Genomic DNA, 47042 nt, shown 5'->3' on the forward strand with positions numbered 1-47042 from the left:
ACTGCTCAATACAATGGATCCTTTCGTTAACGCTCATGGTTGGCCACTCTCCGCGTCCATGATCATAAGCTGCTACGGCCGCGTCGAGGGCTTCCAGCGCTTCTTTTTCATCGCACAATGGATAAGTACCAATTACCTTACGTTCGAACCCTTGCGCGCTGGCAACACAAACAGGTGAAAGTACAGTATGAACTTCACCACTCCAGCTTCTCATTTCACCATTGCACAAATATTCAGTCTGGTGGACTTCATTTTCCAACGCGAACTGTTTTGGAATTTCCTTCTCCGTAACAAATATGGAATCAATCCTTTTTTGCAAACTCATAAATAATAATTATTGCCGTCCGGCAGTTATCGGCGTCATTTTCGGGATCAATAAGCGGAACATAATGAACCAGGCAAGAAGATACGCTAGTCCGCACACGAAAAACATAATATAGTAACCAGTTTCAATGTGGCCGAGGGATTTATAATGGTCAAATAGCTTGCCCGCGAGCTTAGCAACAGTCATACCGCCGAACCCACCGGCCATGCCACCTATGCCGATAACAGATCCGATTGAATTTTTAGGGAACATGTCAGAAACAGTAGTAAAAATATTCGCAGACCAGGCCTGGTGAGCAGAACATGCAATACCGATGATAATTACGGCAAACCACATGCTAAAACTGCCCGCATACTGGGAAAATATCACCAGCAAAGGGAACAGCGCATAAATGAACATCGACGTTTTCCGTGCTCGAACAATAGTCCAGCCCTTGTTTTTTACAAACCACATCGGCAGCCATCCGCCAAGAATACTTCCAAAACCGGCCATGGTATATACTAACACAATAGGGAAGCTGACCTGCATTCCAACAAGTCCATACTCTGCTATCAAAAATGCAGGTAACCAAAACAGGAAGAACCACCAGATCCCGTCAGTAAGAAATTTTCCGACAGCAAATGACCAGGTCTGTTTGAACGTCAGCAGCTTAAGCCAGGAAATTTTTGGCTCTTCTTCCTTATCGTTTACCACGGCGATTTCTTCGTTATCACTATGGATATAATCGTATTCAGCCTTCGAAAGCTTTTTATGCTTTGCCGGAATTTCGTACATCGTAAACCAGAAGATCAGCCAGAGAAAACCAACGGCACCGGTAGCAATGAATGCCATCTGCCAGCTATAATTAATTGCTATCCAGGGCACAACGATCGGGGCAATAATGGCTCCGATGTTTGTTCCCGAATTAAAAATACCGGTAGCAAGTGCCCTTTCCTTTTTAGGGAACCACTCGGCTACCGTTTTAATAGCGGCGGGAAAATTCCCGGATTCAGAAACACCCAGAAGGGCTCTATAAGCCGCAAAACTGAAGGTGCTTGTAGCAAAAGCATGCAAAATTGCGGCAATACTCCATAATATCAGGGAAAATGCATATCCCAGCTTGGTACCTATTTTATCTATGAGACGACCAACTCCCAACATACCCAGCGCATAAGCCAGCGTAAAAGCAATAACAATATTAGAATAGTCAGATTCTGTCCAATTAAACTCCTTCTCCAGTATTGGCTTGAGTAAGCTTATGACCTGTCTGTCAAGATAATTGATGGTGGTTGCAAAAAACACCAGGGAACATATTGTCCAGCGGTAATTACCAATTTTTTTTTCGTTCATAATAAGTTTTTATTAAATTCCTAACAAGTAACATTAATTAAAATTGAAATACGCCTTAGCGTTATAGTAGCAAACATCTTTTACTATTTTACCAAGCCATTCGATGTCATCCGGCAGTTCACCATTCTCCACATCTTTACCTATGAGATCGCACAGGATCCGCCTGAAATATTCGTGACGAGGATAGGAGAGAAAGCTCCGGGAATCAGTGAGCATCCCGACAAAACGGCTCAACAAACCGATGTTAGATAGGGCATTGAGTTGCTTGATCATCCCGTCTTTCTGATCCAGGAACCACCAGGCCGAGCCGAATTGAACTTTACCAGCTACCGTCCCATCATTGAAATTGCCGGTCATTGCTGCGATCAATTCGTTGTCAACGGGATTAAGATTGTAAATGATGGTCTTTGCCAACCGATCCTGCATGTCAAGCTTATTAAGGAAGCGTGTCATTGCTACGCCCTGAGAGAAATCTCCTATCGAGTCTAAGCCGGCGTCGGCGCCAATTTTAGAAAGCAAACGGGTATTGTTGTTGCGCAGACCACCCACATGATATTGTTGCACCCATCCTTTTTCATGGTCCCATAAGCCCAGGTTGAAAAGCATACACGATTTAAATTTCAATACCTGATTATGGCTTAGAGGCTCATTAGACAGGATCGATTTAAAAATCAGGTCGATCTCAGCATCGGTATAATCTTCCGCATAAAATTGCTCAAGGCCATGGTCTGAAACACTACAGCCATTTTCTGCGAAGTAGTTATGTCTGCCCTTTAATGCGCTTAAATAATCTCCGAAATTCAGGATGCGGGTTTTGCTTAATCCTTCAAGCTTCTGAATATATTCATTAAGAGCCTGAATATTATCGGCTGCCATTGCTTTATCAGGCCTGAATGATGGAAGAACTTTTATTTCAAATCCGTCTTTCTTAATTTTCTGATGATAAGCCAGATCGTCAAGAGGATCGTCGGTTGTGCCCGTCATCTCAACCTTCATTTTGCGCATAAGATTCCTGACGGAGTATTCAGGAGTCTGCAGCTTTTCCGAACATTCGTCATAGATCTTTTTTGCTGTTGCTGGCGAAAGGATGTCATATACATCAAAATATCGTCTTAGCTCCAGGTGTGTCCAATGATATAAAGGATTCCTGATCGTATAAGGAACCGTTTCAGCCCACTTTTCAAATTTCTCGTAGTCGGAACGGTCTCCGGTAATATATTCTTCAGGGATCCCATTAGCTCTCATTGCGCGCCATTTGTAATGATCGCCATATAACCAGATCTGGGTTAAATTCTTAAAATTCAGGTCTTCAGCTATCTGGTCAGGGGGCAGATGACAGTGATAATCAATAATAGGAAGACCTTTTGCAAAACTGTGGTATAGCGTTTTAGCAGTATCGGTAGTTAAAAGGAAATCGTCGTCGAGGAAGTTTTTCATTAGTTGTTGGTTATTAGTTGTTGGTTTGCCGCGCTGCGCCTGCCTGCGGTAGGCAGGCTCGCAATGACAGTGCTACTTTTTGGTCATTATTGTTGCGATATAAATTAAAAACTCAGATTCCGGCGAAGGCCGGAATCTTCTTATATACCCCCAATCGATTGTCATTCCGGCGAAAGCCGGAACCTCCTTCATATTTATACTCCACTATTAACGAAGAAGCCGCCATCGACATTTACCACGGTTCCGGTTACGAATTCTGAGGCATCGCTAAGAAGCCATACCAGTGCTCCGATCAGCTCATCAGTATGACCGAACCGTTTGAACGGTGTCTGTTTCAGTACAAGATTACCTCTTTCGGTGTGAGACCCATCCGGGTTGGTAAGCAAAGCCCTGTTCTGTTCAGTTAAGAAAAATCCCGGGGCAATTGCGTTCATCCGGAGTTTGTCGCCGAAGCGGTTAGCCATTTCAACAGCAAACCATTGAGTATAGCAATCGATTGCAGCTTTACCCATACTATACCCGAGGACCCTTGTGATCACCCGCTTAGAGGCCATAGATGAGATATTAACAATAGTTCCTTTATCTTCATTCTTAACCATTGCCTCCCCGAAGATCTGCGTAGGGATTAATGTCCCCCATAAATTCAGATCCACCGCTTTCCTCATCCCATCCATATTCATCTTGAAAATATCGTGCTCTTTAAGAACAATGGCCTCCGGCATATTCCCCCCGGCGGCATTTACCAGGCCGTCGATCTTACCAAACTTATCGAGAACCTTGCTTTTAGCTGTCTCCAGGCTTTTTTCATCCAGCACGTCAGCAATAAGCGCGATCGCTCGTCCACCCTGCCTAATAACCTGCTCAGCGCGATCGTTTGCTACCTTTTCATTCCTTCCTAAAATTCCCACAGCACCGCCTGCTTCGCTTATGCCCTTTATAAATGACTGGCCTATAATTCCTGTACCGCCGGTGACGACGATAACTTTTCCTTCTAATGAAAACTTGTTCTGCATTGTCTCTTATTTAATTCTTAATGTGTTTGTAAGCCATTTTTCTGCAAGTCCGGGCCATGCCATTGCTGCTATATTACCTGACCGGAGTCCATACCCATGTCCGCCATTCGGATAAATGTGAAACTCAAAGGGTAGCTTCTGCTCGCGTAATGCATTTGCGAGTGGCAGTGGAAGGTCGTTCTGATCGTCAGCGGTAAAAAATATAAACATAGGCGGAATATCCTTCGTCACCGTGATTTGAGGATTGAGCTCCTGTTTATTGGCTCCATTTGCCGTGTATGCAGGATAAATGAGCACCGCAAAGTCCGGGCGAGGAGAAATACCGTCTGTCTGATCGACATGGTCATAAGTCTGTTTTGTAAAATTGGTTGCGGCCATCACCGATAAATGTCCGCCAGCTGAAAAGCCGAGCAGGCCGATCTTATCGCTATTAAGTTTCCATTCGGCAGCTCGATTCCTTACAATTCGAATTGCCCTCTGGACATCCTGTAATGCGCCCTCTCTTTTTTGAGGCACTCTATACTCCAGTACAAAAACAGTATATCCTTTGCTGGTAAAATGAGCTGCAACTTCTTCACCCTCGATGTTTATTGCAAGAATTCTATATCCGCCGCCAGGACAGATTATAATACCCGCACCATTTGAGGTGCCTTTTGGGCCATACACCGTCAAATGAGGATCAGTGATATTTGTTATTCGCCTTACGTTCCTGCTGGTATCAGAATATAACTCTGCAGGATGCTTTGCATCTGTTTCTCCTGGGACCTTTCCGGGCCATAATTTAATGACCTGATGTTTAGTGATCTTATGACTTTGAGCCAGCTGATCACTAACGACTTTCTGAGCACGGGTATTTAATGTCATCAAACAACAGAAAATATATAAGGATATAAACTTCATATTTAGACTTACCAATTATCCGTTCTGAAAGATGATGCCGGAAGGTTATCGTTATTGTATAGTTCCCCCACGACCCATTCTCTCCAGGCATATCTTACCGCCACAGGCGTACTTACCGCATCACTTCGTACTGTAATCCTTCCGGCACTAATTGTAGCTAACGCAGGATGAAACTTTTTATCCTCGCCGGCTATCTCAAAAAGTGTCAATGGTCTACGATACGAGGTAAGGTATCCCGCGAAATCGAAAGTTAATATAGCTTTATTTCCATCTATCTCCATCGATTTGTACACCGGACCGGAATAAGCGATCCCTTGTATGCCATATGTCTTTGCTAAAGCAAGGTACGCTAAACGTTCAGCCGGTTTAGTTTTATCGAAAAAATGAATGTCATTTTCCACTCCAACGTCCATTGCGGATGCCATGCCTGAGTTTGGAATGATACTGGATGCCTTTAATTGCGCTTCACGTAAAAGCACACCACTCCGCGTTTTGTCAGTACTGCCAAAGGGAGCTATCTGCACATAATAAAACGGCAGCTCACCCTGGTTCCACAGCTTGCGCCAATCAGCAACCATAGCTGGAAACAATCGGCTGTAGAGCTCCGGCTCATGCCTGTTTGATTCTCCCTGGAGCCAGATAAAGCCCTTTATTCCATAGTTCAGAAGCGGGGCAATTTTACCATTAAATAGCGTCGTCGGTTCTTTATGAGGAGCTTTAACTGTGTCAAGACTTGCGGGGATCTTTACCTCAGGAAAATTCTTAAGGCTTTCTGCGCTCATCCACGCTTCGATCATGGTACCACCCACCTCCGACTGAATAAGGCCAACCGGCACTTTAAGCTTTTTCTGCAATATCTGTCCAAACTGGAAAGCCAGAGCACTAAACTCCCGGGCAGTGGCTGAATTTGACTCATCCCATTGTCCCTTTGTGTCAGTCATTGGACTCAAGGATGTAGCCGTCGCAACTTTGAATAATCGCAAAGAAGGATTATCGGCAGTGAGAATTATTTGATTGGAATTAATAATCGGGGAAGAATTACCTCTAAGAGCCATCCCCATATTGGATTGTCCGGAACACACCCAAACCTCACCCAGCAAGACGTTATTTAGAATTAATTTCTCACCATCGCTGATCGTAATACTATACGGGCCTCCGGCTGTACCAGTGGTAACTTTTACAAGCCACGTCCCCTTGCTGTCTGCAGTTACGGAATAGGTTTTGTTATTCCAGGACGTAACGATGCTAACTTTCGCTGACGATTTTGCACTTCCCCAAAGCGCCACTTGCGATTTTTGCTGAAGCACCATATTATTGCCTAACACCGAGGGCAAAGTTACCTTAGCCTGAGCTGATAGTACGCTAACCAGGATCGCAAAGATTAATGATATTCTAAGTTTTCCCATTGATTTATTTCGCTCCTTTTTTGTGCAGGCCTTTCATTTTGCTGGCGAATCTTTTTCCTAACTTATCCGCCGAGGCAGATTCGAAATGCGTTAAATCTCCTTTGTGTTCTAGGCCTTTTGAGGAAGCTACAGCAGTATACTTTACCATCCCGGGCAGTTTTTCCAGGACTGTATTGATTGTAGCATATTGCTCTTTAAACCTTCCTAATTCCCCTGCCACAAATGGAAGCTTCGGATCCCGGGTAATAATCCGAACTCTTTCTATAAGCTTCGCCAGTTTTGCATAATAGGCGGCGGCTGCCTTTGGATTACTATCTGATTCTCCCTGATGCCATATAACCCCCTTAAATACTCCTGACTTCATTGCTTCCTCGATACGTTTCAATGCATCGTCATAAGGGTGAGTTTTAGTCGCCTTGTCGGATGCACCGGGTTCCCAGACATTAATGGATGTCCCTCCAACCGCACACGGCACAAGCCCTATCTTTACGCCGGGATTTGCATTTGCCATCTCTATCCCAAAACTGAGTCCTGGCCCTACACCAGCCACAGGGGGTTTATCAAAGTGCAGGGGGTGCTTAGCTGCTACCCACTCATTGTCTTTATCAAGGACATATAACCGCGGGTTTCCCTGGTCTTTATATTTTTCGGAGATCTCTCCTCTGCCTGCCATGTTTGACTGGCCGGCGAGCAAGTATAAATGAAAATTGCTATCAGGCTGTGCAAGGCATGTGATCGAAGACAAGCTAATTATAACGGTCAGGAAGTTTTTAATTCTAATATGCATAGCTGAACTTAGACCTCTAATATAAAAAAGAAAGCATTTCTTTTATCGCTTCCGATGAAGTTCGATCAAACTGAGGTCCCGGCAAAAGCTGGACTTCTAAAAAAGCCCCCCGAATTATCGGGGGGCCTAAAACAAAATCTCCCCAATTAATAACCCGGATTATTCGGCATTTTCAGTGTCAAATTCGCATCAATAACGCTTTGCGGGATCGGAAATAATAAATCCCGGTCTGCAATTGTAGTCCTCGCTAAGACATTATAAAGTCTTACCCTTTCCAGCAGTTTTCCTGTACGTAATAGTGTGTATCTTCTTTCTTCCTCTGAGAAAAGTTCACGCGAACGCTCGTCTAATATAAAATCAAGATTGATCTGAGCAGCTGAAACTGTTGGAGCTTTAGCCCGATTACGGAGCACATTGATGGTGGTTGCGGCGTCGCCAGGTGCTCCTGTCTTCATCTGCGCTTCTGCAAGCAGCAGATAGGTGTCAGCTGAACGCAGATAAACCTGGTCGTTATACGCTCTATCGACATTAGGGTCCACAGGGCTTGCATAATCCCATTTGCGGGTATGCGGCCAGTTAGCATTTACCGTTTTTTCATTTGAAGTTCTATCTAGCTGAATGATATCCCCCAGTTTAAGACCAGCGGGAATTCCTGCCGGATTATTAATTGCATAATTAAATCTCCACGCAAAATCTGAGCCTCTGTCATCTCCGGCAGGGTAAATACCTAGTGCCCATTTTGTAGGCCCGTAACGTCCGATTCCGCGACCGCCGTATTCAGCACTAACAAGGAATGGGTTCCTGCCTCCCTGGGTAAAGGAATAGTAACGGTTTACCCAGTAACGACGCATCACGTTGTTTGGCTCACCGCCAATTACATTTAGCTCAGCTTGTAACACCCAAAGTGCTTCCGTATTTCCCTGGGCGCGGTTGGAGTTACCATCTAAGAACATATCAGTAAATGGAGTACCTGGTTGGGTTGCTTTCACGCCATATCGTGCAGTAACAAGCCTGTAATTATTATTGGTTGTAACTTTTAAAGCCATATCTCTCGCTTGGGCGTCTTTCCCTTGAGCTAAATAAAGTTCAGCCAGATAATGCTGTGCCACTCCTTTAAGAATCTTTCCGTTCAGGGTTGAGGTAACCGGAAGATGTTGTTCTGCAAACAACCAGTCAGCTTCCATTGCGGCCTGAACTTCTGAGACCGGCGCTCTTACCCAATCTGTTTTAATTGTACTTCCGGACGATTCTGTAAGAGTTAACGGTACCGGACCCCACATGTAGGTTAAATGACGATACGACCAGGCTCGGATGGCACGTGCTTCAGCAAGAACAAGGTTTTTATCAGTTGCTGACCAACTAATATTCGGATTTTCTGCTCTGGTAGTAATAGTATTTGCGGCATTAATTGTTTCATACAGCCAAGCCCATTCAAGTCTAAAATGGTCAACGGCGGCGTTATTTATTATGCCCCAATTGTTGTAGATGTCTTCAAGCCCATCCCTCCAATTAGCATAAGCGTTATCAGTTCCTACATAGGCCGGGCCGGTCATCATAGCGCCAACTGAACCTAAGGTGTTACCCGATCTTGAGCGGCGCACCTGATCGTATAGACCATTGATACCTGCATCAAATCCAGCCTTATTCACATACAGATTTTCCGGTAGTACTACACTTGGAGAGTTTTCTACCAATGCATCTTTCGAACAACCGTGGAATAGGGTAACTATAAGCAGGGCTATCACTATTTTATTTAATTTTCTCATAACTATATTTAATTTATTACAAGCCAATGTTTAGTCCGAAAATAAATTCCCTTTGTAAGGGAATATCTTCCTGTGTATTTAGCTCCGGATCTGTGCCCGTCCATTTAGTGATCGTAAATAAATTACGGGCATTCGCATAAATTTTCAATCTGCTTACTTTAATCTGGCCGAGCAATTTCGCTGGCAAATCGTAAGAAATCGATGCATCTTTTAGCCTTGCATAACTGTCACTTTGTAATATTCCTACACCAAGGAGATTTGCATTGAGAGAATTCATGTAGAACTCATTAGATGGATTAGTTGGAGTCCACCAGTTTTTCTTAGTCGTATTATTCCGTACACGCGATTGAACCGCATCGGATAGCAAGGGATTATTCCTGCTAGTACCTTGTACTCCTTGCATGAAGACATAAAAGGAGAAGTTCCTGTATTTAAAGTTATTACCTAACCCCCAGATAAAATCGGGCTGCCTGCTGCCGTTGATGGTACGGTCAAGATCAGTTTCGATTTTCCCACTTCCGTTAGCATCGATTACTTTCGCATAACCCGGTTTTGCACCCGCCTGTGGTGATTTTGAAAAATCATCCCCAGTTTGCCAAACACCTCCGAACCTTAATCCATAGTTTACGTCGATGGGTTGCCCGATAAAATAGCGGCTTGCAACATCATCCCTTCCATCTCCATACAGGTCCAATATTTTATTCCTGTAATATGAAATTGTTGCATTTGTAGACCAAGTGAATTTGGCAGATTCAAAATTTGTGCTGATTAAACCTAACTCCATCCCGTTGTTAGACGTTTCACCGATATTTTGAAGCACCGAACTCACGCCATGTACAGAGGATATTTGTCTCAGCAATAATAGGTCTCTGGTCTTTTTAGAGTATACATCAAAAGCCCCCTGAATTCGGCCTTTGAGAAATCCAAAGTCAACACCGGCGTTAAATCCAGTAGTGGTTTCCCATCCCAGGTCTGGGTTAGCTAGTGATGTTGGTACATACCCCGGAGCGGAATTAACTCCATCCACGTAACTTCTAGTAGATAATCTAGCAAGGCTTGAGTACGGATCAACAGCTTGGTTTCCAATACTACCGTAGGATAACCTCAACTTGAGCGCTGAAATAAATTTATTATCTGCAAGGAATTTTTCATTAGATATATTCCAGGCTAATGCAGCGATAGGAAAGAAAGCATATTTTTTAGTATTACCGAATGCTGAGAATCCATCTCGGCGGCCAGTCAGAGTAAGTGAGTATTTGCTGTCATAGGAATAATTTATACGTCCCATCTGAGAGATAAGGGTCTTGCCAGTGTATTGGCCAGCTGACGGAAGGATACCCGATGCCACGTTCATCTGATAATAAGTAAGAACATCATTCGGAAACCCAGTACCAACAACTCTATCCTGCCTCAATACATCCTCCTGCCAGCTATATAGACCGGTCACGCCTATTGTATGCTTTTTAAGCGTGCGGTTATAATTGAGAATATTTTCAACCAGAAGATTACGGTTATTATTATCTACGGATGTTAACTCCCCCTTTGTAAGTAATCCTGTCCGGGTGTTCACACCGAAATATGTATCCTGATTCCTTATCGTATACTCGATACCGGTGTTTAACCTGTAACCTAAACCTTTAATAAAAGGAAGTTTTAGATCCAGAAAATTATTTGTAATAATCTTGTAATTCTTATCATCATTTGTCGCTATAGTAGGTGCCAGAGGGTTTTCAAAAAAGCGGTCTGCGTCCCATGGATAAATGGTAAGGCTCCCATCTGCATTAAATGGAGTCGTGAGGGGGTTAAACCTATAAGCTCCCGTCAGACCATCAAACGATGCAGGTAACCCGTCACGATTATTATATGACAACTGGGTATTAGTGCCCAAGCTTAACCACTCTTTAACATTGGACTCAAGATTCAGCCTGGATGACAACCTTTTGAAATTATCATTTTCGGCTATCCCTTTTATATCAAGATAAGTAGTTGAAAGGTAGTACCTGGAACTTTCTCCACCGCCTGATACTCCGAGTGTATGCTGGCTTTTCGATCCCTGACGAGTAGTAAGGCCCAGCCAGTCAGGAAAATTTTTAGAGTCGTAAACTGCTTGTTCTGTTAAAGTAATTGAGCCTGGCTCTCTGGTTTGTTTAAAATTATAGAACTCTTCCGCAGTAAGCGTTGGAGGAAGATTAGCGATATTCTGAAGGCCGTAAAAACCATCATAAGATATCACTGGCTTTCCACGCGCACCCTTTTTGCTGGTTACAAGGATTACTCCATTGGCTCCTCTCGAGCCATAAATACCTGCTGCGGAAATATCTTTAAGCACATCGATAGACTCAATGTCAGGAGGATTGATATCAGAAATGCTTCCGTTGTAGGGAACCCCGTCAAGAATGATCAAAGGTGCTGTCTCTGCAGTTATCGAATTCCTTCCGCGAATCCTTATTGTATAATTATTGCCTTCGGCACCACCGGCATTCTGGTCAATGCTTAAACCGGGGATCGAAGCTTGTAGGGCTTGTGCGAAATTCGTATTGGGAAGGCTCTCCAGCCGTTTCTTATCAACTGATGCAACCGCCCCTGTTATATCGCTCCTTTTCTGCGTACCGTAACCTACAACTACCACTTCATTTAGGTTAGTTGCATCCGTGCTAAGAACTACATTCAAGATTGTGCCGTTCGCGCTCGAAGCAGAAACTTCTTTGCTGCTATATCCTATATAAGAAAATACGAGTATATCCGTAATACTCACATCCGCCAAACGGTAATTACCATCGCCGTCGGTGCCAGCCCGCTTGGTTGTTCCTTTGACAGTTACGGTCACGCCAGGCAATGAAGTCTGGTCTTTCTCGTCGGTAACCTTTCCGCTGATCGTTTTGGTCTGGGCAAACACGACGGTCTGCGATGATACCAGGAGGAGCAGTGACAAGATCCCAATCCAATTTCTGTAAAATTGTTTCATACTTTTTAGTTTTTTTTAATGGCAATTAATCTGCCGGCAGGCAGGGCTTGCATGAGCAGGTTTCATACGTTAATTTACAAAAGCGTTTATCATACTTCTCAATCTGTTTACACGGAACCGTTAAATCATATAGATAAAGACACAAAGGATAACAACAATCAGAACCGCTCCTATGAACAGCAGATTTGCAAAATACTTTGATCTTTCTTTTATGTAAGATTTCATGATTAACATTTGAATAAAGTTAACAGCACGCTACCCAATAACTACAGGTCATATATAGCAAATGTACCTGCGAAATGCGTCAGAAAGATTTCTGGAAAAACGTCAAAGTATCCAATCTTAAATTGAGGCTGGTGAACTGTATGGTTGCAGTGTTCATTTGTAATGTACTTCTGTTTCATTTAGCCTGTATCACTTTTTGAACATCTGTATACCTTGTGAAAACAATTGCCTAATCTTATCGCACGTTTCATATGACGCCAAAAAATATTATCTGCCTGTTCCAATATAACTTTTCGTTAAAAACTTCTTCACAAACATCAAATACCAGGTTGCATTGGTTATGGATAGCATTTTCATGCTTGTTTACAATATCAGAGGTCTATTCCCAACAAAAAAACCTGGCGCTCGGGAAGTCAGTGACGGCAAATTCTGAGAATCCGCAGTATCCTGTCCATAATGTAGTTGACGGCAAGATAACCCGGAATTCGAAATGGATGTCAGACAATGTCAGGCCCCCGCATATTCTGGAAATCGATCTTAAAGAATATTGTAATATCAGCGGGATTGTAATCCACACAGGCATCCCTGATTCTGAGCGATCAGCCGCTGAATTTTCCCAGGCTGCCGGCTTCTTCTCAGCAAAGAATTTCAAGCTTCAGTATTGGGATGATGCCAACTGGACCGATATCCCCAATACTGAGGTTCATGAAAATCGTTTAACAGAAGTTAAATTCTCTATTTCTCCAGCTATTAATACGTTTAGGCTTCGTTTTGTATGCGACGATGGTGAACCCATCAATATTATGGAATTACAGGTCTTCGGCACTGAAACCGGTCGCGCCGCGCCGGTTCTTAATGTTACCGGGCTCGAGAAAAAATCTGTTATTGCCGCTGATCAGGATATTTCAATAAAAATAGAAGATAAGGTTATTGGCAAGAGCATGAAATATGTCGGCTACAACCAGGGATACTATCTGCCGGGAAGTAACGCTTCAGGATGGGTAGAGTATTCCGGAGTTAACAGCCTTCGGATCTGGACTTCTTTGAACTCATATGTTCCGCTTAAAGCGGTTGAGGTAGACAAAGCTATCTCGAGTGTTGAGGACTTCGATAAGCGTAAAATGGAACTGCGCAACAATCCTGAAAATAATAAATTCCTCAAGTGGGATATTCTCCTTCCGTTATACAAAAAGCCTGAGGAGTCCAGCACAAATCCGATGGTCCTGGATTATGTATTGTCTGAACTTAAACGCTTAAAAATCGATCCGGTTGTCCAGGTTAGCGGTACCGACTTTAGTGACTTATGGAGTAATAAATGGCAGCAATGGCAACGGTTTTATGCACTGGCTTACTACATGGCTAAAACAGGGGATGTAACGATGCTCGCATTGCAGAATGAGCCCAATCACCGCAATTCTGGCCCGATGAAATTAGACCAGTGGATCAGTGCGATGCAAATTGTATCCGACGCACTGACTTCTGCCATAGCCGATGTAAATAAAAAGTATGGTAAAAACCTAAAAGCCCAAATGGTAGGACCGGTAACTGCCGGCAACAATCCTGAATGGTGGACAGCAATAGCCAAAAACGTACGCACAGATTATCATGGTAAACCAGTAAATCACGATCTAATCAGCTTGTTTTCAACCCATTCATATAATTCTCCCGCGGCCGGCTATGCCAACCGGGTCAAGGAAATAAGTAAGATCATCTCTGATAATCATCCTTCAGGAACTACAATACCGGTCGTTTACACCGAGATCGGTAGATGGATGAATGCTTATCTCATAGATAAAGAAGAGACGATGGATTCACCATCTCTGTTCACTGAATGGGCAGGTATATATTCTAACAATACCAGAAATGGAGCATATGGAATGTGGGCCTTTAAATTTGCCAACACTACGTCTGACGTGTATAGCATGGGTATCAAATCGGGCCATCATTTCACCTGGCAGGGAAAGAGGATCATCGAGGATGCGTACAAAAATCTTCTTGAGAACAGGCCCGTTAAAAGCTATAACAATTCGGCAGCGGGTGCGGTTACAGATGGTTTGAAATCTGATATCTCGTCATGGAAATCAGATTCGTCGGCCACAGAAAAGTGGCTTGAATTTGACCTTGGATCATCAAAAAAGATAGGAAGCTCCATAGTTTATACGGGATCTGCGGGAGGTGTTTATACCAGTCCGGATCGTATCAAAAATTTCAGCCTTCAGTATTATAGCAATGGCGAATGGAAAGATATCCCGGGAACGGTTGAAAAGGCTAATAAATATGCCCAACTGTACAGGAAATTTAAACAGCCTGTGGAAACCAATCGCGTGCGCTTTATCTCGGATGACCCGGGTGTGCTGAAAGTCCGTGAAATTAAAGTATTTGCAGAAGGCGATGGCCCGTCAGATACCGAGAATTATGATGTATCCGGGATACAGCGTACCGGTGAGGTTGTTCGCCTTTTCGCAGAAGGATTCAAAGAAGAGAGGCCTTTATATTCCTCTATCATCAGCAAAAATGATGAGAATCTGGATGTAATGACATCTTACGACGCTAAAGCAGGCAATTATTACATATGGCTGGTACAACGTGGCTCCTACGCAGATCGAATTTCGCTGGACTTGAGCAGCCTTGGTATAGCTACAGGTGTCCCAGTGACTATTGAATCTGTAAGCCACCATTCATATGGCGAGGTAACCGGGGTTCAAAGCTTACCGGGAAATAAAAAGATTAATATCGTATTGATGCCGCAAAGTGTCATGCTGCTAACCATTCCGAAGGGTCTTACAACAAAGCAAATTTTTAAAGCTGTGGCGGATGCAACAGTAAGCGGCGGAAAAAACAGCCCACAGAATTACGGAACCATGGAAGAGCTCAAGATAGCCCTTGATGCTTCGAGGCCCGATAATAACCAGGCAGCGTTTATCCGTTTTAGCCCAGCGAAGAATACTGCGGGAGTTTCCCGTGCACTTTTGAAAGTTAATGGCAGGAATGCCACGGACACAGCTACAATGCGTTTTCATGTTTACGCAGTCCCTGGCGCAAAGTGGGACGAAAAAGGCATTAACTGGAGCAACGCGCCCCAACTAAACAATGAGGGCTTCATTAAAGAAGTTGGAAGAACTGCATTCGTGGCTGGTGAACTGGCTTTCAATAGCACCAAAATGGATCATTATCTTGATGTCACTGATATTCTAAAAAATCATCCAGCAGAATCTTATACATTCATCATGGTGCGTGAAACCCGCCAAATGGGAGATGATGAGGATAAGGGCCGCACGATTTCGATATCCTCGAAAGAGGGGCAGGCCGCAGCTCAACTGGAAATATGGTATAAAGGAAAATAACCAATTTTGAGCATGTTAGCTAATAAGTCACTTTCAGCAGATTCTTCAATGACTACATCAGGCATTCGCTTTTTTGTAAAGGCGATAGGGTTGTTATGTCTGATATCGCTGATTGTATCAAATACTGCTTTTGCTGCCCAAAGGACGATTATTATTCACAGCAAGGGAACACCTAAGTTCGATGTAGTTATTCCGGAAAATGAAAGTACAAGCCAAAAATTTGCAGGACTTGAACTGGTTAAGTATCTCCAAAAGCTAACCGGATCAACGTTTAAATTGTTAAATGGTGCGAATGGTAATAAACCTTCTATCATCCTGCGGAATGCTTCACGCGATGCCAGGGAAGCTTACAATATCCGCGAAAGCGGAAACAGTTTGATCCTTGAGGGTAACTCCGATGCAGCAGTCCTATACGCCGTTTACGATTTCCTCGAGCGGCTTGGGTGTGTCTGGCTTGCGCCGGATTTTGATCATTATAAAGGGAAGGCTGAAATAATCCCGCTCAAAAAAGAATTGTCCTTTAATTACAACGGAAAAATATCAGAGACACCTGCCCTGGAATACCGGAAACTGGATGTGGCCGGAGCAAGGAATAATACCGTTGAGAATCTCAGGCAACTGATTGAATGGATGCCGAAAGTGCGATACAACACCTTACGGCTGCAAATGGGGAAAGCAAAATGGGAGAAATGGAGCGCTGATCTGACTCCCGGGATGAAGAAAAGAGGTGTCAGTATTGAAGTTGGCGGTCATGGCTATCAGAATTTCTTAAACGCAGGAATGGAAGGCGGCACATTATTCAAAAGGAACCCGGAATGGTTTGGCAAAGACAGTACCTGCAATTACAATCCTTCCGACCGGCTGGTTTTCAATACCGAAGATCCGGAAGCTGTCGATTACTTCCTAACCAATGTGGTTAACTACCTTAAGTCCCATCCTGAGATCGAAATATTTGACCTCTGGCCTCCCGATGTCGGCCGCTGGGCTGATTGCCCGGATTGGAAAAAGTATGGAACGGCACAAGACCGGCAGATAAGGCTCACAAACAAACTAAATGCAGCAGTGAAAAGAGCAGGTCTGGATGTTAAAATTGAGATCATTGCGTATTCATTTGCCCTTTTCCCTTCTGATAAAGAAGTTCTGGACAAGGATGTACTGGTCGAGATTTGCCCTATTGACCAAAGCTTTGAATACCAGATCAACGATCCTTCAGCACCCACAAATGCCGAATACGTCAAAGCCATAATGGCCTGGCGAAAAAGCTTCCCCGGTAACATTAGTTTCTACTCGTATTATCGCAAGCAGGCATGGCGCTCGCTGGCTAACATTGGCCCGCACTATTTACAGAAGGATATGCAGTGGATAAAGAGCGTTCCTATGAGCGGCATCTCCTGTTATGCAGAACAAGGCGACTGGTTTTCATACGAACTAAATCACTACACTCTGGCTAAACTTGCCTGGGATCCGGGCATCAATGTGGATTCTCTTTCAGCGATCTTTTATAAGAACAGATACGGTAAGAAGTGGGAAACAGCACGCAACGCTTACCAGCTTATTGAAAAGACAGTTCCGGTCTATGGAAGCATACCATTTTCAACGCTAAAGTCGCCAGAGGCAATTAAGCGAGCTCAGAATTCGATCCATGCGGAGATGGCAAGGCTGAGATCAGCCAGCGAGATTTCAACAGATCCGGAAGTAAAAGCCAATTTTGTCCGTTTGCTTCTTGTATTTGAGTACATCCGTTTTGACCTGAATATCCAGCATTCCCGGGCAGCAGCGATTCCAAAGGAACAGATATTTACCGAAGTGCGTAAACTGGTTGATTTCCTTGAAGCGAATGCGGGCAAAGGGGTTGTTATCCTTACTGGGAATAATGATTACGCAAGGTTTACGAAAAAATATGGGCTTACTAACCAGAGTTTGCTGGACTGAGTGTCATTGCGAGCGAAGCGCGGCAATCTCTAAATGTTTAGCAAGAGATTGCTTCGTCGTGCTTCCTCGCAAGGACAACTGAGAAGAGCTACTATATATAATAAACCCAATAAATATGAAAAAGCTAATTTCAATTATAACGATAATCCTAACTACTATCCTCCCTGCGTTGGCACAGGAATCATTCAATATTACTCCGTTCACTGGTACAGATTATATCCGGCTTGTTGTTGATGGAGCTTACCGCTCTGCACCGGAAAATACGTTTAAGGTGCAGATCCGCTCATTGAAGGACGGCAAAACCTTATGGGCAGGTCCGGTTAGTTCTGAAAAGGCAGTAAATGAGGGCAATTATCTGGCATTTACTGTCAAGGACCTTAAACCTGTTTTGTGGACTCCGAATAATCCGGCTTTATATGAAGTAACTCTCCTTCAATATAGCAAGGGTATATTAAAAAACTCCTTAAAAGAGCGTGCAGGCTTCCGGAGCTTTGAGCGGAGAGCGGGCAGTCTTTACTTAAACGGAAAGCCGATCTTCCTTCGCGGGATTGCTATTAATCCTCCGGGAAGGGGAATTCCTGATAAACTGGAAACAAGCCGTGCATTTGCTTTAGACTACGTGACTTATATGAAAAGTATCAATGTCAACATAATCCGCATCCCGGATGCGGAAGAATGGTTTGATGTCTGCGATGAGCTTGGCATGATGGTATTTGGAGGAAACTACGGAGGTACAGTAGCCAAGGGTGAAAAGGTTGTGGTAACGGAAAAGGTAAGCGAGGAAACGGACGGCGGATTCCCTGCTGATTACGATCAGGGAGTGTCATGGTATGAAAATAAAAAACTTGGGCTCATTGCCCATCATCCAAGCCTGATGGTATACGCTATGACAAATGAAACACCATTTGCCGGCGAAAGGGCCCGGCAATGGGAGAAATTTCTGGACTATGCCTATAACAAATTAAAGAAATGGGATGAAACGAGGGTTTATATAGCGAATGCTGGCTACGGCTATGGCAAAACCGGCGATATAATTGATATCCACCGGTACTGGGGATGGTACTACAGTTCGCCATTCACATTCCTTAACATCCGCGACAATTCTAAAATTATTCCCTTCCCGAAGAACGGTATGCCCATTACATTTACTGAATGTGTGGGCAATTATACTGGGCCGGATGGACGTTATAATCTAACTCCGGCACATAAAAACCCCAGCTCCCAACTCGCATGGACAGGACATGAGCGCCAGGATCTCCAATCGAGGCTTGCTGATGAACATCAGAGCTTTAATTTCCGGCAAGCTACAGAAAGCTTCAGACAGCTAAGAGCAATAAACCCTGATCTCAGTGGAGTCTTTCCCTTCACCATTCTCTTCTATAATTGGGATACTATTGAAAAGTTTGCTGACATGAACCCTAAGCCTGTGACTGACCAGGTAAAAATCTCATATCAGCCAATACTGTTAAGCTGGGAATGCTGGACACCAAATTCCTTTGCTGGTTCGGTAATCAATCCTATCGCCCATATTATCAACGATGACAACGATTTTAAAGACGTCATCAATGCGAAAATAATTTATCAACTGAAGGATAAAACCCATGCGGTCGTATTCTCTGACAGCACCAGTATAGCAAACGTTCCATATTATTCTACCGCACAGAAAAAGCTGAGTATCCGTATTCCGAAAGATCTAACCTCAGGGAACTACCAGCTTATCGGAAAAGTCATCAGCAATGGAAAAGTTGTTTCCCAGAACTTTTATAAGCTTTTTATAGCCAGCAACAGTTTTGCAGGAACAATCCCAGCTTTATCGGAAAACCTGGTAGTTTATGACCCCGAGGGGAAAACCAAAAGATCTCTTGCAAAACTTAATGTCAGGTTTAAAGAAATCTCCGCACTGAATAACATCCCTGCAGGAAGCGTCTTATTAATTGGTGAAAACGCGGCAGACAAAACGGTTTCCGAAAGCGCAGGTTCGATCAAAAGCTTTATGACCTCAGGAGGCAGGATAATTACCCTTCGTCAGGACAGTTCTCATATCGCGAATCTAAACTCCCTGCTCGCAAACCCGCTGGTGAACAACAATGTAGACATTGATAACCCTGTTTATCCGGTTTCTTCAAAAGCGCCAAGTAATGGTTACTATGTTAATCCTGAGCGGCCAGAGCACCCGGTATTTGCAGGCATCAGTCGTGAGAATCTTAAAGTATGGTCTGATTATACAGACTGGAATGAAACGAAAAAAGGAATGCCAGCTATTCAGCCTGTGACAAATGGCTTCATGCTCAAGGAAATTAATGATGTTGGTCATACGGCTATCCTGGCAAATTTTGCTTCTGGTCTCCAATCTATCGCACTGGCAGAACAATTCTCCGGCCATGGAAGCATCGTGCTTTGCGGGCTTGACCTCGCGAGCCGGACAGACATTGACCCGGTTGCAGCAAGGCTATTTCTTAATTTACTGAGCTACAGCAATTCTGCAAGCGGGCACGAGCCTTATCAGCTTATTACCGCCCCTATTATCTGGGGAGAATACGAAACCGAAAAAGGTATTGTCACTGATGTCTACAGTGGCTTTCTTGTAAATTCTACGCCTCGCCTGCCTCCGTCTTTTACGCGCGGCATTGTAGTAACCAAAGAGGGTTATCAGCTCGCCGGGGGTGCCAGGTCTGGATTTAATACAAGACCGGGTATCCAGTATGTTGCAAATGGAAGGAGGCCTTGGGGTCCGTATGTGCAGACTTTCGGTGGACAGCCACAATTTACAGATAAAACGTCGACAGAGGGAACAGCTAAATTCTGGTGCAGGATACCTGAAGGACAAAATTTAGCGAGCTCACTTGTTTGGAATCCAGGTACAGAACCGGTGGTAATGAAAATTAAAGTGAACGGGCTGCCTGAGATCAGTAAAACTTTGAAACCGGGCGAAAAGGTAAGCATAGACTCACCCGTAGATTCCAGCAATGTATCGATGACCTATACAGGCGACAGGCGTTTGGTAGTTCTTGAAACAGCCTTCAGAAAACGATAGATAAATATTTTAACTTAATTACTTTATGAGACCATTTTTTAGACATGTAATCCTTTGCCCGATATTTTTGCTCTTAGCTAAATCAGGATATTGTGAGAAATATTATGTTGACGCCTTAAAAGGCAGTGATAGTAATAAAGGGCTCTCTGCAAATACCGCATGGAAAACATTGGACAAAGTGAGTAAAAGCACTTTCGGCCCGGGCGATCAGATATTCTTCAGAGCCGGGCAGATTTTCAAAGGCTCCCTGCTGATTTCCTCAGGAACCGCTGGCAAACCCCTGAAGTACGAGAGCTATGGCTCTGGAAGCCCGGCCATCTTAGATGGTGAAGGGGGTCAATACGCTATAGCGGCTTATAATAAAGAACATTTCGAACTCCGCAACCTGGCAGTGACCAATTTCAGAAATGGAGTTGTAAGTAAAGAAGATGTATTTGATGGTATTTATATCCAAAATGAAAATGCCGGCACCTTAAGCCATATTCATTTTGATAATATCAGGGTTTTTAATGTTAACAGTACCCATATTCCAAAGGATGAAGGCAAGCTTGACCAAAGCCGGTATCATGGCGGAGTGCAGTTTTATACTAAGGGGAGCAAAGTTCGCAGCAATTTCCATGATGTTCTGATTCAGAACTCCACATTTGAGAAACTGGGACGTACTGGATTTAACTTTCGCTCCGATTGGGATGACCGGCTGGCTTACAGTAAATTCGGCGATGACATAGGCAATGGCATAAAAGATAACTGGACTCCTAACACTGGCGTAGTGATCAGAAAAAACATCTTTAGAAATATTGCCGGTAATGGCCTTATTGTTCGTGTTGCCAACAAGGCGCTTATAGAAAGCAATCTTTTTGATTCATGCGGAGTTAAAATTTCAGGTAATGCCGTATTTAACTTTAGTACCGATAGCACAGTTTACCAGTACAATGAAGCAAAGAACACGGTTTACAATGAAGGAGATTCTGATGCACGTGGTATCGACAGCGACTATCGTACAAAACATACTTTAATACAGTTTAATTATCTGCACAATAATGGCTTGGGGGGTGTTACCGCAACTGGCGGGCCCGGTGTCGGAGCAAACCCCTCCAACTTTAACCTGGGAACCATTATCAGGTATAATATCATAGAAAATAATGCCCGGCAGGGAATTTACATATCCGGCCGGACAGAAGGATTACAGGTTTATAATAATGTTTTCTACGCCGACGAGCATTACAACGACGTAGTTGTCGTTAAGCTTAATCGCTGGACTGTTTACCCCAATGGTGCTGCATTCAATAATAACATCTTCATGTTCAAGGGGAAAAACCCTACCTACAGTTTTGGGAATTCGACAAATGTCTCATTCAGTCACAACAATTATTTCGGGCTAACCCCACCTGCAGAATTCCCGGACCTGTATCCTTTTCTTACAAATCCAGGATTAATGGATCCCGGAAGATCGCCTCTGGGCTACAAGTTGGAACCTAAGTCACCACTTAAAAGCGCAGGTTTGGTTATTAAAGACAACGGTCAAAGAGACTATTATGGAAACAAGATCAAAAGTAATGTAAACCCTTCAATCGGAATAGACAATTCAAAGAAGTAATCCCCATGGGGTGGATATTTACCCCGGTCTGCTCCTGGATGTGCCCCTTACTTACAGGGGTACGGCAAATCATGCTCATCGAATCAGGCCTTGCCACACCCAAAATGTCGGCTATTTTATCGTGCCTTTCCCTATGGGCAGTAGCTAAGTTGTCACAATTCCATTTGCCGTTCATTTGCCGTTCATTAACCGTTCATTAGCCGTTCATTTGCCGTTCACGGCTGTACTGAAAAAAGCATAAGACGGCCCCTGCGCTTTTTCAGCTCAGCAAGTAAAATAAACTTATAAATGAGGGGGGATTTAGCGGAAGCTTACTCCTTCAAAGGTGAACTGTTGGTCGTCTTCTACCTTATACTGTTTAAGATATGGCGAGTAGCTTTTTACATCAATCGTTTTGCCTTTGGGATCAAGACTAACGATCCTCAGGAAACCATTTCCACCCTTAACGGCACCAATAACTCCTTGCTGATAATTGGCGAGCAACTGGTAGACCTTATTCCCGTGTACACCTGTGCTCACGAGTTTTCCGGTACCATCGTTAAGCACATGGCCGCTGAAGACAAACATTACGTTCCTATACTTGCCCGCCAGCTTGTCCCAGATCTGCTCACCGTCGTTAGGGGTATTATCTCCGGTATCTTTCCAGATCCCATAGGCAACAGGCGTCCATTTATCAGGAGGTGCCATGCGTGAATCATCAGAATACATGTAGGCGTGCGTATTAATGATGATTTTATGCCGGGGATGATCTTCAATGATCCGTCCGGCCCAGCTTAATACGCTATTACGGGGAGCAAATTCCAGCGACAGGATCAGCCAGGACAGCCCGCCTGCCTTAAACGTATGCCAGCTATTATCCATTTCACCTGTTTTGAATACACCGCCGAAGCCCTCCATCGCGCTATACTTCGCAAACGGAAAATATTTGTTGAATAAATCTGTATTGCGCACGTCTGAATTCTTTCCGATATCATGATTTCCCGGCGCAACGGTGTAAGGTACTTTACCATCGAGCATGCTCATGGAAGTAACAGCCACGGCCCATTGCGAATCCACGTTGTTGTCGGTTATATCACCCTGCTGAAGTACAAAGTCAATACTGTCGGCCTGGGATGCGATCCACTTGGTTTGAGACTCGAATATTTCCGGGTATAAGCGCGTATATGTCTGAGTATCCGGGAGAAGAACCAGTCTGAAGGGTTTCGGGCTGCAAGCGGAAAAAAGGAAAGCACCAGCTAACAAAAAATATAAAAAGACAGTTCTAATGCAATTAGGATGCTTATCAGCCCCTGGTTTTACCTGCGCGGAGATATCCCTCCCATCTATTTTTAACGTCATGTTTGGTTGTTTCGCCGCGCTGCGCTCGCAATGACAGCAGTTTGTTGTTGATTGTTGGAACTAAATGCTGTAAGTAGTAAAGCTACCTGTTCTTATGCGCGTCACGCTCACTCACAACTCTCCACTTTCAACTCTCAACTTAATTAATACGCTCCAAGATTAGGCTTCTTATTTGGGACAGCATAACCGTCAAGATTATATTCATATCCCAAACTGACACCTCTGTTCGTCGCCGGACTGCTTTCTTTCAGCCTGAAATTGCGGTTAGCGGGGTCAACAAAAAGAGGATCTGCTATAATCTCGCCTTTTCCTTTTGCTAAACCAAGCGGATCATTATTTTCCGGCGAATAAAAGAGATTGTGGTCATGATTTTGCTCACCTACGCGCGTACGTACATGGCCAGTTGGCTTGATGTATGGCCCGAAAACCTGGATGTCTTTCGGGAAAACAAAAATATTATTGCGCACATTAAATACAACCTGGTCGCGGTCAAATGTCCAGAAAATATATCTGTCTACACTCGGCTCACGTGTGCGGATCACCGTATTATTATAAATATTAACCTTCATAGATCCACCACCAACAAATTGGTTCTTGTCATCGCTCAAATTGTAAGCGACTGTAATACTATCCACGTTTCGGGCTGCTATCTCTAAGAAACCGTGATTGTTAATAGAAATATTGTGATGGATATTGATATTATTTGCTTTGAAATCATTGTCTACCCCATCTAACTCAATTACACCGCCATCTGATCCATAAGGCCCGCCATAAGCTCCGTAATTTTCGATCCTGTTGTGGGATATTTCATTGTTCCCTCTAACCACCATAATTGCTATCGCACCCCAGGAATAAGCCATCATATTCGGAGCATCATGCAGATAGTTCCTGGTTATAAGACTATTGGTGCTTTTGATCTTTATTCCAACCGGGGTCTGGAAGAACTCGCAGTTCTTAACCACGTTATTATGAGTTCCTGTGCTGAGATAAACAGCACCAAGCTTTTGTACATTTTTAGTAGTCTTATCCGACCCCGGCGGATTAGTGTTATTGTGAAAGTACAAGCCATCAATCGTTATATAGCTTCCCTCAATCCTTAAGATATTTCCGTTGAGCACTCCCCATTCGGGGTTTGTAAATGCAGGCGCAAGGCCAGCGCCATATTTTTGAAACAAAGGGGTAAGCTTGGTCCTGTCATTACTCAAGATCACATCGGGCCCTACAGCATAGCTGGAGAAAACAATTGGATTTGCTCCAGTCCCCGAACTTGTAAAGATAAACCCACCCTTATAAGATGATCCTTTCGCAAATAGAATACTATCTCCGGGCATGAATTTCCTATCCAGGTTTTTGAGAGTTTTCCATGGAGTTTCCTTTGTCCCGGATTGAGAATCAGCGCCCTCTCTACTATTTATATAGTAATTCTCCGCTTTAGAAATATTATTAACTGCAAAAAAGACGAGAATAACGAAACTCAGGAAAATGCGAAAGAAAGAGTATTTAAAATAATCTATCATGTTAAATTTTTAAGTTCCCCAGTCCCGGGAATATTAATTTGCGTTGATGTACTGTTGCTTTGCGGTGCATTTAAAGGTAATCATACCCTCAACTGTAAACAAAGCCAGATCGTGCAAATATGCAGGGGAATTGTATCAGGAACATTATACGTTTTACGTGATGCATTGTACGTTCTGGCAATCCAGTTTTCAAATTTGGACCAATAAATATAATTTAACCTTTAAACCCACGTAGAACGTATCACGTAGAACGTACTACTTTTTTACCCATTTGTCCGGTATTTATGAACCATTCACCACGCCGCAAATAAAGATTACTCTGTATCTTGCCTTTGTTAAATAACTGAACCAGCCTGGATGCAATGGCTTTTCCTTAATGAACGACAGCAGGAGAATATTTATTAAGAAAGCCGGTCTCGGTGCATTGGCCGCAGGATTTGTTTCGGGAATTCCCTGTGAGTTGCTTGCCTCAAGCCCAGTTGAACGAGCCGACCTGGTACTGTACAACAGGCTGCTCAAAGACTGGTGTGACGGGATGATCAGCGTTCAGAGTCAGGATAAAAATAGCCCTGAAACTTATGGCGGTTTTATGTGTCCTGCTTGTGGGTTTATTCATGGCAGGAGCCACGAGGCTGCCTTTCCGCTTTTGTATATGGCTAATCACACGGGAAATGACAAATACCGAAAGGCAGCTATTAACGTGTTCAACTGGGGAGAAAAGAATGTAAGCCAGCAAGACGGATCCTGGTTTAATGATGTTACGGCAAATACATGGAAAGGCATAACCATTTTCGGTGCTGCAGGATTGGGAGAGTCACTGAAATATTATTCTCACTTGCTGGATAATGATACACGGCAGCAATGGACTTTAAGGTTACGAAAAGCCTGCGATTTTATTTATGGATTTATAAAAGCTGATACCTCAAACGTCAACTACCCTTTATGTGCATCTTACCCCCTGGTTTTGGGCGGGAAGCTGCTTAAAGAACAAAGATTTATTGACAAAGGCCGGGAACTTGCAGCACTTGTGTACGATTACCTAAGCCCCGTATCGTCATTTATCTATGGAGAGCTAAAACCCAGGACAAGAAGCTCCCGTGGCTTTTGGCCGGTCGATCTCAGTTATAATGTTGAAGAAACACTCCCAACTCTTACGCTGTATGCCCTGGAAATACAGGATAAAAAAATGCTTGATACCGTAATGAATTCCTGGAAAACACATCTCGAATTCATGCTTTCTGACGGCGGGTGGGATGATTCGTTCGGAACCAGAAATCATAAATGGACGTATTGGGGAAGCCGCAACAGTGACGGCTGCCAGGCTGGCCTTACTTTATTGGGCAAATATGATCCCGTTTTTTCCGAAGCTGCCTATCGAAACGCCCAAATGCTCGATAAATGCACTAATAACGGATTTTTATATGGAGGCCCAGGCTACGTTTCGCATGGGGTAAAGCCCTGTGTCCACCATAATTTTGCACATGCAAAATCGCTGGCAACACTGCTTAGCGAAAAAGTAATTGCGAATAAGCCTTTTGTCCGCTCTGCTCTGCCGCGTGAAAACGGAGCAGCGTTGAAAGAATTTAAAGATATAGGAACGTATTTAGTTTCTGTGGGTAAGTGGAGAGCGACCGTAACCAGCAACGATACAGAGTACCTGGTAAGTCCGCATGCAAGTGGTGGAAGCATATCCTTGCTTTACCATGAAAATATGGGCCTTATTTTAACTGACAGCCTCTTTCCAGAGTTAAAACACCGGGAACGGTCAAATATGCAGGGCAATGAGGATAAGCTGCAGCTTTTACTCACCCCGCGACTGGAAATGGTGATTAATGGCATTCCCTACAGAAGCAGCCGTGATGTTAATGCATTAATTACTTCAGAACCCATAAAAAAAGGAGTTCATCTAAAGATCAATGGTAAACTGGTGTCGCATGACCTGAAAGACACGCCGGCCGGTGCCGCTGAGTTTGAGATGGATTATCTTTTCACTGACGCCGGTGTGGAGATCCGAAGCATCGCCAAAAACATTCCTGGAAATGGAGAGCTATCATTTTATTTACCTCTGGTTTCTCCTGCCGATGAAGTAGTTAGTGTAATTTCTCCACAAAGAATGTTATTGAAAAAGGCGAATGGGAAACTAAAAATTACCACCTCAGGCACATTGAATATTCTCAGTTCAGATAAGAACAGAGTTTTTTCACAATCGCCTGGAGTGGAGGCTATACCTCTAACGATAGACTGGGATATAAAAAGATCACCGGAACTGATGATAAGCATCACTTCATAAAATGGATAAAAGAAGGGAATCTTAAGAGGCATTAATAATTTCATAAATAGACATAAATAAATGCAAAACCTAGAACATACATTCCGGTGGTTTGGGCCGGATGACGAAGTGACATTGGCGGATATCAGACAAACTGGTGCAACAGGAATAGTTACCGCATTACATTATATCCCTTGCGGGGATGAGTGGACCGTTTCCGAGATAGCGAAACGAAAGACGATCATTGAAGAAGCGGGTTTGGAATGGTCTGTTGTGGAAAGTGTAAATATCCACGAAAGCATTAAGACAGGTGAACCAGAACGGGACAAGTACATTGAAAAATACGTGAAGTCATTAAAGAATCTGGGTGAGCAAGGTTTGAAAACGGTTTGCTACAATTTCATGCCGGTGCTGGACTGGACGCGTACCCATCTTGATTTCAGGCTGCCGAATAATGCGAGTGCACTAAGATACGAAGCTTCTGCCCTGGCTGCATTTGAGCTGTACATCCTCGAAAGAGAAGATGTCTTTAATGAATATACGCCTGAACAGCAAAAAGCCGCCAAGGCTTATCTTGATCGCCTTTCGGCTGATGAGATAAAGCTTGTCACCAATGTTATTATGGCCGGACTTCCAGGCACAGATGAGGTATTTACAGTAGAGGAGTTCCGCGAACATTTGAGAAGATATGCAGATGTCAATGCATCAAAGCTTAAAGAGAACCTTGCCTATTTCCTTCGGGGGATTATTCCGGCAGCGGAAGAGGCTGGTATAAAAATGTGTATCCATCCAGATGATCCTCCCTTCCCGATCCTGGGCTTGCCCCGGGTAGTTTCAAATGAAGCCGATCTTAAAGATGTTGTTGGTTTTGCGCCTTCAGCAAGTAATGGTATCACGCTTTGTACCGGCTCCTTAGGAGCAAGGGCTGATAATGACATACCGGGAATTGTGGAGAGGCTGGGTGAACATATCCACTTTGTCCACCTTCGGAATGTGAAACGAGAAGCTGATGGCAGTTTCTATGAGGCTGAGCACCTGGCGGGCAGTACAGATATGTATGCAGTGATGAAGAACATCATACTGGAGCAGCAAAAGAGGATTAAGTCAGGGAGAGGAGATATTGCTATTCCCATGCGTCCCGATCATGGACATATGATCCTGGATGATTTTAAAAGAAATACCTATCCGGGCTATTCTATTATTGGAAGGTTAAAAGGATTAGCAGAACTCAGGGGATTGGAACTGGGTATCAGAAGATCAATTTTGTAGATAGAATCAGGAAAGAGTTTTCAACAGCTCTTTTGCAGCAACTGCCTTGGCATTCCCGTTTTTATCCGCTACGATTAACTCTTCATTTTTAGCTGCACTGGTTTCCACTAATTGCCGCAAAGCCTTTCTGACACCTTTTAATACTTTTTCTGCCAGCTCGTTGAGATCTGTTTTCTTATTTTTTATCACGACCGCCTTGCTTTAAAATTATATCCCAAATATCAGCTTTTACAATCAGCTTTTCGATATTCTTCTCACCTTGTGCAACAATCTCTGGGTACAAGGCGACATTATCAACTCGCGGTCGTTTTACCCGCGCCATTGCATCCTGCTATAATATAAAGGTTAGGCATATTCCCGTTTTCAATTTCCCACTTTCAATTAATTCTTTTCCGAAGTAAAACTCGCATACTCCTTAGGGGTATGCCCGAACTGATCTTTAAAGCATCGCCGGAAGTAATCGATATCTATAAATCCAACCATATAAGCTACTTCGCTTACATGAAGCTTATTTTGTTCAAGAAGCTGGGCTGCCCTCTTCAACCTCACGCTGCGAATAAACTCTACAGCAGTTTGGTTAGTTAACGCCTTGATCTTACGATACAGGGTTACCCTACTCATGCCCACTTCCTTTCCAAGCTCTTCAACGCTCAGGGTCGATTCGGCGATGTTTTTCTCGATGAAACTCATTACTTTGGCGAGGAACTTTTCATCAGGAGATGTTATTGCCACATTGGTCGGCTGAAGGGTGATATCTTTACGATAGCGCTCGCGCAGCAGCTGCCGTGACTCCAACAGGTTCCATATCCGCGCCTCGAGGATGTTCAGATTAAATGGCTTGGTGATATAATCATCCGCACCTGTTTCAAGCCCCTCTATCCTGAAGATTAAAGGCGTCCGTGCTGTCAAAAGTATCACCGGTATATGACTGGTCCTTGCATCTGACTTTAATTTACTGCACAGGGAAGTACCGCTCATTTCCGGCATCATCACATCACTCACAATAATGTCTGGGATAGTTTCCAGTGCTTTCTCCCAGCCCAATAATCCATTTTTGGCTATGTGGATCTCGAAGTCCTGTTCAAAATGCGACGCTACAAATTCACGCACTTCAGTGTTATCTTCCACTACCAGCATGATAAGTTTTTCTTTGTCAGCGGCACTTAGCACGTGTTGTTTTTTCTCCTCCGACCTTACCCGGGTTGAATGCGGGATATCCGATTCATTGTACCCCGTAATATTTTCACTATCCTTATAATTCTGAATTATCTCTTCATCTGTTAAATGATTTCTTCCAAGAGGGAATTTCAGAGTAAAACACGTATGGCCATGATCATTATTTCCTGCAGGAACACTTTCGACACTTATATCGCCATGATGGAGCTCCATAAGACCTTTTGAGAAAGATAATCCTATTCCGGTACCGCTATAGTTCGTTCCGCTTTCGTCAAAGTGATTAAACTGGTCGAATATTTTGGGTAAGTGTAGCGGGGATATACCCGGCCCGTTGTCTTCAACATCAATAACAACCTTACGGTTGGATTCATCGGTTCCTTCAGTCCTGACACGTATTATAACCCTACCTTCCTCGGGAGTAAATTTCAACGCGTTAGACAAAATGTTATATATTATCTTTTCGAACTTATCGCGGTCAAACCAAGCGCGTATACTGCTAGACTCAACACTGATCTTCAGACTTATCTTACGATGCTGGGCATATGATTCGAAAGCCATTGCCACCTCTTTAACAAAGCGTACAATATTTCCCTCAGCTGCCTGAAGCTTCATGCTTCCGGATTCAAATTTCCTGAAATCGAGCAGCTGATTGATAAGGCGCTTAAGTCTTTCGCCATTTCGCTGCATCAGCATCAGCTGATTCTGGATCTTATTATTTCCTTCATTCATACCCAACAGCTTATCAATAGGAGCCAGGATGAGAGTAAGGGGCGTCTTTATTTCATGAGAAATATTAGTAAAGAAGCTCATCTTCCTTTGCGTAAGCTCCAGGTCTTTCTCGCGGGTAAGGTGTTCAAGCTCAAGCTCGCTTTTCAGACTGGCAGTTTTAACAGAGTAATAGTAGAAAAGATAAAGCAGGAAACAGATTGACAGAGTGTACAAAGTATAGGCCCACCAGGTCTTCCACATTGGGGGCAGTACTTTGATCTTAATGGTTGTTTCCTTTTCACTCCAGATACCATCATTATTTGCCGCCTTCACAGTGAATACGTAATTACCCGCTGCAAGATTCGTGTAGGTAGCACTTCTCTGGTTACCCACATAATGCCATTCGTCGTCGCTTCTGAGTCCGGACAATTTATAGGCGTATTGATTTTTCTCGGAACTGATAAAGTTCAGCGCAGCGAATTTAAGCGTGATAAAAGCCTCATCGTAGCTTAAAGTAATATTGTTTGTCTGCTCGATTGGTTGAGTCAGCGGACTCTTCGGGCTTTTGAACGAAACACTGGCATTACGAACCATCATATCTGTAATAACTACTTTAGGCTTGAAGTTATTAATGGCTATACTCTCGGGTTTAAAATAACTCACCCCGTCTATGCCACCGAAAAACAATTGATCATCAGAGGTCTTCAACGATGCGGCGGAAAACTGATTACTCTGAAGGCCATCCGAAATGGTGAAGTTCTCTATTTTAATATCCTTTCTGGTGAAGGGTAGTGTATTATTGAGGATCGTGATCTTTGAGAGGCCCTTATTAGTACTAACCCATATTTTACCATATTTATCTTCCAGAATCCCATGAATAACATCATTGGAAAGACCCATTCGGCTATCAATCGTTGAAAATTGAGTTCCTTTATATAACATGTTTACTCCACCACCCTTGGTTCCAACCCACAGCCGCTTTTTACTATCGATCAACAGCGACAAAATGGAATTGCTGCTTAAACTAACCGAATTATTATCGTTTTCCTTGAAAGCCGTGAACACGCCTTTATTTTTATCAAAACGGTTAAGGCCATTCTCCGTACCGATCCAAAGAACCTGATCATTTTCGGGGATAATCGCCCGGACATTATTAGAACTTATACTGTTCTTATTTGCGGGAAGATGGGTATAACTTTTATGGTCACCTTTGTCAGAAATAAAAGTTAAGCCTGCGCCATCAGTACCTGCCCAAACGCCATTTTTATCAGCCATTAATGAATAAACGAGATTAGTATTGTTGGATAATACATTCTCAGGCAAGTCGAAATTCTTGAAAGTATTGGTTTTAACGGAGAAGTAACTTAAGCCATCAAAAGATCCTACCCATAGGTTATTGTTTTTGTCGACGGCCAAAGCCTTTACAATATTTTTTGGATTCCTTGCTGAGGCTGACCCGTTCAGGTAGGACTTAAACACACCCGTTTTCTTGTTATAGTAGTTTAAGCCGCCACCTTCTGTTCCCATCCACAGATCAGTGGGAGAAGTTTGAGTTATTGAACTGACCACCCGGTGGCTAAGTCCGTAATCGGAACCTAATTGTTCCCTGATAGTATGGAACTTTTCGCTTGTGTTCTCTACAATGTTGATCCCCCCAGAAAAGGTTCCTAACCAAACACTGCCGGCATTATCTTTCATAAAACAGCGCACTGAATTATGATTCAGAGATAAGGCATTATATTTATCGTAAATATGATTTGAAAAAGCTCCTGAGCCCACATTCAAAATACTTAAGCCATCGCGTGTACCAAGCCAGATCTCATTTTCGTTTTTAACAAAAACATCCCGGATGGTATTGCTTAATATATTGGAGTTAGAGGTGTTGTAGCTAACCGTTTTTCCTGTTGCAGGAGAATAAAAGAATAAGCCAGACGATTCGGTACTTATCCAAACATTATTTTTAGCATCTTTTTTTATGGATCTGATCGTGCTGCCGCCCCAACCTGCAGCACTCTCTATCTGCCCTATGGCGGGAAGGGTAGAATTATTCTTCGTATTAATTCTCGTTATCTCTGACCCGACCCCGGCCCAAACAATGTCATCGCTTCCTATGAAAACAGAATACGTCCTTCGCGTTTTACCAGAAATAACTTGAATATTATCTGAGAATGATGTCACCTTACCAGTGGCTGGATCATATTTTTTTAATCCGTAATGGGTGCCGAGCCAAATCATACCAAATCTGTCACCGGATACATAAGTTATGAAAGTATTTGTTCCGACAGGCTGTTTCAGATCGATATGTTTGAAGTTCTCCGTTTTTCGGTCAAAGAAATCAAGGCCGGTAGAAGTTGCTATCCAAAGATTCCCATCTTTATTCTCGTAGATATTATTTATCTGGTTGCTGCGGACACTATTCTTGTCGTAAGGCAGGTGCCGGTAAACTTTAAACTCATAGCCATCAAATCTATTCAGTCCGTCTTCAGTACCAATCCAAACAAAGCCAGTTTTGTCCTGAAAGATCGAATAAATGGTATTCTGAGAAAGGCCCTCATTAATTGTCAGCCTGCTGAAATTCATACTCTGACCAACAGCTTTCCACGCAATGCCCGCGGAAATCAAAACTATGACTGTAAGTGCCTTATATAAAAATCTTAAAGAAATCATTAAGTTCCTGTGGTTAGAAGCCGGAACCCTAAATATAGCGAAAATCGGTAATGAAACCCATTTAAAAGCCAATTAGTCACTTCAAATTTCTGTTACACAAAAAAGCACTCTCGTTAATCAGAGTGCTTTTCATTTTGGAGGATCAGCTACTTATTTTTCTTTGCCATCTCTAAGGCCTGAGTAGTAGTATAATACTTTGCTATCATGTTCGGCACCTCCCAGTCCGGAATATTTCCCTTCTTGAGATATTCAAGAAACTTCTCGGTTACCCTGGCAAAGTGTGCCTCGTGCCCTTCTTTATATTTGTCCGGGACGATGACCTCCCAACCTTTATCCAATTTCTTTAATTCGACACCCGGAAATTTCGTCTGTACATCTTTAATTTTTGCCGCCAGCTGATCGCTGTAATCATTTGTGGCGCCATCTACTGGCTCAATATACAATGCAGGCTTATATTGCTGTTCGGCTCCCTGGCGAATAATAAGATTGGCAAGAGTTCCTCTCATAATTGAATAATGGGTATCTGCTGTTCCTTCGGGAGCTTTATAAGCCCATTTAACAGACACTTTTGCATGCACACCGCGTATCTTGTAGTTAAACTCGCCATTAGAGTAAACTTTTAGGATACTATCCCGCTCAACGTACTTTTGCAGATAATCCGGAAACTGATCTACTTTAGTTATAGCTTTGAACTGACTAAGTGTTATATCCGTTGGATATCTTGATGAACTATTTAACTGGATGTCTTTTGTGTAATCAAGGGTCTGGTCCGGGAAGCATTCCCATTGGATCAGATCAACCAGGTGAGTCGTTACGTCTACAATTCCATCTCCTTCCTGCGCAACATCCATAAACCATGCTGGGCGGGTTAGTGGACTGCCAGAAACAAATTTGTAAAAATGATGGATACTTTCTTTTGTTACCGCCGGATTTTCAGGTGTGCCTTTTTCAAGTGTTCCAAACACTTCAGGAATTAAAGAGAACTCCTTTTGAAGCATGGTTGTAATTTCGAAGCGCTCCGTCATTATATCATACAGCAGCAGCTTCTTTTTTTCCGCCAACGAGAAAGCTTCCCTCAGTTCTTCAAAACTCTTAGCATCAATAGCCATCGGCTTATCCGCATAGACATTAAATCCTGCGTCAATCGATCTCTTAATATATTCAGTCTTCTTCAGGTTATTTCCTGCAAGCATAACCACATTTCCCTTCTTCTCGGATAACATTTTTTGGAAGAAGTCATCTCCTAAGTAAATCTCTTCTTTCCATTTGGTGGGGTCATCAGCACGCTTATTATACAAGTCAATTTTTTCCAGATGCAATTGGACATCGGTTCCCTCCGGGGCATAAACATATACTACGGAGTCTACATCAGCATACATTGATTTTTGAACCAGCGCAGAATGAAAGTGACCCGGATCAAGCGTGATCAGCTTTACTTTCTGATCTCTTGTGCTTAATTCAGATGTGCTTGTACAGCCCGCTGCTATCATTGACATCAATATAAATAAAGATCTTCTCATACTAGCTCTTCTTGTTTGAAATATAATTCGTGCCGTAAGGGAACCTTTGTGGCCTTGAAAGTAGTTTATTCGCTTCGACGTTGTTTTTGAAAACTTCCTTTTTTGGATCCCAATATAATTTACCCGGAACTTTCATTGCAGCATGAGCCAAAAGGCAGGTGCTGCATGAGCGGTGAGCTACTTCCGCCGGACTGATCGTCTGCTTTTTACTCTGAATACAATCAAGCCAGTTTCCGTGCTGCTCAGGACTTTCATATAAATGGATCTCTTTCGGGCCAATCACTGATGTCAGTATCTTTGGATCGCTCGCCTGGAAGGCCTTAGCTTGTCCGCCAGGTGAAGTAGGGTCAGATGAAGTAACCGCAACGCTTCCTCTGGAAACAAAGATCCATCCGTCTGTTCCCTCAAAGCGAATCCCGTTAGGATTTTTACTGCTCATTAACATTTTAACCCCGTTAGCATACTTGGCGCTAACTTCATAATTCCCATGGACGTTCCATAATCCTTTCTTTGCAAACTCAGCTGTAGCTTCGATTTCGATGGGGCCTGTCAGTTCAGTATTCATACCCCAATGAGCAATGTCAATGTGGTGAACACCCCAACCGGTGATCATACCCGCCCCGAATTGCTCCATTCTAAGCCATCCGCCCCTTGAATCCGGATCTGTCAGCGAGTGAACGCGATCTGTGGTATAATAGATCTCTGGCGTAGAACCCAGCCACATATCGTAATTAAATCCTTCAGGTACTGGCATTTCAGTTGCAATTCCTCCGGATGGATCTATAGGAAGGCCGATATGAACGGTGTGAAGCTTACCTATCCGGCCGTTTCTTACAAGCTCGCAAGCCTGTTTGAACTGCGGCCAGGGATTTACAGAACGTTGCTGGCTTCCCAGCTGAAATGTAACTCCGGATTTCCTAACCGCATCACTCATTTGACGGCCCTCTTCAATAGTAAGAGATGTTGGTTTCTGAAGATAAATATGCTTACCTGCCATAGCTGCTTCAATAGCCGGCTGTGCATGCCAATGATCAGGGGTACTGATCATCACCGCATCGATGTCTTTATTAGCAAGAAGTTCGTGATAATCATCATAGGTCTTAACGTCGATGTAGCCGGTTTTCTTCATCTTTTTGTCATACCAACCTTCGATCATTTGTTTGCCGCTCTTTAGCCTGCTCCGATCTACATCGGCTATTGCCATGATTTGAGCGACATCGTATTTGAAGGTTTCCGCCAGATCATGAGTTCTTGCGATACGGCCGCATCCGATCTGTCCGATATTTATCCGGTTACTTGGCGCATATTTACCAAAGACCGATGCCGGTACAATTGTTGGAAAACCAGTCATCGCAACGGTGGTTAGCACAGCGCCTTTGGCAGCTGTTTTCACGAAATCTCTACGTGTATATGAAGGCTTTTTATCAGTATTCATAATTTATGTTTTTAGTTAAAGGTATTGAACGTTAATATTGAACCGGGGTATCCCTGCTGCTCGCGTAGGCTTTAGAATAATCTAATTTCCTGGCCTCCGCAGCAACAAACTTTATTCCTTGCAGAAGATGCTGCATGTACAACGGCTGCTGGTAATATTCTTTGTTATGTCCTAAAGTTGTTATCCAGATATTTCCGCCATCAAATTTCTGGTACCACACTGCAGGGTACAGACCCTTAAATGGGGCAGAGAACTGAGCAATCTTATCCTGATCACGCTCATCAAGAGAGCTAAGATCATGGGCCATCGTAACTTTTATACCCGGATAAAGCTCTTTCGTGAAGTAGCATTCATCTCCAAGTTCTCTTTCCCATACCATTGGAAGGCCTTTAACAGTTGAGTGGGATGGATCAATAACCTTAACCTTAAACTTCTGGTTCTTTGCGTGCCATGAGAACGTGCCGCCGATCATTTGCTTAAACCAGGTCCAATTGCGTTCAGTACCTGTAACAGAGTGAACTCCCACAAAGCCACCACCCGCTTCAATATATCTGCGGAAAGCCAGGCGCTGAGCATCTGTATCGAATACATCATTATTAGTGCTGGTAAACAAAAGCATGGTGTATTGCTTAAGATTTTCGTCAGTGTATACAGATGGATCGTCGGTTACATCTACCTTAAACCCGTTTTCAAGTGCTAGCTTTTGAACGCCCTTTACCGCCTCAGCAATGTTGTCATGGATATAACCCTTTCCGTTCTTTGTATATACAAGGATTTTAACTTTCTTGAGATTTGGCTCTTTATCAGCTGCAAATACTGTCGCTGTAATAAAGAGAGATAATATCATAAGCAGGAGTGCGCTCTTACATTTGGTTTGAAAAAATAGTGCTGTCATTATTTTACTTTAAGATTGTTTTGTTTAATAGTTATAAGGGGATTGTAAGCAAATGCCTGCCATGCAGCCTCCGCTTTATCTTTCGAATACTTACCATTAAATACCAGCAGCCTGTATTTGAGTACGTAATCTTTTCCGGGAACTAAAGGCCAGTCTTTATCTTTTGTAGGTGAGAAGTTTGCAAATACATCGCCCCGCTTGTTTGATGTTTCCGGCCATATCCTTAATGGCTCAGGATGATTATAATTAGCCGGGTAAGACATCATTACTGCACCTCCATAATCACTATCAAGACTGCCCTGCACTATAACCCAGCGGGCTTTCGAGCCATCGGCATCCTTTCTGGCCTTGCCTCCAGATGTTAATGTTTCACTATTATCTTTATGCCATTTTTCGGTAGCCCGCCAACCCAGGCCGCCATAACGGTACTCCTCAAGCGTTACCGGGCTTTCGGAAGCACAATTTAGTTGTATAGTAATATCTGCAATATAATAATCGTTGTCTGCCGGCTGATAAACCCTGACCGTCTGCAGCTCATTGATCGCAACCTTCTCGGAACCGTTCTTTTTAAAGACTACGTGTTCATGAAGGGTTTGGTAATCGGCGTAAACCGGGCCTTTGTTAACGGAAACAAAGCCAGCGAAACGTACTGTACCGAGTTTTGACTTTAGGTTCCAGAAATCCACGGTGTCGCCTTCGAAATATACATGTGTCCATGGATTCCACAAGCCAAAATGGTGATAGTGGTCGGCTGCATTTATTCTGGTTAATTCCTGCCCGTGCGGCGTCCATAGAGGATGAATAAAGCCACTCCTTTTAAAAACTGTGTCAACACCTTTTGGCGGATAAACCACTTTATAATTATACCTGAGAAGATCTCGGTTACCCGAACTTAATGTAAGCTCACCATTAACCGCGGCTGCATTCATCCGCATAAGTGGTTTTGCTGGCGCTGCTTTTACAAGTTCGAATACCCGGTTTTGAGATTGAGTTCCGGATTGGTTCATCATCCAATAGATAGTACGGTTTCCCCGATCTTCTAGTTGGTAATCAACATTTACTCTTTTACCACCCGTAACTTCAAAAAGGCTGAGCACAGAATCTGGCAAAAAAGTTATTTCGTCAAGATTGAATTTAACAACGGCGGCCGCACCCGCAGATCCCTTAATGGACTCCACGTTTAAGGTCGCCAGTTTCTGGGCTTGCGAGACTGATATACAGCATAATAGTCCGGCGAGGATACAAGTCGATCTTTTAAATAATATCGAATACGCTGTCTTAAATTTACACATCTTACGCTACCACGAGTTTATAGTCGCAAAATAGCAGGTGTAGCCGCTTTTTATACAGGTCAAATACTTCACATTTACCGTACAAATGCACATAGAATGAAGTTATATATATTTTTCGTGATAATTACAATCGGTTGCACTATTTTTTTATTACTTAACCATTGCTAATAACTTTCGTTAACTTTCAACCACTTGTTTTTATAATAACTGCTGAAAACACGCAGGCGATTATATTTTTAATTATAAATTAGATTCATTAATAGCCGTTTAAACATGCAATCTGGTAAGGAAGTAACGATATACGATATAGCAGCTGAATTAAACATTTCTGCAGGAACAGTCAGCCGTGGTTTAAAAGATCATCCCGCTATCAGTAAGAAAACAAAAAAAAGAATAAACGAGACCGCCGAGGTGATGGGGTATCGCTCCAACAGATTTGCCAGTAATCTCAGAAGTAAACGCACTAATACAATAGGCGTCATCATTCCCAGGATGAATAGTAATTTCATGTCTTCTGTATTGGCAGGCATGGAAAAAGTGGCTAATGAAGCCAGCTATAATTTAATCATCAGCCAGTCTCTTGAATCAGCCCAGAAGGAAGTACTGAATGTTAAAACAATGTTTAACAATCGCGTTGATGGGCTGATGATCTCGTTGGCATATGACACTTCGGACGCATCGCATTTTGACCTACTTTTAAAAAAAGGTATTCCCTTATTATTTTTCGACCGCGTACCGGAACATCCTCTCTGTACAAACATTATCATTGATAATAAAAAAGCTGGTTATGAGGCTACAAAACATCTGATCGGGCAGGGTTGCAAAAACATCATACATATCACCGGCCCACTGGCAAGAAATGTTTACGCTGAGAGATTATCCGGATATCAATCAGCATTACGGGATTTTGGCTTGGAATTTAATGAGACAAATATTTTGATCACAAAACTTGATGAGCAGGCTGGTATTGATGTTGCAGCAAAGATCATGAATATGAGTTATAGACCCGATGGAGTATTTTCAGCAAATGATACCTGTGCAGTCAGTTGTATGTCGTTCTTAATTAATAATGGAATACGAATTCCTGAAGACATCGCGTTTATCGGATTTAACAATGATCCGATTTCCCGGGTGATCCAACCAAATCTATCAACGATCAATTATCCCGGCTTTGAGATGGGTGAAATTGCCGCCGGTAAGCTGATCAGCCATTTAAATAATTCCGCGAATATTAATGTGACTGATTCGATAACTATAAGGTCAGAGCTCATTGCCAGGCCTTCGTCACTCAGATTTAATGATTTTGACCTAAAAGTCATCCCTTAAACAGGCACATTATAAAATAGGAATCTCCACTTCAGCACCCTTTCTTTCTGCCGATATGTAACCTGAGTAAATGGTAGCAATCACATCCGCTGCAAGCTTACTATTGCTTTCTATGGGTTCGTTAAATGCAGCTGATCTGTAAAAAGCATCCATCTCCTGCTGATAACCGGAAAACCAGCCCTCGTCGGGGGAAATAGACGACCAGCCCTGCTTGGTTTCTGTTTTCTCCACTATATACACATCTTCGAAAACCTCTTGACGAGGAGTATAGGATTGCATAGAATTGTTTGGATTAATGTTGCAACGGGTCCTGTGATTGCTGGTGTTCACCTCTAACCAGTTATGAACTCCCCCTAATACTAATTCGCTTGCAATCAAATTGGCAAGGGTTCCATCTTCAAAAACAACATGCAGCATTGCAAAATCTTCTGTGTCTTTATATGTTGTGCGCAGATGACCCTCATCCTTAAATCCGGGCATGCGGGTTATCGCATGCGTTCTTGCTGAAATGGTCTTTGGTCTGATTGGTGTACCATTACGCACCCTTCCTTCAACATGTTTTAAATATATAGCCGCGGAGAGGGGATGACAGCCCTTGCCCATCATCGAACCACCACCTGAAAATTTCCAGTCGCCGTATGTCAGGGAATGAGAACCCGAGTGGGATTGCTCACCATGCATCCAAATGATCTGGGCCCGGGTCTTTTGCAGAAGCTCTTTTTGCTTTTGAATTGCCGGAGCATAGATCCAATTTTCAGCATACATGATACTTCCTTCACTTTTACTCTCGGCATCCATCATTTTGGTAATGCTTTCCATCGCTTTCGTCAGTCCAATCTCTTTTGAAAACAGATCGCCACAAAACCCGGGACTTCCATCTCCGAAATATCCGGTGAAAGGTTTCTCAACGATCACGTGCTTATCTTGTTTTAAAGCCGAAATAACAATTGGTTCATGTGTGATTGGTGGTGTACAAACGTGAATTATATCGGAACTCTGTATGAGCTCATCCAGATCATGAAATGGCTTCAGATTACGCGCGCTTGTGAACTCCGAGAGGCGTTCGGCGTTAGGTGAGTAGGCTCCTGCAATCTCTACCCGGGTGCTGTAAACCCGTTGAAGCGCATCAAAGTGAAATTTTGCTGCAAAACCGGATCCGACGATTCCTGCTCGTATAACTTTCTTTTCCATGTCTTAATGAGGTCTGATGTCGGAGATCCAAATGCCAAAACAGTTCGCACATTCGACCTCAGACTTCAAATACACCTATTTCATACCATTCAAATCGTCCATAGTAAACGGCTTCTGGCGCCCTTTAAACTTATTACGAATATCGGTTACGTCTTTTGGCGCGATACCATCTCCTTTATTGCTCCAGGAGTTCCTGATATAATTCAGTAATTGGGCAATGTCTCTATCAGAGAACTCATCATTAGAAGCAATTCCAGGCATCTCGCCATTTATTTCTGGCGACTTATAAAGCTTATTTCCAATTTGAATCGGTCCGGTCAGGCCGTACAAAACAATCGCACTGAGTTTATCTTTATCTCCGACCACCCATTCGGAGTTGTTAAGCGGTGGGGCAAGAGAAGTAACTCCATTACCGTCGGGCCCGTGACACGTCTGGCAAAATGATTTGAAAATCGACGCCCCTCGTGGATACTGCAAGGCAAGATCAGCTTTGTTGTTTTTAGCCTTCTCTGCGTCAGCGACCACCCTCTTTAGTCTTTTGTTTATTATCAGGCCTGTATCAGGATTTAACCCTGTAAATTCCTTATAGTATGCGGCTTCTTCATTCTTAAGATTGCTGATCACCGCATCAGCAACATATACGTCAATCCCAAAACTTCCAGCGAGATTTATAAGCAATGCTTTGTAAGTGGCATAATCAAAAGGTTTAATCGCCAAGGCTAGAAAGGCAACGTATGGGGCTGCAAGTCGGTCCTTTTGAACGATCATCTGATCAAACAGCTTTACGAAGTCTTTATAATTGTTCTTGCTTATAAGCGAACGCGAGGCACTAAACGCCTGCATTTGAAGGTTCCGGTCTGTGCTCGTGAGCAGAGGCCATATATCGTCTTTATTTAATATTCCCAGCCCTTCCATCGTCCACATCGCATGAGTCGCAGCAAGCGGCACCTCGAAATTTTTTAGAATCTTTCTCAGTTCTGGCGCTATAGTCTGATCGCCCCCATCAACCAGTAATTGCTGAGCCATACTGCGGACTGATCCATTCTGATGGCCTAATAACTTAACTAGTTTACGTTTATCGTCAGGGAACTTGATCGCTCTTGATTTTTTATTCCTTGGGATGACCTTATATATCCTTCCATACGAAAGAGGCTCAGTAAGGGAACGCTCTTTAATCTCATTCTTCAAATATGGAGTTATATATGTCTTATGCTGGATGATGCCGCGGTACATATCGATAATATATAAAGCGCCATCCGGCCCGTTATATAAATTAACCGGCCTGAAACGCTCATCTGTACTTCTTAAAAATTCATTGTTAGTATACGCCTGTCTGCCGGTAATCGAATAGCCTTCATTGGTTAAAATGTTTCTCTTTATCAGATTAGCTGATGGTTCTGCAACAAACGCATTTCCGTAGTACTGCTTACCAAACAGGTGACCGTTATAGATAACAGGCCCGCATGCAGCAGTAAAATCAACCAGTTTCAGACTATCATCAAGAATACCAGGCTGGTAACCGCGATTAACACCCGTGGTTGCCCTTGCAGGATACACCTTCGTGTTGCTAACTATCTTCCGGTTGTAACCCGACACTGTTTTTTGATTTTCATTCGAGGCACCAAAGCCCGGACTAAAAAGATCTCCGAGTAAATTTTCTGCATTAGTATTGTAAAATAACCTTCCCTGATCATCTTGGGTAATTCCCCATTGCCCGCGGAAATGAGTTCGTTCAATTATCCACTTTTCTCCTTGCTTACGATAGCGTCTATCAGATTTAGCATTATATATCCAGTTATCTAATGCACGGAAGAGGCCGTTTGGCTGATGTTCAACGTTTCCGCCCTCGGCATATGAAGAATCTACCAGGGTCTTTTTAACTGGCTTATCGTTACGTATCTCGTAGAACCATAAACGCGGCGATTCAGCCACCAGGATCCCATTTCCTATAAGGCATATCGCACGAGGAAGTATAAGAGAGTCCAGGAAAATTTTTCGATCGTCCATAACTCCATCGCCATTTTTGTCACTAAGGATCACTATCCTTCCCTTGGGCTGCTCTTCGCCGGTACCCACCGTGTCAGGCATATAACCCTCCATTTCTGTTACCCAAATACGGCCTGTCTTATCAAATATTGTCGCTACCGGTGTATTAACAAGCGGCTCTGTGGCAACTATCTTAATTATGAACCCTTCTTCAAGCTGCATTGTTTTCATTGATTCTTCAGCCGATAATGCCGGGGAAGAGGCAAACTGCTTGCGAATTAGCAATGAGTCCAGTGCAAAACCTCGTTCAATCTGCCGAAAAGCACCACTTCCAATCAAAACAATAATACCTATTACCAGGAAAGAAAGAAAATATGTTCTGCTTCTCATGAATTTGTTAGCGATCAGGTTAGAATTTCTGAATCTTTTGTTTTCTGCAACAGCACTGTATAGGCACTCGCAAATTTCTCGTGTCGTTGTTTGCCGCCAAGTTTAATCACGAACATCTTAACCCAGAATTCAATATCAATCTTTAACGAGCTTAGAAAGCTCCTACTTTTTTTCTGGTTAACAAAAGTATTGAATTTTGTTACCTCAGGTTCTATGACTGAGATCTTGCCGGTAACAATTTCAAGACCTTCGGTCTGCAGCAAAAATCGGAGAGAACTTGGAGTGTACATGTTAATATGGCCATAGGCCAGAAAATGCTTCATTCTCTTATCCACACCATACCTATAGTCTATTGGAACCTCGATCACCACATATTTCGATACTCTTCTAAGCTCGCGCAGCAACATCCTCTCAAATTCAACATGTTCCAGAACGTGTGATAGGATCACAAGATCAAACTCATTATCCCCAAAAGGGATATTATAGCCATCAAATATTTGCACAGACTTTAAGCTGCTGATCTTTCTGTTGTCTATTTGTTCAACCCCGCTCTGAGAAATCTCCAAAGCATGGATCTCGGGAGAGAATTGAAGTTCGTCGAGGAACTTCAGGATACTTCCGTCACCTGCCCCAACTTCAAGAACCTTTTTGAACGGTCGAGTTACGCAGACGTCTATAATATTTTGAGCCTTGTATTTTGCACTAAGCAATCGCCATTGCTCGTCCATCCCTACATAAAAATTATCATATGCGTTCTTTAATCCAGTATTAATTATTTCTTTTTTGTGCATTTAATTTGAGGTGGCTGGGAAATAAGGTATAGAATTTCTTGAAGTACAATAAAAGCAACAGGCCTGCAGTACCCGACATTCTATTAATAGTCTAATTTGCGGTGTTCGGGATGAAATTAGCTAGAATTTGTAATTTAGCAAAATGCCGGGCATTAAAACTTTCATCTTAAAACATCTACCCCTTCATCATTTTAAATCATACAGATCTTATTCACAGGATGGGGAAGACATGATATTAAAATCGTTTTATGAAACCAGGAAACACTATAAAGGATTTTATGTGGATGTTGGGGCTCATCACCCGGTAAGGTATTCCAACACTAATTTCTTTTATAATCGTGGCTGGAAAGGCATAAATATAGAACCGACGCCGACTGCTATAACTCCTTTTAAAATCTTAAGAAGCCGGGATATCAACCTGAATATCGGCGTTGCTTCTAACCCAGGTAATCTAACATTCTATTGTTTTAACGAGCCTGCTTTAAATACGTTTTCAGAAGAGGTTGCCCTGGCCGTAGACAAAAAGGATAATAAATACAAAATCACAAAACGTGTAAATATTGAAGTCCTTCCTTTACGGGATATACTAAACACCCATCTGCCGGTCGGTGTTAAAATTGACTTTTTAACTATCGATGTTGAAGGGTTGGATTTTGACGTGCTAAAATCAAATGACTGGGAAAAATTCTCACCTGAATACTTGCTGGTGGAAGGTCATATTGAATTTGAAGAGGTTTTTAACTATGATATATATCTATATTTAACAGAGAGGAATTACAAGCTTGTGGCTAAGACCCTAAGGACCTTAATATTTAAGCATAATTAGCAGACTAGTTCTTGATCCCCCCTATCCCGTTCACGGGTTGCCGCTCATAAGCAGGTTTTAATTTTACGGACCTTGAAAGGAAAAATGAAGTAGTCCAGGTATAGCCATTTATTGGACCAAATCCAGCCATGTCTACTTCAATCAGATCCGCATCGCGTAAAAGCTTGGCGCTTTTTTCATGCCAGTCTGAGTTATCCAGGATGATAATTCCATCGGTGTTTAGTTTTTTCAGTGCCTCAACAGTACACTCATACCTATGATTTCCATCGATGATAATGATATCAAAGCCGTCAGAAAACTGGTTGATTGAATCTACATAATCCGCTTTATCCGGGACTAATTTATATTCGACATTCCAAGGCAGATCCGGACTCATTTTGTTGTACCAATCCTGATTATCCTCAATAGAAACTGCCTTTTTGCAGCGCTTAGACCAGAATATAGTTGAATTGCCAGAACCGAACTCAAATACTGATTTGTCGGAGAAATCTAACTGCTTAATATATTCAATTGCAGGATAGGTATACCATGGAATAAATTCGTTATTCTTATCGATACAACCATTACTCATGGTTTTAAACTGACCAAATTCCGCAGAAAGTAACCAATAATTTTTGACAGTGTTAATTAGTGCCGCTGGATAAAATCTCCCTAAAAGCCTTTTCATTTTGTATTCCTTAACGATTAATTTTTTACTTCCCGTACCCTATTTCTTCTTTAAATTTCCTGTTAAAACTGAAAATATATTGATCAAAAACAAGGACTTCAATATCATTATTCCTTGAGATCTTGTTTTAGAAAAAATTAGAATAGAAAATGTCGCTATCAAATATGCTATAAGAGTTGCGATTGAAGCGCCCAGTCCGCCATGTAATGGTATTAACCAAATATTTAAAAGAATATTAACAATTGCGCCGATCGCAGTCCGGTAAAACGAAATCATCGTAAAACCCTCAGCCAACAGATACTGGCCGCTTGCACTTCCCAGAAACACAAATATTGCGGACCAGATATGAACTGAAAGCATAATGCCTGCCCCTTCAAATCTATCCCCGTAGATCAGGTGAATAAAAGTATCCGCTCCCAAACTTACTATGATTGCTACCGGCACGCTAATAATGACAAGAAGATCGTATAAATTCTGCAATCGTTTCTGATAACGCAGCGGGTCAGTTTTACGCGCATGAATGATAGCTGGGAAAACTGAGGTTACTATCGCCACCGGTATAAAATACCACGACTCGCTAATTTTGGCAGCTGAGCTGTAAATGCCCGCTTCCGTACTCCCGGCAAAATACTTAAGCATGAGGATATCGATATGCATATACAACGTAACCATAACAGCTGACAAAATCAGCGGCCACGATTTACTCAGAAGCGCTCTGCCACGTGAAGGATTGAATACCCAATTCCTGATATGAAGGTTTTCTCCATGGTAAATGATAACCAGGCCAACAGCAAGCATAAGTCCGTCGATTACTAATGCGAATGCAAAATAAACAAGAGGAAGCTTTAGTAACACGAAACTGATTTTAATCAGGGAGGATAAGATCAGGCAGACGTTCTGCACCTTCACCACAAACTTCGACCTGACCTGGGATTGAAAGTAAGAATCAATGATATTGAATGCTTTGAAAAATAAAGCAGACGCACAGAATGTGATAGCCAGGGTCAATTCGGTTCCCTGTTGCTCTGCAACACTTCTGAAGAAAATATAAATAAGTACTGATAAAGGTACCAGAACCAGGCTAACGCCAAGCCTCATCCAAAAGGAAGTTCCTAATATTTCGTCCCGCTTGTCTGGCTTGTCAAGGATCTCACGAATGACAAAGCTGTCAAGTCCGAGCGTCCCCACTGCCGCTATAATGGCGACAAATGCTGTAGCAAAACTAAGATCACCGAAATCGTGAGGACCTAAAAACTTAGCAATGAAAATTCCGACAATGAGGCTCAGTATTTTGCCGAACATCAACCATCCGGTATTCTTAAAATACTTTTGAAAAGCTTCAGGGTCAAACCCGGGAATGGAAGGAATCCTCATTAAGTGCAAACTTAGATAAAAATTTTTCTTTAAGATTTGTCTAAAAAAATAAGGACTCAGTTTTTTGCTGAGCCCTTAAACTTAATAATATCCAATAAAATTATTGATTCACAAACTTCTTAGCGTTGATCTTACGCTCATTTTCACTCAAATAGATCTTGCGTAAACGCATGCTCTTCGGTGTGATCTCGATATATTCATCAGCCTGGATATATTCCATAGCTTCTTCAAGTGAGAATTTAATTGCTGTTGCGATACGGGCGTTATCGTCGGTACCAGATGCACGCATATTGGTAAGCGCTTTCCCTTTAACTACGTTTACAACCAGATCGCTGTCACGGATGT

Annotated in this window: 30 protein-coding genes and 2 pseudogenes; 8 read left to right on the plus strand and 24 right to left on the minus strand. The window is 42.9% G+C overall.

The annotated features are described in order from the left end of the window. The 9 genes and pseudogenes from WKF69_RS02470 to WKF69_RS02510 form a co-directional block, all read right to left on the minus strand. A pseudogene (locus WKF69_RS02470) lies at positions 1 to 325 on the minus strand (NADP-dependent glyceraldehyde-3-phosphate dehydrogenase); the annotation flags it as partial. Between the two features lie 9 nt (positions 326 to 334). Then, positions 335 to 1654 carry an MFS transporter gene (locus tag WKF69_RS02475; protein ID WP_340379279.1) on the minus strand — a complete coding sequence of 440 codons (1320 nt, stop codon included), beginning with the start codon at positions 1652 to 1654 and terminating at the stop codon, positions 335 to 337. Between the two features lie 33 nt (positions 1655 to 1687). Next, positions 1688 to 3091: a glucuronate isomerase gene (uxaC, locus tag WKF69_RS02480; RefSeq protein WP_340379281.1), complete on the minus strand. Its 1404-nt coding sequence runs from the start codon at positions 3089 to 3091 to the stop codon at positions 1688 to 1690. 194 nt (positions 3092 to 3285) lie between these two features. Continuing rightward, positions 3286 to 4104 carry an SDR family oxidoreductase gene (locus WKF69_RS02485; RefSeq protein ID WP_340379283.1) on the minus strand — a complete coding sequence of 273 codons (819 nt, stop codon included), beginning with the start codon at positions 4102 to 4104 and terminating at the stop codon, positions 3286 to 3288. A 6-nt stretch (positions 4105 to 4110) separates the two neighbouring features. Beyond that, entirely contained in the window at positions 4111 to 4968 is an 858-nt protein-coding gene (locus WKF69_RS02490; protein WP_340379285.1) for an alpha/beta hydrolase, read from the minus strand. Between the two features lie 44 nt (positions 4969 to 5012). Further along, on the minus strand, positions 5013 to 6410 hold the full coding sequence (locus WKF69_RS02495; RefSeq protein WP_340379287.1) for a sialate O-acetylesterase: 1398 nt from the start codon (positions 6408 to 6410) through the stop codon (positions 5013 to 5015). A gap of 4 nt (positions 6411 to 6414) precedes the next feature. Beyond that, complete coding sequence (locus WKF69_RS02500; RefSeq protein ID WP_340379289.1) at positions 6415 to 7197, minus strand: sialate O-acetylesterase; 783 nt, start codon at positions 7195 to 7197, stop codon at positions 6415 to 6417. A gap of 146 nt (positions 7198 to 7343) precedes the next feature. Beyond that, complete coding sequence (locus tag WKF69_RS02505; protein WP_340379291.1) at positions 7344 to 8963, minus strand: RagB/SusD family nutrient uptake outer membrane protein; 1620 nt, start codon at positions 8961 to 8963, stop codon at positions 7344 to 7346. Between the two features lie 16 nt (positions 8964 to 8979). Beyond that, positions 8980 to 11928, minus strand: a complete 2949-nt coding sequence (locus tag WKF69_RS02510; protein WP_340379293.1) for a TonB-dependent receptor — start codon at positions 11926 to 11928, stop codon at positions 8980 to 8982. A gap of 584 nt (positions 11929 to 12512) precedes the next feature. On the opposite strand from WKF69_RS02510, the gene WKF69_RS02515 reads away from it, so the two are divergent. The 4 genes from WKF69_RS02515 (at position 12513) to WKF69_RS02530 (ending at position 22060) form a co-directional block, all read left to right on the plus strand. Beyond that, on the plus strand, positions 12513 to 15497 hold the full coding sequence (locus WKF69_RS02515) for a discoidin domain-containing protein (protein WP_340379295.1): 2985 nt from the start codon (positions 12513 to 12515) through the stop codon (positions 15495 to 15497). 12 nt (positions 15498 to 15509) lie between these two features. Further along, positions 15510 to 17429, plus strand: coding sequence for a DUF4838 domain-containing protein (locus WKF69_RS02520; RefSeq protein WP_340379297.1), 1920 nt, complete (start codon positions 15510 to 15512; stop codon positions 17427 to 17429). A 115-nt stretch (positions 17430 to 17544) separates the two neighbouring features. Beyond that, positions 17545 to 20463, plus strand: a complete 2919-nt coding sequence (locus WKF69_RS02525; protein ID WP_340379299.1) for a glycoside hydrolase family 2 TIM barrel-domain containing protein — start codon at positions 17545 to 17547, stop codon at positions 20461 to 20463. Positions 20464 to 20488: 25 nt separating this feature from the next. Continuing rightward, positions 20489 to 22060: a right-handed parallel beta-helix repeat-containing protein gene (locus WKF69_RS02530; protein WP_340379301.1), complete on the plus strand. Its 1572-nt coding sequence runs from the start codon at positions 20489 to 20491 to the stop codon at positions 22058 to 22060. Positions 22061 to 22360: 300 nt separating this feature from the next. On the opposite strand, the gene WKF69_RS02535 is transcribed toward WKF69_RS02530, so the two are convergent. Then, positions 22361 to 23398 (minus strand): metallophosphoesterase, encoded by a 1038-nt coding sequence (locus WKF69_RS02535; RefSeq protein ID WP_340379303.1) that lies wholly within the window; start codon positions 23396 to 23398, stop codon positions 22361 to 22363. Between the two features lie 143 nt (positions 23399 to 23541). Next, on the minus strand, positions 23542 to 24915 hold the full coding sequence (locus WKF69_RS02540) for a hypothetical protein (protein ID WP_340379305.1): 1374 nt from the start codon (positions 24913 to 24915) through the stop codon (positions 23542 to 23544). 376 nt (positions 24916 to 25291) lie between these two features. On the opposite strand from WKF69_RS02540, the gene WKF69_RS02545 reads away from it, so the two are divergent. Beyond that, positions 25292 to 27205, plus strand: coding sequence for a hypothetical protein (locus WKF69_RS02545; protein WP_340379306.1), 1914 nt, complete (start codon positions 25292 to 25294; stop codon positions 27203 to 27205). 60 nt (positions 27206 to 27265) lie between these two features. Further along, a complete protein-coding gene (gene uxuA, locus WKF69_RS02550; RefSeq protein WP_340379307.1) occupies positions 27266 to 28453 on the plus strand; it encodes a mannonate dehydratase in 1188 nt (395 codons plus the stop codon). Positions 28454 to 28459: 6 nt separating this feature from the next. Here uxuA and WKF69_RS02555 read toward each other — a convergent pair whose 3' ends face one another. The 7 genes from WKF69_RS02555 to WKF69_RS02585 all read right to left on the minus strand — a co-directional run bounded on the left by WKF69_RS02555 (position 28460) and on the right by WKF69_RS02585 (position 38032). Beyond that, a complete protein-coding gene (locus tag WKF69_RS02555) occupies positions 28460 to 28642 on the minus strand; it encodes a hypothetical protein (RefSeq protein WP_340379308.1) in 183 nt (60 codons plus the stop codon). Then, entirely contained in the window at positions 28629 to 28775 is a 147-nt protein-coding gene (locus WKF69_RS02560) for a hypothetical protein (protein WP_340379309.1), read from the minus strand. The genes WKF69_RS02555 and WKF69_RS02560 overlap by 14 nt, the downstream gene beginning before the upstream one ends. Positions 28776 to 28834: 59 nt before the next feature. After that, positions 28835 to 33004 (minus strand): two-component regulator propeller domain-containing protein, encoded by a 4170-nt coding sequence (locus WKF69_RS02565; RefSeq protein ID WP_340379310.1) that lies wholly within the window; start codon positions 33002 to 33004, stop codon positions 28835 to 28837. Positions 33005 to 33150: 146 nt separating this feature from the next. Continuing rightward, the gene (locus WKF69_RS02570) at positions 33151 to 34524 is read right to left on the minus strand and encodes a putative oxidoreductase C-terminal domain-containing protein (RefSeq protein WP_340379311.1); all 1374 of its coding nucleotides are present in this window, start codon (positions 34522 to 34524) and stop codon (positions 33151 to 33153) included. 1 nt (position 34525) lies between these two features. Next, entirely contained in the window at positions 34526 to 35959 is a 1434-nt protein-coding gene (locus WKF69_RS02575) for a Gfo/Idh/MocA family oxidoreductase (RefSeq protein WP_340379312.1), read from the minus strand. A 31-nt stretch (positions 35960 to 35990) separates the two neighbouring features. After that, positions 35991 to 36854 (minus strand): ThuA domain-containing protein, encoded by an 864-nt coding sequence (locus tag WKF69_RS02580; RefSeq protein WP_340379313.1) that lies wholly within the window; start codon positions 36852 to 36854, stop codon positions 35991 to 35993. After that, complete coding sequence (locus WKF69_RS02585) at positions 36854 to 38032, minus strand: PmoA family protein (RefSeq protein ID WP_340379314.1); 1179 nt, start codon at positions 38030 to 38032, stop codon at positions 36854 to 36856. Before WKF69_RS02585 ends, WKF69_RS02580 begins: the two co-directional genes overlap by 1 nt. 387 nt (positions 38033 to 38419) lie before the next feature. On the opposite strand from WKF69_RS02585, the gene WKF69_RS02590 reads away from it, so the two are divergent. After that, complete coding sequence (locus WKF69_RS02590; RefSeq protein WP_340379315.1) at positions 38420 to 39472, plus strand: LacI family DNA-binding transcriptional regulator; 1053 nt, start codon at positions 38420 to 38422, stop codon at positions 39470 to 39472. Positions 39473 to 39481: 9 nt separating this feature from the next. Here WKF69_RS02590 and WKF69_RS02595 read toward each other — a convergent pair whose 3' ends face one another. From WKF69_RS02595 to WKF69_RS02605, 3 genes are all read right to left on the minus strand, one after another. Then, positions 39482 to 40663, minus strand: coding sequence for a Gfo/Idh/MocA family oxidoreductase (locus tag WKF69_RS02595; protein WP_340379316.1), 1182 nt, complete (start codon positions 40661 to 40663; stop codon positions 39482 to 39484). Positions 40664 to 40738: 75 nt separating this feature from the next. Beyond that, positions 40739 to 43039: a c-type cytochrome gene (locus WKF69_RS02600; RefSeq protein WP_340379317.1), complete on the minus strand. Its 2301-nt coding sequence runs from the start codon at positions 43037 to 43039 to the stop codon at positions 40739 to 40741. A gap of 14 nt (positions 43040 to 43053) precedes the next feature. After that, a complete protein-coding gene (locus tag WKF69_RS02605) occupies positions 43054 to 43830 on the minus strand; it encodes a class I SAM-dependent methyltransferase (protein WP_340379318.1) in 777 nt (258 codons plus the stop codon). Positions 43831 to 43972: 142 nt separating this feature from the next. On the opposite strand from WKF69_RS02605, the gene WKF69_RS02610 reads away from it, so the two are divergent. Continuing rightward, the gene (locus tag WKF69_RS02610) at positions 43973 to 44656 is read left to right on the plus strand and encodes an FkbM family methyltransferase (protein ID WP_340379319.1); all 684 of its coding nucleotides are present in this window, start codon (positions 43973 to 43975) and stop codon (positions 44654 to 44656) included. A gap of 4 nt (positions 44657 to 44660) precedes the next feature. On the opposite strand, the gene WKF69_RS02615 is transcribed toward WKF69_RS02610, so the two are convergent. From WKF69_RS02615 to WKF69_RS02625, 3 genes and pseudogenes are all read right to left on the minus strand, one after another. Further along, complete coding sequence (locus WKF69_RS02615; RefSeq protein ID WP_340379320.1) at positions 44661 to 45323, minus strand: hypothetical protein; 663 nt, start codon at positions 45321 to 45323, stop codon at positions 44661 to 44663. Between the two features lie 39 nt (positions 45324 to 45362). Beyond that, positions 45363 to 46697 (minus strand): flippase, encoded by a 1335-nt coding sequence (locus tag WKF69_RS02620; RefSeq protein ID WP_340379321.1) that lies wholly within the window; start codon positions 46695 to 46697, stop codon positions 45363 to 45365. A gap of 100 nt (positions 46698 to 46797) precedes the next feature. Next, positions 46798 to 47042, minus strand: a pseudogene (locus WKF69_RS02625) (translational GTPase TypA); the annotation flags it as partial.

The sequence above is a fragment of the Daejeonella sp. genome, assembly GCF_037719425.1.
GTDB lineage: Bacteria > Bacteroidota > Bacteroidia > Sphingobacteriales > Sphingobacteriaceae > Daejeonella.

Excerpts from the sequence above, each read along its gene's own strand:
- WKF69_RS02615 (WP_340379320.1), bottom strand. The coding sequence starts at position 45,323 with ATGAAAAGGCTTTTAGGGAGATTTTATCCAGCGGCACTAATTAACACT.
- WKF69_RS02610 (WP_340379319.1), top strand. The coding sequence starts at position 43,973 with ATGCCGGGCATTAAAACTTTCATCTTAAAACATCTACCCCTTCATCAT.
- WKF69_RS02590 (WP_340379315.1), top strand. The coding sequence starts at position 38,420 with ATGCAATCTGGTAAGGAAGTAACGATATACGATATAGCAGCTGAATTA.
- WKF69_RS02525 (WP_340379299.1), top strand. The coding sequence starts at position 17,545 with ATGAAAAAGCTAATTTCAATTATAACGATAATCCTAACTACTATCCTC.
- WKF69_RS02575 (WP_340379312.1), bottom strand. The coding sequence starts at position 35,959 with ATGAATACTGATAAAAAGCCTTCATATACACGTAGAGATTTCGTGAAA.
- WKF69_RS02530 (WP_340379301.1), top strand. The coding sequence starts at position 20,489 with ATGAGACCATTTTTTAGACATGTAATCCTTTGCCCGATATTTTTGCTC.
- WKF69_RS02605 (WP_340379318.1), bottom strand. The coding sequence starts at position 43,830 with ATGCACAAAAAAGAAATAATTAATACTGGATTAAAGAACGCATATGAT.
- WKF69_RS02595 (WP_340379316.1), bottom strand. The coding sequence starts at position 40,663 with ATGGAAAAGAAAGTTATACGAGCAGGAATCGTCGGATCCGGTTTTGCA.
- WKF69_RS02500 (WP_340379289.1), bottom strand. The coding sequence starts at position 7,197 with ATGCATATTAGAATTAAAAACTTCCTGACCGTTATAATTAGCTTGTCT.
- WKF69_RS02485 (WP_340379283.1), bottom strand. The coding sequence starts at position 4,104 with ATGCAGAACAAGTTTTCATTAGAAGGAAAAGTTATCGTCGTCACCGGC.
- WKF69_RS02545 (WP_340379306.1), top strand. The coding sequence starts at position 25,292 with ATGAACGACAGCAGGAGAATATTTATTAAGAAAGCCGGTCTCGGTGCA.
- WKF69_RS02560 (WP_340379309.1), bottom strand. The coding sequence starts at position 28,775 with ATGGCGCGGGTAAAACGACCGCGAGTTGATAATGTCGCCTTGTACCCA.
- uxaC (WP_340379281.1), bottom strand. The coding sequence starts at position 3,091 with ATGAAAAACTTCCTCGACGACGATTTCCTTTTAACTACCGATACTGCT.
- WKF69_RS02505 (WP_340379291.1), bottom strand. The coding sequence starts at position 8,963 with ATGAGAAAATTAAATAAAATAGTGATAGCCCTGCTTATAGTTACCCTA.
- WKF69_RS02495 (WP_340379287.1), bottom strand. The coding sequence starts at position 6,410 with ATGGGAAAACTTAGAATATCATTAATCTTTGCGATCCTGGTTAGCGTA.
- WKF69_RS02570 (WP_340379311.1), bottom strand. The coding sequence starts at position 34,524 with ATGAGAAGATCTTTATTTATATTGATGTCAATGATAGCAGCGGGCTGT.
- WKF69_RS02490 (WP_340379285.1), bottom strand. The coding sequence starts at position 4,968 with ATGACATTAAATACCCGTGCTCAGAAAGTCGTTAGTGATCAGCTGGCT.
- WKF69_RS02565 (WP_340379310.1), bottom strand. The coding sequence starts at position 33,004 with ATGATTTCTTTAAGATTTTTATATAAGGCACTTACAGTCATAGTTTTG.
- WKF69_RS02600 (WP_340379317.1), bottom strand. The coding sequence starts at position 43,039 with ATGAGAAGCAGAACATATTTTCTTTCTTTCCTGGTAATAGGTATTATT.
- uxuA (WP_340379307.1), top strand. The coding sequence starts at position 27,266 with ATGCAAAACCTAGAACATACATTCCGGTGGTTTGGGCCGGATGACGAA.
- WKF69_RS02540 (WP_340379305.1), bottom strand. The coding sequence starts at position 24,915 with ATGATAGATTATTTTAAATACTCTTTCTTTCGCATTTTCCTGAGTTTC.
- WKF69_RS02580 (WP_340379313.1), bottom strand. The coding sequence starts at position 36,854 with ATGACAGCACTATTTTTTCAAACCAAATGTAAGAGCGCACTCCTGCTT.
- WKF69_RS02510 (WP_340379293.1), bottom strand. The coding sequence starts at position 11,928 with ATGAAACAATTTTACAGAAATTGGATTGGGATCTTGTCACTGCTCCTC.
- WKF69_RS02620 (WP_340379321.1), bottom strand. The coding sequence starts at position 46,697 with ATGAGGATTCCTTCCATTCCCGGGTTTGACCCTGAAGCTTTTCAAAAG.
- WKF69_RS02535 (WP_340379303.1), bottom strand. The coding sequence starts at position 23,398 with ATGACGTTAAAAATAGATGGGAGGGATATCTCCGCGCAGGTAAAACCA.
- WKF69_RS02520 (WP_340379297.1), top strand. The coding sequence starts at position 15,510 with ATGTTAGCTAATAAGTCACTTTCAGCAGATTCTTCAATGACTACATCA.
- WKF69_RS02475 (WP_340379279.1), bottom strand. The coding sequence starts at position 1,654 with ATGAACGAAAAAAAAATTGGTAATTACCGCTGGACAATATGTTCCCTG.